This is a genomic window from Rhodococcus sp. RS1C4, assembly GCF_002258225.1.
Classification (GTDB): Bacteria; Actinomycetota; Actinomycetes; order Mycobacteriales; family Mycobacteriaceae; genus Rhodococcoides; species Rhodococcoides fascians_E.
Genome location: NZ_NOXZ01000007.1, coordinates 55,849 through 113,090 on the forward strand (window position 1 = coordinate 55,849; position 57,242 = coordinate 113,090).

Annotated in this window: 56 protein-coding genes and 1 tRNA gene (2 of these 57 only partly in view); 25 read left to right on the forward strand and 32 right to left on the reverse strand. The window is 64.8% G+C overall.

The genetic code is table 11. The annotated features are described in order from the left end of the window. The 5 genes in view from CH289_RS01800 to CH289_RS01820 are tightly spaced (at most 55 nt apart) and all read right to left on the reverse strand, a layout consistent with a single transcriptional unit that may run on beyond the window. Positions 1-1,002, reverse strand: the 5' portion of a protein-coding gene (locus CH289_RS01800; protein WP_019664497.1) for a HAMP domain-containing sensor histidine kinase. The gene continues 480 nt to the left of window position 1, outside the view; 1,002 of the gene's 1,482 nt are visible here — the first part of the coding sequence; it begins with the start codon at positions 1,000-1,002; its stop codon lies off the left edge, out of view. Next, the gene (locus CH289_RS01805; protein WP_170945144.1) at positions 1,002-1,694 is read right to left on the reverse strand and encodes a response regulator transcription factor; all 693 of its coding nucleotides are present in this window, start codon (positions 1,692-1,694) and stop codon (positions 1,002-1,004) included. Before CH289_RS01805 ends, CH289_RS01800 begins: the two co-directional genes overlap by 1 nt. Positions 1,695-1,733: 39 nt before the next feature. Further along, on the reverse strand, positions 1,734-2,351 hold the full coding sequence (locus CH289_RS01810; protein WP_019664495.1) for a trimeric intracellular cation channel family protein: 618 nt from the start codon (positions 2,349-2,351) through the stop codon (positions 1,734-1,736). A 55-nt stretch (positions 2,352-2,406) separates the two neighbouring features. Further along, positions 2,407-2,868, reverse strand: coding sequence for a DUF6194 family protein (locus tag CH289_RS01815; RefSeq protein WP_033190750.1), 462 nt, complete (start codon positions 2,866-2,868; stop codon positions 2,407-2,409). A 7-nt stretch (positions 2,869-2,875) separates the two neighbouring features. Further along, positions 2,876-3,310, reverse strand: a complete 435-nt coding sequence (locus CH289_RS01820) for a VOC family protein (RefSeq protein ID WP_020111428.1) — start codon at positions 3,308-3,310, stop codon at positions 2,876-2,878. Between the two features lie 76 nt (positions 3,311-3,386). Here CH289_RS01820 and CH289_RS01825 point away from each other — a divergent pair, with 76 nt between their 5' ends. Then, the gene (locus CH289_RS01825; RefSeq protein ID WP_027498747.1) at positions 3,387-4,403 is read left to right on the forward strand and encodes a magnesium and cobalt transport protein CorA; all 1,017 of its coding nucleotides are present in this window, start codon (positions 3,387-3,389) and stop codon (positions 4,401-4,403) included. Positions 4,404-4,512: 109 nt separating this feature from the next. Here the strand turns inward: CH289_RS01825 and CH289_RS27915 are convergent, their stop codons facing one another. The 5 genes from CH289_RS27915 to mrf form a co-directional block, all read right to left on the reverse strand. Beyond that, a complete protein-coding gene (locus CH289_RS27915; protein WP_143545026.1) occupies positions 4,513-5,016 on the reverse strand; it encodes an LAGLIDADG family homing endonuclease in 504 nt (167 codons plus the stop codon). 111 nt (positions 5,017-5,127) lie between these two features. Continuing rightward, positions 5,128-6,276, reverse strand: coding sequence for a lipase family protein (locus CH289_RS01830; protein WP_027498748.1), 1,149 nt, complete (start codon positions 6,274-6,276; stop codon positions 5,128-5,130). A gap of 133 nt (positions 6,277-6,409) precedes the next feature. Continuing rightward, the gene (gene rpmF, locus CH289_RS01835; protein WP_037110618.1) at positions 6,410-6,577 is read right to left on the reverse strand and encodes a 50S ribosomal protein L32; all 168 of its coding nucleotides are present in this window, start codon (positions 6,575-6,577) and stop codon (positions 6,410-6,412) included. A 3-nt stretch (positions 6,578-6,580) separates the two neighbouring features. Next, positions 6,581-6,841, reverse strand: a complete 261-nt coding sequence (locus CH289_RS01840) for a type B 50S ribosomal protein L31 (protein WP_094727111.1) — start codon at positions 6,839-6,841, stop codon at positions 6,581-6,583. Beyond that, positions 6,838-8,121 (reverse strand): ribosome hibernation factor-recruiting GTPase MRF, encoded by a 1,284-nt coding sequence (gene mrf, locus CH289_RS01845; protein WP_179276706.1) that lies wholly within the window; start codon positions 8,119-8,121, stop codon positions 6,838-6,840. The genes CH289_RS01840 and mrf overlap by 4 nt, the downstream gene beginning before the upstream one ends. Positions 8,122-8,197: 76 nt before the next feature. On the opposite strand from mrf, the gene rpmB reads away from it, so the two are divergent. The 7 genes from rpmB to CH289_RS01880 all read left to right on the forward strand — a co-directional run bounded on the left by rpmB (position 8,198) and on the right by CH289_RS01880 (position 11,336). Beyond that, positions 8,198-8,434 carry a 50S ribosomal protein L28 gene (rpmB, locus tag CH289_RS01850; protein ID WP_019664486.1) on the forward strand — a complete coding sequence of 79 codons (237 nt, stop codon included), beginning with the start codon at positions 8,198-8,200 and terminating at the stop codon, positions 8,432-8,434. Then, positions 8,431-8,601 carry a 50S ribosomal protein L33 gene (rpmG, locus tag CH289_RS01855; protein WP_170947607.1) on the forward strand — a complete coding sequence of 57 codons (171 nt, stop codon included), beginning with the start codon at positions 8,431-8,433 and terminating at the stop codon, positions 8,599-8,601. Before rpmB ends, rpmG begins: the two co-directional genes overlap by 4 nt. A gap of 17 nt (positions 8,602-8,618) precedes the next feature. Then, the gene (gene rpsN, locus CH289_RS01860; RefSeq protein WP_019664484.1) at positions 8,619-8,924 is read left to right on the forward strand and encodes a 30S ribosomal protein S14; all 306 of its coding nucleotides are present in this window, start codon (positions 8,619-8,621) and stop codon (positions 8,922-8,924) included. A gap of 17 nt (positions 8,925-8,941) precedes the next feature. Then, entirely contained in the window at positions 8,942-9,196 is a 255-nt protein-coding gene (gene rpsR / locus CH289_RS01865; RefSeq protein WP_008719028.1) for a 30S ribosomal protein S18, read from the forward strand. Between the two features lie 108 nt (positions 9,197-9,304). Next, entirely contained in the window at positions 9,305-10,228 is a 924-nt protein-coding gene (locus CH289_RS01870; protein WP_019664483.1) for an AEC family transporter, read from the forward strand. 63 nt (positions 10,229-10,291) lie between these two features. Continuing rightward, complete coding sequence (locus tag CH289_RS01875; protein ID WP_019664482.1) at positions 10,292-10,753, forward strand: hypothetical protein; 462 nt, start codon at positions 10,292-10,294, stop codon at positions 10,751-10,753. Positions 10,754-10,766: 13 nt separating this feature from the next. Next, positions 10,767-11,336, forward strand: coding sequence for a DUF1707 SHOCT-like domain-containing protein (locus CH289_RS01880; RefSeq protein WP_019664481.1), 570 nt, complete (start codon positions 10,767-10,769; stop codon positions 11,334-11,336). Here the strand turns inward: CH289_RS01880 and CH289_RS01885 are convergent. The 12 genes from CH289_RS01885 to CH289_RS01940 form a co-directional block, all read right to left on the reverse strand. Continuing rightward, positions 11,333-13,282, reverse strand: a complete 1,950-nt coding sequence (locus tag CH289_RS01885; RefSeq protein WP_094727115.1) for a vWA domain-containing protein — start codon at positions 13,280-13,282, stop codon at positions 11,333-11,335. The genes CH289_RS01880 and CH289_RS01885 overlap by 4 nt on opposite strands. Then, positions 13,282-14,667 carry a sigma 54-interacting transcriptional regulator gene (locus tag CH289_RS01890; RefSeq protein WP_026347681.1) on the reverse strand — a complete coding sequence of 462 codons (1,386 nt, stop codon included), beginning with the start codon at positions 14,665-14,667 and terminating at the stop codon, positions 13,282-13,284. The genes CH289_RS01885 and CH289_RS01890 overlap by 1 nt, the downstream gene beginning before the upstream one ends. A gap of 97 nt (positions 14,668-14,764) precedes the next feature. Further along, positions 14,765-15,631, reverse strand: coding sequence for a DUF559 domain-containing protein (locus CH289_RS01895; protein ID WP_094727117.1), 867 nt, complete (start codon positions 15,629-15,631; stop codon positions 14,765-14,767). 141 nt (positions 15,632-15,772) lie between these two features. Further along, positions 15,773-17,323 (reverse strand): bifunctional phosphoribosylaminoimidazolecarboxamide formyltransferase/IMP cyclohydrolase, encoded by a 1,551-nt coding sequence (gene purH / locus CH289_RS01900; RefSeq protein WP_019664477.1) that lies wholly within the window; start codon positions 17,321-17,323, stop codon positions 15,773-15,775. Next, positions 17,320-17,976 carry a phosphoribosylglycinamide formyltransferase gene (purN, locus tag CH289_RS01905; RefSeq protein ID WP_052060217.1) on the reverse strand — a complete coding sequence of 219 codons (657 nt, stop codon included), beginning with the start codon at positions 17,974-17,976 and terminating at the stop codon, positions 17,320-17,322. Before purN ends, purH begins: the two co-directional genes overlap by 4 nt. A gap of 127 nt (positions 17,977-18,103) precedes the next feature. Continuing rightward, positions 18,104-19,564, reverse strand: coding sequence for a cell division protein PerM (locus tag CH289_RS01910; protein WP_256976936.1), 1,461 nt, complete (start codon positions 19,562-19,564; stop codon positions 18,104-18,106). 57 nt (positions 19,565-19,621) lie between these two features. Continuing rightward, on the reverse strand, positions 19,622-20,860 hold the full coding sequence (locus tag CH289_RS01915; protein WP_020111438.1) for a DUF5336 domain-containing protein: 1,239 nt from the start codon (positions 20,858-20,860) through the stop codon (positions 19,622-19,624). Between the two features lie 98 nt (positions 20,861-20,958). Beyond that, positions 20,959-22,071: a dimethylsulfone monooxygenase SfnG gene (gene sfnG / locus CH289_RS01920; protein WP_019664473.1), complete on the reverse strand. Its 1,113-nt coding sequence runs from the start codon at positions 22,069-22,071 to the stop codon at positions 20,959-20,961. A gap of 19 nt (positions 22,072-22,090) precedes the next feature. Further along, positions 22,091-23,317 (reverse strand): acyl-CoA dehydrogenase family protein, encoded by a 1,227-nt coding sequence (locus tag CH289_RS01925; protein ID WP_051127747.1) that lies wholly within the window; start codon positions 23,315-23,317, stop codon positions 22,091-22,093. A gap of 133 nt (positions 23,318-23,450) precedes the next feature. Continuing rightward, the gene (gene sucD, locus CH289_RS01930; RefSeq protein ID WP_019664468.1) at positions 23,451-24,362 is read right to left on the reverse strand and encodes a succinate--CoA ligase subunit alpha; all 912 of its coding nucleotides are present in this window, start codon (positions 24,360-24,362) and stop codon (positions 23,451-23,453) included. Positions 24,363-24,370: 8 nt separating this feature from the next. After that, positions 24,371-25,534: an ADP-forming succinate--CoA ligase subunit beta gene (gene sucC / locus CH289_RS01935; protein ID WP_019664467.1), complete on the reverse strand. Its 1,164-nt coding sequence runs from the start codon at positions 25,532-25,534 to the stop codon at positions 24,371-24,373. A 147-nt stretch (positions 25,535-25,681) separates the two neighbouring features. Then, on the reverse strand, positions 25,682-27,490 hold the full coding sequence (locus tag CH289_RS01940) for a hypothetical protein (RefSeq protein ID WP_231383816.1): 1,809 nt from the start codon (positions 27,488-27,490) through the stop codon (positions 25,682-25,684). A 265-nt stretch (positions 27,491-27,755) separates the two neighbouring features. On the opposite strand from CH289_RS01940, the gene CH289_RS01945 reads away from it, so the two are divergent. After that, a complete protein-coding gene (locus CH289_RS01945; RefSeq protein WP_020111441.1) occupies positions 27,756-28,841 on the forward strand; it encodes a M23 family metallopeptidase in 1,086 nt (361 codons plus the stop codon). A gap of 86 nt (positions 28,842-28,927) precedes the next feature. Here the strand turns inward: CH289_RS01945 and pcrA are convergent, their stop codons facing one another. After that, complete coding sequence (gene pcrA, locus CH289_RS01950) at positions 28,928-31,402, reverse strand: DNA helicase PcrA (protein WP_094727121.1); 2,475 nt, start codon at positions 31,400-31,402, stop codon at positions 28,928-28,930. 386 nt (positions 31,403-31,788) lie between these two features. On the opposite strand from pcrA, the gene CH289_RS01955 reads away from it, so the two are divergent. Then, entirely contained in the window at positions 31,789-32,079 is a 291-nt protein-coding gene (locus CH289_RS01955) for a chorismate mutase (protein WP_019664463.1), read from the forward strand. Positions 32,080-32,177: 98 nt separating this feature from the next. Here CH289_RS01955 and CH289_RS01960 read toward each other — a convergent pair whose 3' ends face one another. Continuing rightward, positions 32,178-33,629: an NAD-dependent succinate-semialdehyde dehydrogenase gene (locus CH289_RS01960; protein WP_019664462.1), complete on the reverse strand. Its 1,452-nt coding sequence runs from the start codon at positions 33,627-33,629 to the stop codon at positions 32,178-32,180. Positions 33,630-33,710: 81 nt separating this feature from the next. Here CH289_RS01960 and pgi point away from each other — a divergent pair, with 81 nt between their 5' ends. The 3 genes from pgi (at position 33,711) to CH289_RS01975 (ending at position 37,485) form a co-directional block, all read left to right on the forward strand. Continuing rightward, a complete protein-coding gene (gene pgi, locus CH289_RS01965) occupies positions 33,711-35,360 on the forward strand; it encodes a glucose-6-phosphate isomerase (protein ID WP_020111444.1) in 1,650 nt (549 codons plus the stop codon). A gap of 117 nt (positions 35,361-35,477) precedes the next feature. After that, on the forward strand, positions 35,478-36,434 hold the full coding sequence (locus tag CH289_RS01970) for a hypothetical protein (protein ID WP_094727123.1): 957 nt from the start codon (positions 35,478-35,480) through the stop codon (positions 36,432-36,434). Between the two features lie 103 nt (positions 36,435-36,537). Next, the gene (locus CH289_RS01975) at positions 36,538-37,485 is read left to right on the forward strand and encodes a type IV toxin-antitoxin system AbiEi family antitoxin domain-containing protein (protein ID WP_094727126.1); all 948 of its coding nucleotides are present in this window, start codon (positions 36,538-36,540) and stop codon (positions 37,483-37,485) included. Positions 37,486-37,488: 3 nt separating this feature from the next. Here the strand turns inward: CH289_RS01975 and CH289_RS01980 are convergent, their stop codons facing one another. Together CH289_RS01980 and CH289_RS01985 are read right to left on the reverse strand one after the other, a co-directional pair. Further along, positions 37,489-39,114 carry an acyl-CoA dehydrogenase family protein gene (locus tag CH289_RS01980; protein ID WP_094727128.1) on the reverse strand — a complete coding sequence of 542 codons (1,626 nt, stop codon included), beginning with the start codon at positions 39,112-39,114 and terminating at the stop codon, positions 37,489-37,491. Further along, complete coding sequence (locus CH289_RS01985; protein WP_094727130.1) at positions 39,111-39,806, reverse strand: TetR/AcrR family transcriptional regulator; 696 nt, start codon at positions 39,804-39,806, stop codon at positions 39,111-39,113. The genes CH289_RS01980 and CH289_RS01985 overlap by 4 nt, the downstream gene beginning before the upstream one ends. Positions 39,807-39,866: 60 nt before the next feature. Between CH289_RS01985 and CH289_RS01990 the strand changes: the two genes are divergently transcribed. The 3 genes from CH289_RS01990 (at position 39,867) to CH289_RS02000 (ending at position 42,136) form a co-directional block, all read left to right on the forward strand. Then, entirely contained in the window at positions 39,867-40,622 is a 756-nt protein-coding gene (locus CH289_RS01990; protein ID WP_027498754.1) for a crotonase/enoyl-CoA hydratase family protein, read from the forward strand. Beyond that, positions 40,619-41,827 (forward strand): hypothetical protein, encoded by a 1,209-nt coding sequence (locus CH289_RS01995; protein ID WP_094727132.1) that lies wholly within the window; start codon positions 40,619-40,621, stop codon positions 41,825-41,827. Before CH289_RS01990 ends, CH289_RS01995 begins: the two co-directional genes overlap by 4 nt. A 63-nt stretch (positions 41,828-41,890) precedes the next feature. Next, positions 41,891-42,136, forward strand: coding sequence for a DUF2630 family protein (locus CH289_RS02000; RefSeq protein ID WP_019664454.1), 246 nt, complete (start codon positions 41,891-41,893; stop codon positions 42,134-42,136). Positions 42,137-42,142: 6 nt separating this feature from the next. Here CH289_RS02000 and CH289_RS02005 read toward each other — a convergent pair whose 3' ends face one another. Continuing rightward, the gene (locus CH289_RS02005; protein ID WP_094727134.1) at positions 42,143-42,901 is read right to left on the reverse strand and encodes an SDR family oxidoreductase; all 759 of its coding nucleotides are present in this window, start codon (positions 42,899-42,901) and stop codon (positions 42,143-42,145) included. 29 nt (positions 42,902-42,930) lie between these two features. Here CH289_RS02005 and CH289_RS02010 point away from each other — a divergent pair, with 29 nt between their 5' ends. Beyond that, positions 42,931-44,367, forward strand: a complete 1,437-nt coding sequence (locus CH289_RS02010) for a dihydrolipoyl dehydrogenase family protein (protein WP_033190731.1) — start codon at positions 42,931-42,933, stop codon at positions 44,365-44,367. 3 nt (positions 44,368-44,370) lie between these two features. On the opposite strand, the gene CH289_RS02015 is transcribed toward CH289_RS02010, so the two are convergent. Beyond that, the gene (locus tag CH289_RS02015; protein ID WP_037143847.1) at positions 44,371-44,946 is read right to left on the reverse strand and encodes a molybdenum cofactor biosysynthesis protein; all 576 of its coding nucleotides are present in this window, start codon (positions 44,944-44,946) and stop codon (positions 44,371-44,373) included. A gap of 65 nt (positions 44,947-45,011) precedes the next feature. Between CH289_RS02015 and CH289_RS02020 the strand changes: the two genes are divergently transcribed. After that, positions 45,012-46,556: a carboxylesterase/lipase family protein gene (locus CH289_RS02020; RefSeq protein ID WP_094727136.1), complete on the forward strand. Its 1,545-nt coding sequence runs from the start codon at positions 45,012-45,014 to the stop codon at positions 46,554-46,556. On the opposite strand, the gene CH289_RS02025 is transcribed toward CH289_RS02020, so the two are convergent. Beyond that, positions 46,549-47,415, reverse strand: a complete 867-nt coding sequence (locus CH289_RS02025; protein WP_026347676.1) for an Fpg/Nei family DNA glycosylase — start codon at positions 47,413-47,415, stop codon at positions 46,549-46,551. The genes CH289_RS02020 and CH289_RS02025 overlap by 8 nt on opposite strands. A gap of 91 nt (positions 47,416-47,506) precedes the next feature. On the opposite strand from CH289_RS02025, the gene CH289_RS02030 reads away from it, so the two are divergent. From CH289_RS02030 to CH289_RS02040, 3 genes are all read left to right on the forward strand, one after another. Further along, complete coding sequence (locus CH289_RS02030; protein WP_020111453.1) at positions 47,507-48,313, forward strand: thymidylate synthase; 807 nt, start codon at positions 47,507-47,509, stop codon at positions 48,311-48,313. Next, entirely contained in the window at positions 48,310-48,813 is a 504-nt protein-coding gene (locus CH289_RS02035; protein WP_033190730.1) for a dihydrofolate reductase, read from the forward strand. Before CH289_RS02030 ends, CH289_RS02035 begins: the two co-directional genes overlap by 4 nt. Before the next feature lie 62 nt (positions 48,814-48,875). Beyond that, complete coding sequence (locus tag CH289_RS02040; RefSeq protein WP_019664446.1) at positions 48,876-49,202, forward strand: cupin domain-containing protein; 327 nt, start codon at positions 48,876-48,878, stop codon at positions 49,200-49,202. A 19-nt stretch (positions 49,203-49,221) separates the two neighbouring features. Here CH289_RS02040 and CH289_RS02045 read toward each other — a convergent pair whose 3' ends face one another. After that, a complete protein-coding gene (locus tag CH289_RS02045; protein WP_094727163.1) occupies positions 49,222-50,079 on the reverse strand; it encodes a universal stress protein in 858 nt (285 codons plus the stop codon). Positions 50,080-50,246: 167 nt separating this feature from the next. Then, positions 50,247-51,167 carry an acyl-ACP desaturase gene (locus tag CH289_RS02050; protein ID WP_306427505.1) on the reverse strand — a complete coding sequence of 307 codons (921 nt, stop codon included), beginning with the start codon at positions 51,165-51,167 and terminating at the stop codon, positions 50,247-50,249. 351 nt (positions 51,168-51,518) lie between these two features. Here CH289_RS02050 and CH289_RS02055 point away from each other — a divergent pair, with 351 nt between their 5' ends. Together CH289_RS02055 and CH289_RS02060 are read left to right on the forward strand one after the other, a co-directional pair. Beyond that, a complete protein-coding gene (locus CH289_RS02055; RefSeq protein WP_019664443.1) occupies positions 51,519-52,751 on the forward strand; it encodes a PucR family transcriptional regulator in 1,233 nt (410 codons plus the stop codon). A 257-nt stretch (positions 52,752-53,008) separates the two neighbouring features. Then, a tRNA-Arg gene (locus CH289_RS02060) sits at positions 53,009-53,081 on the forward strand. Positions 53,082-53,087: 6 nt separating this feature from the next. Here CH289_RS02060 and CH289_RS02065 read toward each other — a convergent pair. After that, entirely contained in the window at positions 53,088-53,693 is a 606-nt protein-coding gene (locus CH289_RS02065; protein ID WP_020111457.1) for a pentapeptide repeat-containing protein, read from the reverse strand. Positions 53,694-54,211: 518 nt separating this feature from the next. Between CH289_RS02065 and CH289_RS02070 the strand changes: the two genes are divergently transcribed. Both CH289_RS02070 and CH289_RS02075 read left to right on the forward strand, forming a co-directional pair. Continuing rightward, the gene (locus CH289_RS02070; RefSeq protein WP_020111458.1) at positions 54,212-55,549 is read left to right on the forward strand and encodes an HNH endonuclease; all 1,338 of its coding nucleotides are present in this window, start codon (positions 54,212-54,214) and stop codon (positions 55,547-55,549) included. Positions 55,550-55,801: 252 nt separating this feature from the next. Next, a protein-coding gene (locus CH289_RS02075) for a DEAD/DEAH box helicase (protein ID WP_051127748.1) crosses the window boundary here: on the forward strand, positions 55,802-57,242 show its 5' portion. The gene runs 35 nt beyond the window's last position; only the first 1,441 of its 1,476 coding nucleotides appear in the window; it begins with the start codon at positions 55,802-55,804; its stop codon lies beyond the right edge, outside the window.

Consider the following 57,242-nt stretch of genomic DNA (forward strand, 5'->3'; position numbering starts at 1 on the left):
GTCGGCAAGATCCACCCGCTCGAACACCGTCTCCGGTGCGTCCTCCCGAGCCAGATCCACCAGATCACCGACGAGCGTGGACAACTCCTGAATCTGCGCGACGACGTCCGTACGCAGCTCTGCCATGTCCTCGTCGGGAATCGCCGGCGCCCCGGGACGGCCGGCAGCGATCAACAATTCCATGTTGGTCCGCAGCGACGTCAGCGGCGTACGCAACTCGTGACCGGCGTCGGCGACCAATCGGCTCTGCCGCCCACGCGATTCCGCCAACGCACGAAGCATCGTGTTGAAACTCGTCGTCAGCCGGGCCAATTCGTCGTCGCCGGTCACGGGAATCGGCGTCAGATCATCCGTCCGCGCAACCCGTTCCGCGGCAGCGGTCAGGCGCGCAATGGGTCTCAACCCGGTTCTGCCGACAGCCATGCCCGCACCCGCCGCGAGCACGACGCCGAAGGCGCCGACGACCAGAAGCACCCACGCCAGCCGGTCCAGCACAGCACCCGTCGGCGACAGTCTTTGCGCGATGACGATCGCACTGCCGTCCTGTGCACGCTGACTCAGAACACGCTGATCGTCGACCGTGCGCAAGGACAGATCCGTCCGGCCCTCCGCGACAGCGATTTCCGGCTCACCGATCGGCACCTTCGAACCCGGCGGCACGTACTTGCTCAGGTCCGGAAAGACAAGCGCGACGGACACGTCGGTGCTGTAGAGCGTCGCGCCGGCAACGTAACGAGGGTCGAACGTGACGATGTTGCTGTTGATCAGAGCGTCCGCACGGGTGCGAAGCTGACTGTCCACGTCGCCGTACAGGGCCCGCGAGACCACCGCGTACGCCGCGATCGCCATCACGGCCACCGCCACAGCCACCACCGACGCCGCCAACAACGTCACCCGCCAGCGCAAGGAGACCGTGCGGGTCAGCGGCATCGGAGGACGCATCGCGGCCGGATCCGACGAACGCTGCCCTACCGTCGAACGCTGACCGAAAGGAGCGACCATCACGGAGGCGTCTCGCGGAGAACGTAACCGACGCCGCGGACAGTGTGGATCAACCGAGGCTCACCCTCGGCCTCGGTCTTACGGCGCAAGTATCCGACGTACACCTCGAGAGCGTTGCCCGACGTCGGGAAGTCGTACCCCCACACCTCCTCCAAGATGCGGCTGCGAGTCAGAACCCGACGCGGGTTCATCATCAACATCTCCATCAGCGAGAACTCGGTACGCGTCAGACTGATCGACCGCTCCCCGCGGGTGACCTCACGGGTCACGGGATCGAGCGACAGATCAGCGAAGGTCATCGCCTCCGATTCACCCTCGGCGTCCATCGCCGTCCGACGAAGCAGCGCGCGCAAGCGAGCAAGTAGTTCTTCGAGCGCGAAAGGCTTGGGCAGATAGTCGTCGGCGCCGGCGTCGAGGCCCGCGACGCGCTCGGACACGGAGTCACGCGCAGTCAGCACCAGGATGGGCAGATCATCGCCCGTACTACGCAGCCGACGGCAGACTTCCAACCCGTCCAACCGCGGCATCATGACGTCGAGAACCAAAGCATCCGGGCGAGCCGCAGCGACTTTCTCGAGCGCATCGAGCCCGTCGACCGCCAATTCCACCGTGTACCCGTTGAAGGTGAGCGACCTCCTGAGCGAGTCCCGGACTGCTCGATCGTCGTCGACAACCAAAATGCGCATTGTCATAGTTTGTCCTGACGGACTGAGATATGTCTGAGAAGGGGTCTAGTCCACACTCGGCAAGCGCCGCGCAATGGGCAGATTCCACCGACGCCACAGAGCCAGCACCCGCAGACCCGTCGCAATGATCGTGCCCGCGACCAGGCCCACGTTGTCCGGAAGGCCCGACCCCTCGACGATCGCCACCACCGTCGACCCCAGCAGAGCCGGCACCGCATACAAGTCCCGGCGCAGCAGCAGCGGAACCTCGTTGACGAGAACATCCCGGATGACGCCGCCGGCCACAGCCGTCGTCGCGCCGATCAAGCATGCCGACAACGAGCTGCCACCAGCAGCCAACGCCACCGTCGCACCCGTCGCAGCGAACAGCCCCATCCCGAAGGCATCGAACAACAGAACCCCACGCCAAATCCGATTCATCACCGGATGCGCCACGAACACCACCAACGACGTCGCCAGAGCAACCGTCACATTCGGCCACTGATCCAACGACGTCGGCGGATGAATGCCCAGCAGCACGTCGCGAATGATGCCCCCGCCGATACCCGTCGTGATCCCGACAACGCACACCCCGAACAAATCCAACCGCTTACGAACACCGATCAGCGCCCCGGACGCCGCAAACGCCACAATCCCCACATACCCCAGCACCTCGACCAGCACGGGACAAGCGTCGCACGAGTGGTCGACGCCTCCAACTCGCTGGTGGACGAGTCCCCTACTCCGATCCGTCGGACGCGGAGTCCGATCGACGCGCTCGGCGCTCGACGCGTTGCCGATCGGCCAGGTACGCGATCCGAAGAAGCTCCAGAGCAGTATCTAGGCTTCGAGTCTCCGGATTCACCACGCACACCCAACCCGGGTACACCGGATGAGGATGAAACACATCCACGGCGCCGACGTCACTCACCGACGCATCTTCGGTGAACCGGTCCGCTCCCGAATGAATGTTCAGGCGCCAACGATCGGTGTCGTCCAGACGCGAACCCGTGTCCCCAGGATAGTTTTTCGTCACGATCGTCGCGAACGGTTGACGGGTGCGCGGAATCTGTCCGTCGGGCGCGTAATAGAAGAAGTGATCGCCCCACGATATCTCTGGGTGTGCACTCCCAGGTCCTGGAGCAAGGTCGAGTACACCCTCGTAGGTTTCGACCTCCGACAGAATCCGTTGAATCGACATGGTGTGGTCAGACTTCCCTCAGCTTCACGGTCCCGTCCTCGTCCACACTCCAGCCAGGGTTGTGGCATACCTCCCAGATGACGCCGTTGGGGTCGGCGAAGTGACCGTTGTACCCACCGAATGCAGCTTTCTGCGGCTGCTTGATCAATGTCCCACCTGCCTCGACGGCTGCCTTCACCACTGCGTCGGCTTCGGCGGGCGAGCTGACGTTGTGGGAGAGCGTCAACCCGCCCACCGTTGCGGGCCCGTCGTTCCGCCCGAGGTCCTCGGTGAATTTCTGTGCGTCGAACAAGCCCAGAACCAAGCCCGACGCGATCTGGAAGAAGATGATCTCTCCCGGTACATCCAGAAGAGGTGTCCACCCGAGGCCGTCGCGGTAGAACGCTCGGGACGCATCGACGTCGGGAGTAGCGAGTGTCAGGAAATGTACGCGCTGATCCATGCACCCAGTCTGACGCCTCCGCCCCGGTCTGGCAGGCTTTCCACGGTCACTACCGAAGAGAGTGCAGGTGAGAAAGTTGCCGATCGTCGACAACGCGGTCTATGTCGACGGCAAGCGTGCCGTCACCCCGGACAACCTCGACAGCACCTACGAGGCCATGCGAGAACGACACGGCATGGCGTGGATCGGTCTCTACCGACCCGAGGAAGAGGAGATCAATTCGGTTGCAGCCGAATTCGGACTCCACCGCCTTGCCGTCGAAGACGCCATCGCCGCGCACCAGCGTCCCAAGCTCGAGCAGTACGGCGACCAACTCTTCGTCGTCTTCAGGCCCGCCCGCTACATCGATGAAACCGAGAAGGTCGAGTTCGGTGAGCTGCACGTCTTCCTCGGACCGGACTTCGTCGTCACTATCCGCCACGCCGAATCGCCCGAATTGTCCGCCGTCAGATCGCGATTGGAAGCCGACCCCGAGCTGTTGACGCTCGGCACCGAAGCCGTCATGTACGCCATCCTCGACCAGGTCGTCGACGAATACGAGCCCGTCGTCGAAGGGCTGCAGAACGACATCGACGAAATCGAGGACCAGCTCTTCTCCGGCGACCCATCCGTGTCCCGACGCATTTACACGCTCTCGCGTGAAGTAGCCGAATTCCAGCGCGCAACCGAACCATTGGTGTCGATGATCGACGCCCTGAAACGCGGCAACAACGAGTACGAACTCGACGTCGAACTCAAACGATCCCTCCGCGACGTCCTCGACCACTGCGTCCGCATAACCGAACGCGTGGAGGGCTTCAAAGCGACGCTGCAGAACGCGCTGCAGACCCACGCCACACTCGTCGCGCAGCAGCAGAACGAGGAAATGCGCGCCATGACGCAGGTCAGCCTGGATCAGACCGAGCAGACCAAGAAAATATCGTCCTGGGGCGCAATCCTGTTCGCTCCCTCGCTGATCGCCGCCATCTACGGGATGAACTTCGAGGACATGCCGGAACTCAAATGGCACCTGGGATATCCCATGGCCATCCTCGGCATGGTCGTCCTGTCCTCCGTCCTCTACCTGGTCTTCAAACGCCAGAAGTGGCTGTGAAAAAATGTAACGGAAGAGGGGAAGGATCGGCGACCGATTAGCCGCGACGCGGCCTCGCACGAGACTTCCGTACTGTTACACAGCCACTCACTGGAATAATCTATTTTAGTCAGACCAAGGAACTCAGCGCGCGGATCCTGAAATGTAGTGATGTCAGAGTTTCGCGCAGCACTGAATCCGCGAGCACATCCTTCGTTTTCATCACCGACAGCAGCGCGGCGACGTCTTCATCCAACTGCTGCTGGTCAGCATCCCAGCTCTGCCATCGTCCACCTACATCGCGAACGCGGACCGGTCTCGACTTCTGCCATGCAATTGCTAGATCAACTTGCTCCGTTTTCAGTACAACCCGAGAGCAAACGTCATCCAAAAACTCGAGGGCCCCACTACCGCCGGTTTGCCAAATAAGAGCCTTGCGCCGCTTTTGCTTGTTAAGACTGCTTATTGAACCACGCCACAGCGTTTGGCAGTATTTTAGAATCTCCCGAGTGCGAACGCTGTCCGCTTGAGTTATTTGCACCCGCAAAGTGCGTCCTAACTGGCCACCTTTATAAATTCCAACAGAGCCTTCTCCATCGAAAAAGCCAGCGACATACATAAGATCCAGTTCCACACTTCCCCCTTAGCACTTGACCTAGGGGGACATGGTCCCATACAGCTCTGACAGATTCTCGCACCCGAAATCTGCCCGAACGAACCGCAAGCGTCGGCCGCTGAGAAAGCGTTATTCGAAAAGTCGTTTCACGAACGGAACGGAATCCTCCTGTGATTGCAGTAGTGCACCGCTGTGATCCGTCGGGTACGTGTAAAGCGTGACGTCCTGACCGTTCGCCTTCATCTGAGCAACCAGTGAAAGTGCAGCGGGTGCAGGCACATCCACGTCCGTCAGACCTTGTCCGATGAATACCGGTCGGTCGTAGCCGGAGACGGGCACGCCCATGTAGTCGTTCAACAGACCGTAGAAATTCGGAATCTGGTTCAACGGTTTGGCGAACAGATCACCGGAGACAGTGCCGGCGAACTCGTCCTCAGCATCGAACACGCAGACCCTTTCCGCGCGGTCGACCAGCTGTCTTCCCTGTTCGGTGAGGTACGAGTCGAGGTCGATCTCCGGATGCGCATATCGCAGACCCGCCAGGATGTACAGCAGATACGTCGTCAGACCCTTGCCAGCGGCGACCGGAAGAACTCCCGGTCCCAGCGGCAGAAGTGCCAGCTCGATGTTCGCCGGCACCCCGGTCCCGACGGCTCCGCGGTAATCCAGCTCGGGGCCACCGTATTCCGTCGCGTATCGGGCAGTGGTGATCGCTGCGCCACCGCCCTGGGACTGGCCGATCACTACCCACTTGTTCGACAACGACGGCTCGACGGATCTGGCCGCCTTCACCGAATCCACGACACTGTGTGCAGACACCTTGCCGTCGAGATACGGCATCAATCCAGGCGTGCCCAGGCCGACGTAATCGGTCGCGGCAATCGCGTATCCCTGGTCGATCCACGTCGACAAGTAGCCGAAATCTCGCTCGCGGTCGGCGGGGCCGACACGGGACGGCGCACACTCGTCGGCGAGACCGGAAGTGCCATGAGCCCAACCGACGACCGGCCAACCCCCCTCGGGCGCCGGTCCCTCCGGAACGAAAAACGTTCCACTACTGAGCGCCGGAGCACCGTCGGATCCGACAGTCCAGTACGTGATGCGCTGCGCCTCACCGGTTCCGGGAATCCACAGATCAGTGGGCAGCGGGGACGTCTCCACAATCGTGCCGGGCGTCCTGTCCACCGGCTCTGCGGATGCAACAGCACCTGCCATGGTGCATGCAAGAACAGCGCACGTCAGGGCAGCAGCGGACCGAAAAGCGAAGGAAGTGGACACTTCGACAGACTAACGGCTTCTCCACACCGGACGCCAGGGTTTTGTTTGCCCCCCCTTGAAGCGGAGCGAACGTGCCGTTCGGTCACTTGAAGTGACCGAACGGCACGTTCGCTCTCGAGAAGGTTGCTCGGGTTCAGCTCGGGTCGTAGACACCGGTCTGTACGGCCTTGACGAGTCGGCGAGGGACTTTGAATTCCTGCCCGCCGACGCGGACGCTCACGAGGTCGGGAGCGACGGCTTTCCACTGTGCTCGGCGGCTGCGGGTGTTGGACCGCGACATTTTCCGCTTCGGTACAGCCATGTCTCAGGCCTCCTTACGGCTGCGCCGGCCGTAGCGCTTCTCGAACTTCTCCACGCGACCCTGGGTGTCCATGATGCGTGCGGCACCGGTCCAGAAGGGGTGGGATTCGCTGGTGACGTCGACGATGACGAGTGGGTAGGTGTTGCCGTCTTCCCATTCGACCTCGCGGGTCGAGGTGATGGTGGACCGGGTGAGGAACTTGGTTCCTGTTCCTGCGTCCTGGAATACCACGGGGTGGTATTCGGGATGGATTCCTGCCTTCATTCCTGTGCCTCTTTCTTCTGCTCCGAGTACGGGGATTCTGCTGTTTCGCACGGGTCTTCGTGCCACTGACCGAACGGGTCGTTCCATTCGGCCCATGCCTGCCGGTCGGTCATCTCGTCGTCGGACACCAGCGCCCACTGCAGCGTCCGGTCGATTTCCGACGGATCGGCGGCGTGGACCAGGACGACCAGCGAGGTGTCGCGGTCACCGAAGTCCTCGTTCCACCGAAGGGCAGCCATGGCCCGACGCGAGGTGTCGACGCCGTCCTGTTCCTCCGGTGTCATTGCGGCCAGCCATTTTCCGGCACTGGCGACGCGCAGTCCGCCGCCGGCGGACTCGATCCACAGGGCCTCGTCGGGTTGGGTTGCCACCCAGGCGCGTCCGCGTGCGGTGACGACACCGTCGAGCAGAACGTCGATTGCCTCGTGGAATCGTTCGGGATGGAAGGGTCGCGTCGCCGAGAATTCGACGAGAGTCACTCCGCAATCCGCCGTGAGTGGAGGTTCACCGCGCAGCAGCGGCGAGTGGGCGTCGGTGATGGCGCCGCGTCGCGCACCCTGCGGAACAGCAGCGACCAGAGCGTCGGCGTCGAGCTTGTCCCCCGGCCCCACCCACGCGATGGGCGCACCGGGTGCCAGACGCTCCAACACGGCGGCGAGCTTGGCGCGTTCCCACGCGTCGACCTCGGGGCCTGCGGTGACGACGAGAGCATCGGCATAGTCGACCTGCCCGACGACGACCTGCGCGACGGTCCGGTCGTCGTCGCCGCTGGCCACGATTCCTCGGTCGGCCAGGGCGTCGTCGCCGGTGGCGTCCGCGAGCCAGGTGGCGGCGTCGAGGCAGTCGATCACGGCTTCGATACGGACGTCTCGCGAAGCCGATCCGTCGACCTGACCGACGATGCCCGCGACGACGACGTTCTCGATCGCCCAGCACAACGCTTCCGGCTCGAGGGCAGGATCCATCGCCAGGACGATCCGTTGCACCGAACTACGGGTGGACAGCGTCCTCAGTAGCGGGAGGAGGTCCTCACGCAGCGTGCAGGAGACACAGCCGTGCGCGAGTTCGAGAATGGTTTCGCGCGGTGCGTCGCCGTCCGCGTAGAGCGTCCGGCGGACGACGCCCTCGTAGACGCGGCTGAGGTCGTGGCGTACGGCGACGGTGCCCGGCCCGAGCAGTGAGGTCACCACGTCGTCCATGGCACCCGTCCAACCGGATACGAGTACGAGTGGTGTGCGGCCGTCCACAAGCAGATCCCTTCTATCGACAACGATTGTCATTTCTTGCGTTGTCACGCTACATTCGAAACAACGCTTTGTCGAAAACGATTGTCATGTCAGCTAGAGAGGACCGCGTATGTCCGCGCACTGCCAGGTGACGGGACGGAAGCCGGGATTCGGTAAGTCCGTTTCGCACTCGCACGTCAGGACCAGCCGTCGCTGGGACCCGAACATCCAGAAGAAGACCTACTTCGTCCCGAGCCTCGGCCGCCGCGTCACCCTGACGCTCTCGGCGAAGGGGATCAAGACCATCGACCGTGACGGAATCGATGCCGTCGTCGCCAAGCTCGTAGCACGAGGGGAGAAGCTCTGATGGGAAAGAGCACGGACGTCCGTCCGATCATCAAACTCAAGTCGACCGCAGGCACCGGATACACCTACGTGACCCGCAAGAACCGTCGAAACGACCCCGATCGCATCGTGCTCAAGAAGTACGACCCCGTCGTCCGCAAGCACGTCGACTTCCGTGAAGAACGCTAGCCGCGAGGAGCGCTGACATGGCCAAGAAATCGAAGATCGCCAAGAACGAGCAGCGGAAGGTCGTCGTCGCCCGGTGGGCAGCCCGCCGGAGCGAACTGAAGGAGATCATCCGGAAGCCGTCGACACCCGATTCCGAGCGAGCAGAGGCCCAAGCGGCACTGCAGCGTCTACCGCGCGACGCGAGTCCGGTACGATTGCGCAATCGTGACGCTGCGGATGGACGTCCGCGCGGTCACCTGCGGAAATTTGGACTGTCACGCGTGAAGGTACGCGAGATGGCTCACCGTGGGGAGCTGCCAGGCGTCCACAAGTCGAGCTGGTAAGGAACAGGGAAGAACAGATGGCAGTCAAGAGAGCACCGTCGAAGAAGGTCCGCGCAGAGGCAGGACGTCGACCCAAGAAGAACCCGTTGAACGCCGCCAAGGTGACCACGGTGGACTACAAGGACATCAACCTTCTTCGTCAGTTCATCTCGGACCGCGGCAAGATCCGTAGCCGCCGCGTCACCGGCCTCACGCCGCAGCAGCAGCGTCAGGTCGCCGTCGCAGTGAAGAACGCTCGTGAGATGGCTTTGCTGCCGTTCACCAGCCGGTAAGAATTTCTCGTAGGAAAGGCCACGCACTCTCGGGTGCGTGGCCTTTCTGCGTGAGCACTAGAGTTAGTCCTGGCCAGCCTCCCCGAGAGAAACGAGACCTACCGCTCCATGTCCGGTGTTCTCGAAGGCTTCACGGTCATCTTCATCGTCATCGCGCTCGGCTACGTACTCGCCAAGTTCCGAGTTCTCGGCGAGCACGGCCAGTTCGTCCTGAGCCGGCTCGTGTTCTTCGTCGCGACACCTTCGCTGCTGTTCGTGACACTCGCGCAGGCCGACCTGGCCGTCATCCTGTCGCCGATCCTCGTGATCGCCGGCGTGACCGCCCTCGCCGTCGGCGCCCTGTACTTCCTCCTGGCCCGGCTCGTGCTGAAACGCCGCGTGCCCGAGGCAACGATCGGCGGCCTGGCGTCGTCCTACGTCAACGCCGCCAACCTCGGCATTCCCATCGCGGTGTTCGTGCTGGGCGACGCCAACTTCGTCGCACCGCTGCTGCTCTTCCAGATCATGGTGTACTCGCCGTTGGCGCTGACCATCCTGGACCTGTCGACCATGGGCAAGAAAGCATCCATCCGCAATATCGTCGTCACGCCCTTCAAGAACCCCATCGTCCTCGCCGGCGCCGCAGGACTCCTGCTGTCCATCTTTGGCATCGAACTGCCCGAAGCCATCATGCAGCCGTTCGACCTGGTCGGCGGCGCCGCCGTGCCCGGCGCTCTTCTCGCGTTCGGTCTCTCGCTCTACGGCGCCCGTGTTCTCCAGAAAGGCACGAGCCCTAGGCGAGACGTACTCCTCGCGACGGCGATGAAAATGGTGCTCCAGCCGGTCCTCGGCTACCTCATGGGACTCGCCATGGGATTGGAAGGGCACGAACTCTTCGCCATCACCGTCATCTCCGCGCTGCCCACCGCCCAGAACGTCTTCGTCTTCGCGAACCGCTACAACCGCGCCGTCGTCATGGCGCGGGACACGGCCTTCGTCACCACCATCGCAGCGATACCCGTCATCGCACTGGTGACAGCCCTGCTGGCCTGACCGATCGCCCGATTCTTGGACTACCCAAAGGTTCTCCTCAGCTCCCGCGGTTACTTTGGAATCATGAGGTTTCTGGCTGCAGGAGTTCTGCTGTGCGTCCTGCTCGTCGGGTGCGGCAACGACCCTGCCGACGGCGGTGACGACGTCGAAGCCACCACCCCTACGTCTGCGCAGCTGATGCACAGTCCCAGTGCACCGCCGGTGCCCGTGGAGGTTCCGGTAGGCGACGTCGGGACGATGTTCGAATCCACCCCAGGACTGGTGCGCGCGGTGTCGACGCCGTTCGAGTCGTGGAGCCAGATCTCCCCCAACACCATCGCCATCCATTTCGTCACCGGAACCCCGGAGTGCTACGGGGCCGAGGTGGAGGTCACCGAGTCCGACACCGAAGTCGTCATCGCACTGCGCACCGGAACGCTTCCCGAGGCCGCGGACAAGGCCTGCATCATGGTCGCCGTGTACGGCACGATGCAGATGACCTTGAGTTCGCCCGTCGGAGACCGCGCCATCGTCAACGCGGCCTAGTAACCTGACCCAGGTGAGCGATCACCTGCCCGAACAGAACCGTGAATCCGTCCGTGCCGCCGACGCGGACCGCAACCTCGTCGCGAAGCTCCTCAGTGACGCTCTGGCCGGTGGCCAGCTCACGGTGTCCGAGTACGACGAACGCACGGCCGCCGCGTATCGCGCGAAAACCTACGGTGAACTCGACGTTCTCACCAGCGACCTTGCGCTGACGCCGCCCACCGAAGCTCTCTACTCGGCTCCCAGCCGTTCCACCGATCGCGCCGTCGCCATCATGAGTGGATTCGAGCGCAAGGGAGAATGGACCGTCGCACCGCGCGTCGAGGCCGTCGCGTTCTGGGGCGGCGGTGAGATCGACCTACGCCGAGCACACTTCTCGGCTCCCGAGGTGACGCTCAACTGCGTCGCGATCATGGGCGGCATCGACATCACGGTCCCCCGCAACGTCGCCGTCGAAGTACGCGGCGCAGGTATCATGGGCGGCTTCGACCACCTGAGCCAGCAAGGTGCTCCCGGAGCCCCACGAATCGTGGTGACAGGCTTCGCCTTCTGGGGCGGCGTCAGCATCAAAGCCAAGGACTAGCGGGACTTCCTGCGTTTCAGATAGTCCGACACCACCGCAGCTCCCAGCCCGTCCAGCTCGGGGGCGATGACTCGCCCGCCGACCCGCTCGGCCATCTTGTCCACGACGCGGGCCAACCCCGGATCGTCTCCCAACCGGAAGATGGTGACCTGCGCACCCAGCTTCGCCACCGTGTCGAGTTCACGGACCGTCAGCCCCAAAGTTCTGTTCGACGGCGGATAGTCGAAATACGCGTGCCCGTCGGGCTCGAGGTGCGCGGTGGGCTCGCCGTCGGTCACGATCAGCACGACAGGTTGCGCGTTGGGATGCCGACGCAGGTGCCGCGCCGCCAGCATCAACGCGTGATGCAGATTGGTGCCCTGGTCGTACGCCCCGTCGAGACCGGCCAGTTCCGACGCCGTCAACGTCTGCGCGTGACGACCGAAGCCGATCAGCTGCAGATCGTCACCGCGAAACCTGGTGCTGACAAGGTGATTCAACGCAAGCGCGGTGCGTTTCATCGGCACCCAGCGACCGTCCATCACCATCGAGAACGACGTGTCGACGAGCAACGCAACGGCCGCCTGCGTCCGCGTTTCGGTCTCGCTGATCTCGACGTCGGTCACCTGCAGTTGCACCGGGAACGTCGAACCTTCGGCTGCGGTGCGCAGGACGGCATTGTTGACGGTGCGGGTGACGTCCCACGGCTCCGTGTCACCGAATTCCCATGCCCGAGAAGCACCCGTCGGCTCTCCCATCGCACCGGCCTTGCGCGTGTCGCGCTCGCCGCCGCGTCGGGAAATTCGTCCCGCGACGTCCTTGAGGGCAGACTGTCCCAGCTGACGCATCGCCTTCGGCGACAGCCGCCACTGGCCGTCGGCACCCTTGTCCATGAAACCTTGCTGTTCGAGCGCCTTTTCGAGCTCGGCCAACATGCGAGCATCCGCCGCAGCTTCGGGCCCCAACTGTTTCAGCAACGCGTCGGCGTCGATGTCGTCGAGCGCGGCGCCGTTGTACTGCTGGGAAAGCTGATTTCCGAGGTTCTCCAGATCAGCGATGTCCTGCAGCGCACCGGTCCCGTCGCCCAGGCCCATCCCGTTCTCGCCGCGGAAGTTCTGCGAGCCGTCCCAATCCTCCCCCGGCCTGGCCTGCTGGAGGTTCTGGTCCAGCTGGTCGAGCTGTTGCAGAAGAGTGGAATCTCCGAATGCCTGCTGCGCCAGCGCATCCAATTCCGCTCGCTGCTCCGGGCTCAGCGAGTTCCGCAGACGCTGAGCTGCCGCGGCGCGCTGAGCGAGCGAATCGAGGAGCTCCTCGACGTTCGACGGATTCTCGGGGAAATGCTGGCCGTGCTCGGCCATGAACTCCGAGAAGTCCCGCTCGGTGTCCTCGCCTCGATTGTGCTTGTCCAGAAGCTCGTTCAGATCCTTCAGCATCTCGCTGATGGCTTGTCGATCCTCGTCCGTCGCATTCTCGAGCGCATTCTTCATACCGGCGAAGCGTTGGTCCAACATCTCCCGCCCGAGGAGATCCTTGATCTTCTCGTAGTTCTCACGACCCTCCGAGGAACGCCAGTCGTAATCGGCCAACTCCTGCACGGCCTGCGCCGTCGACGGGGACAGATCCCCGATCTGCATCTCCTGGAAACGCGCATCGTCGTCGAGCGCACGCGCCAGCGCCTTGCGCTCCTCGAGCACAGCTTTGTCCAGGAGTTCGCGGACCTCCTGAAGTGTTCCGTCGAGGTTGTTCTTGCGCAGAAGATCGCGTCGCCGACGGTTGGCCTCGGCCGCCAGATCGTCGAGGCCCCTCATGTTCCGGGTACCCCGCCGGAGCATCTCCTGCATCGCCCGGCGAGGCGATGCGCCCTCGAGCACGTCCTCGCCGATCGACTCCAGTGCTTCGCGGAGGTCTACCGGCGGTGCCAGTGGATCGGGGCCGTCGTGATACCGCCCGTATCTACTGGCAGGCATCAGCTGTACACCGTCTGTCCGTCGTCATCGGGATCCTTGGAAATACGCCGCGCAAGGTACAACCCTTCCAGCGCGAGTTCCGTTGCGGCAGCGCGTTCGCCGTCGGAGGTCGCGTTCAGACGCTCGTCGATGTCCTGCAGCACCTCGAGGTCCGGCAGCTCACCGATCAGTGTCTTGGCGGCGATTCGGTCGCCCGTCACCACCGGCTCACCCTGTTCGATGGCCGTGACGAGCGGTGCCAGGTTGATTCCGCCCAACCGGTCCCGCACCGTGTCGGCCGTCGCGCGCCGAAGCAGATGCTCGAGCACCTCGGTCTCGCGGCCCTCTTCACCGGACTCGAATTCCACCTTGCCCCTGAGCACTTCGATGATGGTTCCGAGGTCCACCGGCCGCGCCACCGCGTCGCTCTCGCCGAGAACCGCAGCCCGATGCACCGCTGCGGCCGCGATGGTCTCCGCCGCCGCGATGGCGAACCGCGCCGACACACCCGAACGCTGGTCGACGGACGGCGACTCACGCAGCAGCCGTGTGAACCGAGCCAGCACCTCGAGCAGATACGACGGCACGTTCGCCGGGAGGTTGGCCTCCTGCTCGATCACCGAGATCTCGTCGGCCAACGCATGCGGGTAGTGAGTGCGAATCTCGGCGCCGAAGCGGTCCTTCAGTGGAGTGATGATCCGCCCACGGTTGGTGTAGTCCTCGGGGTTCGCGCTCGCGACGAGGACGACATCCAGCGGCAGCCGCAACGTGTAGCCGCGGACCTGGATATCCCGCTCCTCCATGACGTTGAGCAATGAAACCTGAATACGTTCCGCGAGATCGGGGAGTTCGTTGATCGCCACGATCCCCCGGTGACTCCGCGGCACGAGCCCGAAGTGGATGGTCTCCGGATCTCCCAGACTCCGACCCTCGGCGACCTTCACCGGATCGACATCGCCGACGAGGTCCGCAACCGACGTGTCCGGAGTCGCCAGCTTCTCCGAGTATCGCTCGCTACGGTGACGCCACTCGACGGGCAACCCGTCGCCGAGCTCACGTGCGCGTCGGATACTCGCCGGAGTGATGGGCTCGTACGGATGCTCACCGAGCTCGGAACCTGCAATGACAGGCGCCCACTCGTCGAGCAGAAGATTCAACGTACGCAGAAGGCGTGTCTTTCCCTGCCCTCGTTCACCCAGCAGGACAACGTCATGACCAGCAAGAATTGCTCGCTCGAACTGCGGAAGCACAGTCTTGTCGAAGCCCAGAATTCCCGGCCACGCATCCCTGCCCTCACGCAACGCGTCGAGCAGATTTTCCCGGAGTTCTTCTTTCACAGAGCGCTGCACGTGTCCGGACGCACGCAACTCGCCGACAGTGGTGATGCCAGGTCGATTAGAGGTCACTTCACCAAAGTACGCCCGTCTCAGAAGAAGCACCGTTCGTCGAGTTCGAGGTTGTGCAGTGAAACGGGGGTCTTTCGTCTGCACAAGTGCGAACTCGTCACACAGGCGCGCCCGCTTGCCGCAGTTTGCGTCGAACACGCTCGACCACCTCGCGCGGACGGAGGCGCAGTTGCTCCGAATTCACTCGGACCACCAGCCAGCCGGCGCGCTCGAGCCTCTCGAACCGCTCGATGTCCCAGGACCGCTGCTTCTCCGACGTCCAGTGCTGCACCCCGTCGTACTCGACGGCCACCTTCCACTCCGGCCAGCCCAGATCGCAGCGAGCGAACAACATGCCGTGTTCGTCGGCAACGCGAATCTGTGTCTCGGGTGGAGGCAGTCCTGCATCGACGAGCAACAGCCGAGTAGCGGTTTCCTGCGGAGACTCTGCACCACCGTCGACGAGTGCCAGAACCGATCGCGCCGCGGATACTCCCCGTAAGCCCGCATACCGTGCGCACAACGGAAGAACGTCTGCAGCCGAGATTCCGGACACTCCTGACAGGTCGTCCAGCACCTGCACGGCCCGCACTCTGGGGAGCCGCCTCGCCAGATCGAACATGGTTCTGGGGATCGTGGTCACCGGCAGACCTGCGACGGTGGTGATCTCGACATCGCGGACGGTATCGAATCGGATGCGGATACCGTCGAGTTGGCGTCGGCGTCCGAGCCAGATCACCTCCGCAAGCGAGTCGGGGTCGATCCATCGTGCGCCGTGCAATGCAGCTGCCGACATCCCGCAACACACCGCCGCCCTACCAGCGAACTCATGGGCTGCCCGCGCCCGGACAACGGCGTCGATCCGAACGTCCTTGCGCACATAGACGTCGCGGTGAATGCGCTTGAAGCCGTGGGTCAGCTGATGTCGAGTCAGACTACCGTCGCGGACTGCGAGGGAACCTCTGAACGGCTGGTCGGCGGGCACCCGCCCACGATTGCACGGCTACCCACCCGAAAAGCTGTCTGAAGCCGGAGCCTGTGGATAGATTCCGGTCTATCCACAGGGCGCGAGTTCGCACTTGTGCAGACCAATCAGGCGCTTCGGCCTGCACAAGTGCGAACTGGATCAGTGCGCGAAGTGACGCGAACCGGTGAGGTACAGCGTGACGCCGGCGTCCTGGGCGGCGGCGATGACTTCGTTGTCGCGGACGGATCCGCCGGGCTGCACGACGGCTTTGACGCCGGCGGCCAAGAGAACCTGCAGGCCGTCGGGGAACGGGAAGAAGGCGTCCGAGGAGGCAACCGAACCGACGACGCGATCGCCCGCGCGCTGGACGGCGAGGTGAGCTGCGTCGACGCGGTTGACCTGGCCCATACCGACGCCGACGGACGCGCCGTCCTTTGCCAGCAGGATTGCGTTGGACTTGACGGCACGGCCTGCACGCCAGGCGAATTCGAGATCCTTCAGGGTCTGCTCGTCCGCTGCGTCACCGGCTGCCAGAGTCCAGTTGGCCGGGTTGTCGCCGTCGGCGTCGATGGCGTCGCGTTCCTGCAGCAGAGTCCCACCGGAGATCGGCTTGAGCTCGACACCCTTGCCCGACGGCGCGGCCGCGAGCAGAACCCGAATGTTCTTCTTGCGCTGCAGAACTCCGAGTGCACCGTCAGCGTAGGACGGAGCGACGATCACCTCGGTGAAGATTTCCGCGACCTGCTCGGCCATCGCGACCGTCACTTCGCGGTTGGCTGCGATCACGCCGCCGTAAGCACTGACGGGGTCGCAGGCGTGAGCCTTGCGGTGCGCTTCGGCGATATCCGCGCCGACGGCGATGCCACACGGATTGGCGTGCTTGATGATCGCGACGGTCGGGCCCTCGTGATCGAAAGCGGCACGCCACGCTGCGTCGGCGTCGGTGAAGTTGTTGTAAGACATTTCTTTGCCGTGCAGCTGCTCGGCCTGAGCTATGCCGGTGCCGGCCGGGTCCTTGTACAGGGCTGCGGCCTGATGCGGGTTCTCGCCGTAGCGCAGCACTGCCGCGCGGTCCCAGGTGCCGCCGATCCATTCGGGGAACTGCGAGTCCGATTCCACGAGAACGCTGCTCATCCACGAGGCGACCGCGACGTCGTACGCAGCGGTGTGCTGGAACGCCTGTGCCGCAAGCGAAGTGCGCTCGGCGAGCGTGAACCCGCCGCCGGACACTGCGGTGAGTACATCGGAGTACCGAGCCGGATCCACCACGACCGCCACCGACGGGTGATTCTTCGCGGCAGCGCGGACCATCGACGGGCCACCGATGTCGATCTGCTCGACGCATTCGTCCGGTGTCGCGCCACTGGCAACGGTGTCGGTGAACGGATAGAGGTTCACCACGACCAACTCGAACGCCTCGATGCCCAGCTCCTCGAGCTGCGAAACATGCTCCGGCCGACGGGTATCGGCCAGAACACCCGCATGGACACGCGGATGCAGCGTCTTCACACGACCGTCGAGGGTCTCGGGAAACCCGGTGAGATCCTCGACCTTGGTGACCGGGATCCCGGCGTCGGCGATCTTGGATGCTGTCGATCCGGTGGAGACCAGAGCGACGCCTGCCTTGTGCAAGCCGGTTGCGAGTTCGATCAAACCGGTCTTGTCGTAGACGCTGACCAGTGCGCGGCGCACTGCTTTACGTTCACTCATGGTTGAATCTGAGCCTTTCGTCCATCGGAGACAACACCTCGGGTGGCAACAGCTGCGATCACATCGACCAGAAGCCTGCGTTCCACGGTCTTGATTCGCTCGTGCAGAGTCGCGACATCGTCGTCGCCCAGCACGGGCACAGCTTCCTGAGCCAGAATCGGCCCGGTATCGACACCGGCGTCGACGAGATGCACCGTCGACCCGGTCAGTTTGACGCCGTAGGCGAGCGCATCCTCCACTGCATGCGCACCGGGGAACGACGGCAACAGCGCAGGATGAGTGTTGACGATGCGTCCGGCGAACGCACCGAGAAAATCGGAACCGAGAATCTTCATGAAGCCGGCGGTCACCACCAGATCGGGCTCGTGCGCCAGCACACGTTCGGTGAGAGCCGCATCCCAGCCATCACGGTCCGCGAACTCCCTCAGCCCGACGCGGAAATGCGCAATCCCGGCAGTGTGTGCATGCCGGGCAGCGTCGCAATCACGATCGACACCGACCGCAACGATCCGCGCCGGATAGGACTCGGCCTTCGTCGCATCGATCAGGGACTGCAGAAGCGAACCGGTGCCCGAAGCGAGGACAACGACGCGTGCTGGGTGCTCACGGGTGGCAGTCAGCGCACTTCTCCTGATGTGTCGTTCTCCGAAAATCGCCCGACGATCACCGACGGGTTCGCTCGAAAGAATAGTCGCCCACGTGTAGGCCACCGTCAGGCAGGTCCTCGGGCGCGAGTGCCGGTGACCCGGCTGTCACGACCAACCAAGTCCGCCAGCGGGTTCAGGACCGGTCGTCGGTGTTGCCATCATCAGGCGGCGTAGCTTCCGAGGGCACTTCCTCGACGATTTCGGCGTCGACGATGTCCTCGGTCTCCGTTGTGTCCTCGGCAACCACGGCAGCGTCGACGTCGGGTGAATCGACGGTCTCGGGCAGGGCGTCGGGCTCTTCGACGATTTCCGCGTCCACTGCATGTTCTGGATGCGCGACGGGCGCGGCGATGGCGGCGATGGGTTCCTGCTCGCGCCGGGGTTCCGTGTCGAGGTCGTCGGCGATCGGGGTCTGCTTGGACCCTCCGCGCCATGCGGTCACGGCGGCTGCGAGGGATCCGACGACGGCAAGCCAGGCGAAGACGAGCAGGCCGAGAGACCATACCGTCACCTGAACGGTTCCGAACGTGCCCAGGTTTCCGCCTGCCGCGAAGCCGAGCACCAGCGTGGACACGCCGATCACGGCGCTCGCCACCCACACCGCGGACAGTGCGTAGTGCACGTCCACCGTGCGCCTCGCGCAGTCACGTCCGAGCAGCAGGCCGGCGCCGATCGGAATCACGAGCATCAGCATCCACAGCGTCTGCGACGGCCCCTCGGGCAGGACGGCCAGGACCGGCAGCGGGGGAAGCGGACCTCCCGTGGCCTGGAACATGCTGACCGATACGTCGCCCACGTGCGCCGACGATCCGACCGACACCGCGATCGCGCCGAGCAGCACGTTGGGCAGGTACAGGATCGACAGCACCGTCAAGCCGAGTACACCGACGAAGCCGTTTCCGGATTCCAGCAACATCTCCATCGTCGACCACGACGCCAGCATCGCGGCCAGCACGATCGCACCGCCGCCCGCGACGAGGACGGCCGCCGCCCGGATGGTCGGAGCCACGATTCCGCGCAGCCATTCCGGCAGACGATCCGACTCGGTGTCCCACACCCCACACACCAGTCCGATGCCCGCGGACACCGCGTGGACGGCCGCCACCCACGCGAAAGCCAGCAGAGCATTGGGTGTGTCGAGCCCGATCACCGACGACGCATCCGCGGCCACCGCCAACGCGATCGCGGTCACGAGAACCGGACCGAACACCGCCGCGCCCACGATCAGACCGTGTTCCCGACGAGTCTCCGCCCGGCCGACTGCCCGCGCGACGCCCCGCGCCACGACGAGGACGAGAACAAGCGTCGGGACGAGCGGGAAGACGCCCAGGGAGGTGCCCTCGATGCTGAACGGGACCTGATGGATCGCGAACCACAGCCCGGCGATTGCTCCGAACGTCCCGGTGAGCTCACTGTTGACCGACACCAGCGTCACGAGAACGACCGTCGCGATGATCGCGACGAGCACACCCGGAATCCGGAACCCGACGGTCAGCATGGTGGTGGATTCGGAAGGAGACAACAGAGGTCGACGCTCCGGCGGACGAGACGTCCCTCGGGCGCGTTTCCTCTCCTGATTCAATACGGCGCTCATCGGTGTCGAGCGTTCCACCTAGCTGCCGACGGGTGGTTCAGGCGCGCCGACACAGCCTTATTTGTTGTCGTCCTCCGGCGCGGCCGACTGGCCGAAGGCCTGCGTGGGCGCGCTGTACGGCGGGGTGTCCGACGTGTCCTCGGGCTCGTCGCCCTGACGCGATGCTCCCGCAGGCTGTTGTCCGGCCGACTGTGCTCCAGCCGATGTCGCTCCTGCAGGCTCCGCTCTCGGCGCTGCGTGCTGCGGCGCGCCGTAGCCACCCGAACCGACCGGAGGCTGGCTGTACGGCTGCTGATCGAACGGCGAATTCTGACCGGCCGGACCGGTCAATCCGCTGGCTCCCGCATCCGGCTTGGACGTTCCGACCGGGTAACCGAGGCTGCCGGTGGTGTGCTGGTTCGGCTGATTCTGCTGGTTCTGCGAGGGCCCGGTGTAGGCAGGCGGGGCGTACCCCTGCTGAGGACCATTTCCCTGATCGCTCCACTGCCCACGTTCCTGCGGGGCGCCGTAAGCCTGCGCACCTGAGTTCTGGGCTGTCTGGCCGTAGGCGCCGTAGTTCTGGTTCTGCGCCGACTGGCCGTATCCGGGTGCCTGCTGGCCGTATCCCTGGAACGGGTTCTGCTGACCGTAACCCGCGGGCTTGGGCTGCGGAGCTTTGAGGATGCCCGCACCGAAAAGCGTGGCAGCGACGGCCACGACGGTCTGGACGAAACCGAGAACGAGTACGACGAAGGTGCCGATCCCCAACTGAACCGGCGCGCCCACCGCGGAGTCGTCGCCGACGTTGAAGCTCTGGAACACCAGTACGAGCCACCCGGACAACGCAAGAGCGGCAGCGATACCGACCGTGTTGGGTTGCTTCGGCAGCAGTCCGACCGCCGCGACGAGGCCCGCGGCGAGCAGAAGCGCGATGGACGTCGGGTCGCCGGCCTGTACGAAGAAGAAGTTGACGCCTTCGCTGAAGAACTCGTACTGACCGGCGAGACCGACCAGGAAGTTCACGACGCCGAGTGCTACGGCAACGAGCGTCAGAATTCGCGGCAGCGAGGACGATCGGTCCGACGCCAGCGGCGGGTTGTACTGACCCGTCGGTGCAGACTGCTGCGACGGCGGCTGACCGTACGACGGTGGCTGCGTTCCGTAGGACGGCTGAGTGCCGTACGACTGGCTGGGCGTCGGGTAACCGCCGTAATTACCCGGAGTCGACTCGGCCGACCGAGCACCCTCCGGTGATTGACTGCCATAACCGCCGGGACCGGGCCCCTGCGGACGCTGGCCTTCTGCTGGATACGTCATGGCACTCTCCTCGATAGAAAAAAATGAGTACGGGTCCGTAGACCAAGCTAGTCTACGGACCCGACTCGACTGCCCCGCTCGCCGCGAGGCTCCCTTTCTCACCCTGCGTCGACGAGCGCCTGGGACGACTCCAGTTCACGCACGAGCGGTAGGACCTTCGCCCCGAAGTACTCGATCTCTTCCTGGAAGTGCAGGAAGCCGCCGAGGATCAGGTCGACCCCTCGCTTGCGGTATTCGACGATGCGATGTGCCACCTGTTCGGGAGTTCCGATCAGCTGGCTCTTGAAACCGTCGTTGTACTGCACGAGATCCTCGAACGTCGAGTCCGCCCACATGCCCTTGCCGTCCTTCGTCGACGAACCGGCCTGCTGCACAGCACCCTTGAAACCTTCGACAGCGGGCTTGTTGGCCTTCTCGATGATCTCGCGGAGAGTGTCCTTGGCTTCCTTCTCCGTGTCGCGCGCGATGATGAACCCGTTGAGACCGAACTTGACCTCACGATCGTTCGCCTGAGCGACGCGACGAATGTTGTCGAGTTGCTCGGTGACTCCGTCGTAATCCTTGCCGTTGCTGAAGTACCAATCCGAGTATCGACCGGCGTTCTCCTGCGCAGCCGACGAGTTACCGCCCTGGAACAGTTCCGGGTTGGGTCGTTCCGGAGTGTTCAACGGCTTCGGTTTCAACGTGAAATCGTGGATTCGGTAGAAATCACCACGGAAGTCGACGTCGTCCTCGGTCCAGATCTTGCGGAGAACCTGAAGGAATTCGGCACTGCGCCGGTATCTTTCGTCGTGTTCGAGCCACGGCTCACCCAGGTGCGTGAACTCGTCCTTGAACCAGCCGCTGACGACGTTGACCGCAAAACGGCCGTTCGACAGATGGTCCGCCGTAGCGCCGAGCTTCGCCAGAACCGCCGGCTGCCACAAGCCGGGGTGAACGGCCGCAATGACTTTCAGTCGTTCGGTGGCAAGCAGCAGCGCGAGGGAGAAGCTCGTCGACTCGTGTTGGAACTCGGCGCCGTAACTGGCCTCGTAGCGAACCTGACTGAGCGCGTATTCGAAGCCGTTGTTCTCCGCGGTCTGCGCCAGCTTCTTGTTGTACTCGTAGTCCCAGCTGGTGCGCTGTTCGATGTCGCTGGTCACCAATCCGCCACTGACATTGGGCACCCAGTAGGCGAATTTGATGGCGTCGGAAATTCTTTCGGTACTCATCGTTCTCCTTCGGTGATGCTCACGAGTACCAGGTCGGCTGCGGCAACTCGCCGGTCAGAACCCATCGACCGACCTCGCGGCGCTTGTATGCGACCGGATCGTGCAGCGTGTGGGTGCGAACGTTGCGCCAGAAGCGATCGAAACCGTATTTGCTCGCCGTCGCTCGGGCACCGAGAGCCTCGAACACCGTCGACGTGATCTCGAGCGACACCTCGGTGGCACGCGCCTTCACCGCAGCGACGCGAACCTCGTGATCACCGCGCTCTTCCGCCGTCACGTCCCACGCGTTGTCGTGGATCTTCTGCGCTTCCAACGCAACTGCGTCGGCCAGCGCTTCCACGGCCCACAGCTTGGACGTCAGGTCACCGTAGATGTCGATGATGTACGGCTCGTCGATCGCCTTGTCGACGGTGCTGTGCAGCCACGCACGCGTCTTGTCCTTGGTGTACGACGCCGCTTCCTCCAAGGCGCCGCGAGCGATGCCGAGGTAGAAGTTGACGAACACCAGCTGAATCGTCGGCACGTTCAACGTGTTGTAGACCCGTGGCTGGAACTGCTTGTCCACGAATCCCGCCGCACTCGCCCAGTCGACCCGCACCTTGTCGATGGTGACGCTGCCACTCTCGGTCTGGCGTTGGCCGATGTTGTCCCAGTCGTCGTGAAACGTCAAACCCTCGATGTTCGACGGCACAATAGCGAAAACGTGTGCATCGCTGCCGGTCAAAGCGCCTTCGAGCACGGTCACGTCGGAGACGCGACTGCCCGTCGAGAAGGACTTCGCGCCCTCGAAGACGATGGTGTCGCCCTCGTCGGTGACGGCGACGTCGTTGTCACGCGGGTTGACGGCGCCACCGAAGAACCACTTGTTCTTCGTCGCATCGGCCTCGACTGCCTCGATCTGCTCCTTCGTGCCGACCAGCCGCGCAGCCCAGAACCACAGCAGGTGGTAGCCGAGAAGCTGGCCGATCGACCCGTCGGCCGCCGCGACACGACGAATCACCTGATACGCCGTCGGCCAATCCTGACCGCCGCCCCCGTGCTCGACCGGCCCCAGCAACGTGACGAGCCCAGCATCCTTCAGAAGCTGCACCTCGTCGCGCGGAGCCTGATGGCCCTTGTCACGAGCAACGGCATCGACGGCAAGCAGCTGCGCCACCTCCCCCGCCCGAGCAATCCAGCCCTCGGCGGACGTCGGCGCATCAGGCCAGTCCTTGGTCAGTGCACTGCGATTTTCCGTGGTTGTCATGTGGGCAAGTGAAACTGTTACGCGGAGTAATGAACACATTTCGCATCACGATGATTCTGAGAACTTCACATCCGAAACAGAACGAAAAAGCCCGCCGGCACTGGCTCCCGGCGGGCTTCGTTCGAGCTGGAACTTACTTCACGGAGAGCGATTCCAGGATCTCGCGTGCGAGAGCAGCGGTTTCGGACGGCGTCTTGCCGACCTTGACGCCTGCGGCCTCGAGTGCGTCCTTCTTCGCCTGTGCCGTGCCCGAGGAGCCGGAGACGATGGCGCCTGCGTGGCCCATGGTCTTGCCTTCGGGAGCGGTGAAGCCGGCGACGTAGCCGACGACCGGCTTGGTGACGTTGGCCTTGATGTAATCGGCTGCGCGCTCTTCGGCGTCGCCACCGATTTCACCGATCATGACGATGAGCTTGGTCTCGGGGTCCGCTTCGAATGCCTCGATGGCGTCGATGTGCGTGGTGCCGATGACCGGGTCTCCGCCGATGCCGATGGCCGTCGAGAAGCCGAAGTCGCGGAGCTCGAACATCATCTGGTAGGTCAGCGTGCCGGACTTCGAGACCAGGCCGATCGGGCCGGTGCCGGAGATGTTGGCAGGCGTGATGCCGACGAGAGCTTCACCGGGGGTGATGATTCCGGGGCAGTTCGGGCCGATGATGCGGGTCTTCTTGCCCTTCTCCACGTTGTAGGCCCATGCGTATGCGGAGTCCTGCACGGGGATGCCTTCGGTGATGACGACGAGCAGCGGGATCTCCGCGTCGATCGCTTCGACGATGGCGTCCTTGGAGAATGCGGGCGGAACGAACGCGATGGACACGTCGGCGCCGGTCTTCTCGATTGCCTCGGCAACCGAACCGAAGACGGGGAGCTCGATGTCGTTGCCCTGGGCGTCGACGTGCTTGACCGTGGTGCCGGCCTTGCGTGCGTTGACACCGCCGACGACGTTGGTGCCTGCCTTGAGCATCAGGGCGGTGTGCTTGGTGCCTTCGCCGCCGGTGATGCCCTGGACGATGACCTTGTTGTCCTTGTTCAGAAAGATAGACATGGTTTCCTCTACTTCGCTGCCAGCTCGGCGGCCTTGTCGGCGCCTTCATCCATGGTTCCGGCGAGCGTCACCAGCGGGTGCGCGGCGTCGGCGAGAATCTTGCGTCCCTCTTCGACCTTGTTGCCGTCGAGACGAACCACGAGCGGCTTGTTGGCGTCGTCGCCCAGCTTCTTCAGTGCGCCGACGATGCCGTTGGCCACTGCGTCGCAGGCGGTGATTCCGCCGAAGACGTTGACGAACACGCTCTTGACCTGCTCGTCGCCGAGGATGACGTCGAGGCCTGCGGCCATGACCTCTGCCGAGGCGCCGCCACCGATGTCGAGGAAGTTGGCGGGCTTGACGCCGCCGTGTGCCTCGCCTGCGTATGCGACGACGTCGAGGGTCGACATGACGAGTCCGGCACCGTTACCGATGATGCCGACCTGTCCGTCGAGCTTGACGTAGTTGAGGTCGTTCTCCTTGGCCTTGGCCTCGAGAGGATCGGCAGCGTCCTTGTCCTCGAAGTCGGCGTGGCCGGCCTGACGGAAGTCTGCGTTGGCGTCGAGCGTCACCTTGCCGTCGAGGGCGAGGATCTGGTCGTCCGGGGTGCGAACCAGCGGGTTGACCTCGACCAGGAGAGCGTCTTCCTTGATGAAGACCTCCCACAGCTTCTGGATGGTCACCGCAGCGGCGTCGAGCACCTCGGCGGGCAGCTTGCCCTTCTCGGCGATGTCACGAGCAAAAGCAAGGTCGACGCCCTTGACGGCATCGACCGGGATACGTGCGAGTGCGTCGGGGTTCTCCTCCGCCGTCACCTCGATTTCGACTCCACCTTCGACCGAACACATCGCGAGGTAGGTGCGGTTGGTGCGGTCGAGCAGGAAGGAGATGTAGTACTCCTCGGCGATGTCGGAGGCTTCTGCAACGAGAAGCTTCTTGACGACGTGGCCCTTGATGTCGAGGCCGAGAATCGACTCTGCGTTCTCGGTAGCTGCTGCAACGTCCTTGGAGTACTTGACGCCGCCGGCCTTGCCTCGGCCGCCGACCTTGACCTGCGCCTTGACCATTACTGGCTTGCCGATTTCTTCGGCAATTTCTGTTGCTCCTGCGACCGTGTCCGTGACACGACCGGCGGAGGTGGGTACGCCATGCTTGGCGAACAATTCCTTCGCCTGGTATTCGAAGAGATCCATCAGCTCACCGTCTCGTCTACGTTGACTGCCCGCTCCAGGGGTGTGAGCGGGTCCGATCACCGACTTTATCCACGTGCTCCGACGCCGTTACGCCCGGCCAGATGGTATGTGGTCTATCTCACCGACGAGGTAGGTGTGTCCTACGCCTCACTTGCGAGCGCTGTTGGCCGAAAGTAGTGCTGCCACAGCAAGTATGACCCCGCCGAGGACTCCTACCAGCAGACCGGCCCCCACCGAGGCGTCCACCGATCGCCCGATCGTCAGCGGCCAACCGAGCAGATGCACGATTGTCGCGATCACGCAGCCCACGAGCAGTGCGGCCCCGCGGGCCGGGCGCGACCTGGACGCCACGAGGGCGGCAAGAAGAATCGTCGACGCCGACGCGGCCTGCCCCCACGCGTCCCATCCCCACCCTTCGGCACCCCAGGGAACGCCGAGGAGCGACGGCGCGGAGACATCGGTTCCGGTGTAGAGCGGGAGTGCGAAGGAGAGGGCTGTGACGACGCCGCCGACGAGGGCCACCGCGCCGACGGTTCTGTTGGAGCGCACGTCGGAGGTGTCGACGTCGTCGCGCTCGGCGCTGCCCGCCAACAGCACGGCACCGGCGCACGCCATGGCGAGAACGGCTCCGACGGCCGCGGCGGCGCCGCCCACACCGAGTCCGACGCCGTCGATGTCCGTGGCGAGAACCACCGCCTGCAGCACTCCTGCCGACGCGGAGACTGCGGCAACGGCCAGCACGCCGACAGCTGGCCTGACGACCGCCGCGAACAGCGAGAAGAACAGTGGGATGGACACGACGACCAGGACGAACCCAGCGACGAGGGCAACGCGAGTGGCAAGTACGTCGGGTTCCGACAACCCGGCGGGTACGTCCAGGACCGGCAGGAACGCGCTTGCGCCGACGAGAACCCCCGCCAAGACACCCGTTGTCCCTGCCAGGGCGTGCCACCGCATGAAGTGCGCCGAGCCGTCCAGCTCGCCCCTCGTGACGGGACCGCCTGCCGAGGCCCGATCCCGTATCGCCGACGCCGGCAGCGCCACGAGTGCGACCACGATCAGCGCGACACCGGCCACGGCGCCGATCCAGCTCCCTGCGGAGACCCCGATGTTCGGGCCCGAGCTCTCGCCGGCGATCACGCGAGCACCGAACACTCCGGCGATGCCGAGGCCTGCACCGAGCAGGCTGCCTGCAGCAACCGTCGGCGAGATCGACGCGAGTGCCGCCGACACGACGATCACCGCCGCGCACGCGAGAACACCCGACCCGACAGCGGTCGTCCACGGAGATTCGACGACCGCGCGGATCAGCACGATGGAGTCGGTCGAGACGTAGGGAACCGCGAACATGGCGGCCGCGGCAGCGATCGCGGCGAGCACAGCCACCACGGACAGTGCGCCCCCGATGCGGACCGCCGACGCACGACCCGTGAAATCGGTCCGCGACGAGATGCCGTAGCCGTCGTCATACGACGCCCTGCTGATCGCGACGAGGCCGAACACTCCCGCGAGAGCGGCGAGGGCGTGCGCAGCGAGAACGACATACGCGCCGAGACCAGGCGTGAGGGCCTCCGCAGTGGTCGGTCGCAGCAGCTCGAGTCTGTTCGCGTCGATCGGCGACGCCAGCAGTCCCGCGTCGAGAACCGCGAGGCCTGCCGAGATCGCCCCGAACCCGGCCGTGAGCGCGCCCGCCGACGCGGGCCGTGCGAGCACTGTGAGGATCGCGAGGACGGCCACGACGAACACCGGGGCAACGGCCAGCACTTCCGCCGCGAACACGCCGGCGCCAGGCCCGTCCGAGGTCGACGAGGCGGCCTCCATCGCCATCGAGGCCAGCCCGAGCAGGGCCGCGATCGAGACGAGCCCGGTTGCAGCGAGAGCCGCACCGCGGGCCGACGGTCCGGCCTGCGAGCGTGCGGAGATCACTTGCGGTGACGCGTGCGGAGAAGTAGCCACGCCTGACGACGCTATCGGTCGGTGGACGATGGACGGCAGAGCACGCGCCGTAGGATTTCGGTGGATGCGTTTCGGTAACGGCGTCGTGGGTATTGCAGCGCTGTCCGGGATCACAGGCGATCTCGGCAAAACCCCTGCTCGGCTTGTGAGCCATCTCACATATGCCCGCCGAGAAGCCGATTAACTTGCGCGCCCTGCAATCGTTTCGTTACCGTCTGCCGAGTCTTAAGTCACGAGCAGATCACGGAACGGAGGTCGCAGGGTCTTGTCGCAACACCGCGCGTCCTTCACCACCAGTCGGTTCGTCAAACCGGCCGCGGCTGTTGAAACCGCACCCACGGTGTACTCGACCCAGACCAGCTGGGAAGCCGACAGTTACCAATCGTCGGATCTCCAGGCCGCGTCGGATCTCCAGGCCAACGGATACGACTACTTTGCCAGCAATTACGGCTCTGCCGAGAGCTACCACGACAACGAGTTGCACAGCACTCCCGACGTCGAGGTCCCGGCGGAGCCTTCCGTCGGTTCCGGGCCCTCCTCGGATGTCATCGCAGCGAACGAGATCGCCGTGTCTCGTCGGCGCGGAGCTCACCGCATCCCGACGCCTCCCACCGCGCTGAAGGGACGTGCAGCGGTTCTCGCTGTCGCCGCCGGCGCCGTGGTCGCAGCAGGGCAAGCAGTCATCGATCACGGTCCTGCAACACCGACCACTTCCGAGGAAGTGGCACTTGCTGCCGGCGCCGCACCCGCGGCCCCCGGCATCGCCGCGACTGCCGTCCCCCAGGCCGCCGGTTTCGCCGCTGACACCACGACGGATGTCGCCCCCTCCTCGGCCCCGCAGATCCTCAACGTGGCCAACCCGGTGGATCTGAGCCAGTTCAACGATCTGCTTGCCAAGGGTCAGCGCTTCAGCGAAGAGCGCGCCGCACGCGAGGCCGCTGCGCGCCGGCCCCTGTTCGTGCTCCCGGCAGTCGGCACGTACACCTCGAACTTCGGGCAGCGCTGGGGCGTCCTGCACGCAGGCGTCGACATCGCGAACGCCATCGGTACCCCGATTCTCGCTGTCGCCGACGGCAAGGTCATCGACGCAGGACCCGCGTCCGGCTTCGGCATGTGGGTTCGCCTGCAGCACGCAGACGGCACCATCACCGTCTACGGACACATCGACAGCGCCACCGTCAGCGTCGGCCAGGAAGTCATGGCAGGCGACCAGATCGCCCGCATGGGCAACCGCGGCTTCTCCACCGGCCCTCACCTGCACTTCGAGGTTCACCTCCCCGGCGAGAACAAGATCGATCCTCTCCCCTGGCTCGCGTCCCGAGGCATCGGCCTCGGACCCGAGATGGACTGAGAACTCCCACTCTCTCTTCCCGGCCTACCGGCCCGGCGAAACATACAGCCGCACACCGATTCCTCGGTGCGCGGCTGTTCTGCTTCTCAGAGCTTGGTCATCGGAACGCCGCCGATGAGCATCATCTTCACTCGCCCCGACGTACCGAAATCCACCAGAACCATGGCCGAGGTGCCCGAGCCCGTGGATTCGAGAACCGTTCCGAGACCGTACTTGTCGTGATTGACCCGGTCTCCCACCGCGAGCACGAGAGTGTTGTTGCGTGCGCGTGCGGCACCGAAACTCGGCGACGACTGCTGCCCGCGTCGGTCTCCGAATCCCCCGCCGCCGCCGAAGCCACCACCACCGAAACCGCCGCCCCCGAAGCCACCCGGCCGGGCGCGGCCGCCGCCGATCGACCGTCCGCCGACGCCGGGGTCTTCCCGCTTCCAGTCGATGAGGGACTGCGGAATCTCCTGGAGGAATCGTGATTCCGGGTTGTTGATCGGCTGCCCCCAGGCGGACCGCATGATGGCGCGAGTGACGTACAGACGGTGACGCGCACGCGTGATGCCCACGTAGGCGAGTCGTCGTTCCTCGGACAACTCCGCTGGGTCGCCGAGGGCACGCATGTGCGGGAACTGGCCGTCCTCCCAGCCGGTCACGAAGACCACCGGGAATTCGAGGCCCTTGGCCGTGTGCAGCGTCATCAAGGTGACGACGCCGGTGCCGGAATCGGGGATCTGATCGGTGTCCGCGACGAGCGAGACCCGCTCGAGAAACGCCGCGAGGGAACCAGGCTCGGGGGTGCCTTCCTCGACTTCGACCTCGTCGTCGGAGACTGCTTCGGTTTCTGCTTCGGCTTCTGCTTCGAGAGCGGCGAGGTTACGTGCCTCGGACGTGAATTCCCTTGCCACGCTGACGAGCTCGTTGAGGTTGTCCAGGCGGGCACCGTCCTGAGGATCACTGCTGGCCTCCAACTCGGCGCGGTATCCCGTGCGGTCCAGGACGGCCTCGACGACGTCACCGATATCGGCGATGTCGTTGCCGTCGTCGTCGGTGGTGTTGAGAACCTCCCGGAGTTCGTCCAGCAGATCCAGGAACTGGCCGATGAGCTTCTGCGAGCGAGAGTTGAGCAACGCAACCTTGCCGTCGGCGGCGTCGTGCAGAGCTTTGGAGAAACTGATGTCTCGCTGCTCGGCGTGAACGGCTACGCAGGCCTCGGCGCGGTCCCCGATCCCCCGGCGCGGGGTGTTGAGGATGCGTCGCATGCTGACCGTGTCATCCTCGTTGGACAGCACGCGCAGGTACGCGACCATGTCGCGGACTTCCTTGCGCTCGTAGAAGCGGACACCGCCCACCACCTTGTAGGGCAGGCCGAGCCTGATGAAGATCTCCTCCAACGCACGTGACGAGTTGTTGGTGCGATAGAAAACCGCCACCTCGTCGTAACGGACATCGTGGTTGTCGACCAGACGGTCGATCTCCGACGCCACGAACGACGCCTCGTCGTGCTCGTTGTCCGCGACGTACCCGACGATGAGCTCACCTTCGCCGGAGTCGGTCCACAGCTTCTTGTCCCGCCTGCCGGTATTACGCGAAATGACGGAGTTGGCGGCCGACAGAATGTTCTGCGTCGACCGGTAGTTCTGTTCGAGCAGGATGGTGGTGGCGTCGGGGTAGTCGCGCTCGAACTCCTCGATGTTGCGGATGGTCGCGCCACGGAACGCGTAGATCGACTGATCCGCGTCACCGACCACACAGAGCTCACCGGGAGCGACCGTGCCCTCCAGGGCGCCGTCGGAGTCCTCCCGGCCGACCAGTTCCCGTACGAGCATGTACTGCGCGTGGTTGGTGTCCTGGTACTCGTCGACCAGGACGTGCCGGAACCGTCGACGGTAGTACTCCGCGACCTGAGGGAAAGCCTGCAGCAAACCGACGGTTTCACCGATGAGGTCGTCGAAGTCCATGGCGTTGGCCGCGCGAAGTCGCTGTTGATAGATGCCGTAGACCTGCGCGACGAGCTTCGGGAGCTCCACCATCTGCTTGTCCGCGTCCGCGGCGGCGTCCTCGGGCCCGATGAGTTCGTTCTTGAGATTGGAGATCGCCGTCGAGAGCAATCTCGCCGAGAACTTCTTGGTGTCGATCTGCAGATCCTTCGAGATCATCGTCAGCAGGCGACGAGAGTCGTCGGCGTCGTAGATCGAGAAGTTCGAGTTGAGACCGGGCAGCAACGACGCCTGGTTGCGCAGGATCCGCACACAGCTCGAGTGAAACGTCGAAACCCACATGCTGTTGGCGCGTGGACCGACGAGGCCAGCGACACGCTCACGCATCTCGGCGGCGGCCTTGTTGGTGAAGGTGATGGCCAGAATCTGGCCGGGACCCACGCCTCGCTCGGCAAGCAGATACGCGATACGACGAGTGAGCACCGCGGTCTTCCCCGACCCGGCGCCTGCGACGACCAACAGCGGAGACCCCGAATGCACGACGGCCTGACGCTGCTGCGGATTGAGACCCTCCAACAGCGTTTCGGACCTGGATTTTCCGGGGGCTGGTACCGCAGTGAGGTTCGTGTTCATCGCCTGCCCAGGTTACCGGCGGGCTCCGACAGTCCTTTACCCGAACCTGCCAGGCGCCGCCAGCCCAGTTCTGCCGACCGCCCGCAATGCGGACATTCGGCCCGTCGACCGACTTTTCAGGACCGCACAGAGGTGGCACACTGGATCGGTGATCGAAATAGCCGTTCGTCGCCACCCCCTCTGTGCAGCCTGTTCTTCGGCTCTCGGTAGCGGAGGCTGTCCATAAGAAGGTGCGTCCGGAAGTCCAGACATGAGGCTTCCCCGGGCCATTCGATGTGACTCATACCACATCAGCCCGTCTCTGGAGCGGAGCGTCCACGAATCACCTCAGGACGTAACGGTGACGAGCAGGGCAACGATCCACACTTGTGACACGAGGAGAAAAAATGGCATCCACGACCAAGATCGAGACCGAGAGCGCAGTGCCGACGTCCGAGGCTGAGATCGATTCCTTGCGTCAGGAGATCGACCGCCTCGATTCCGAAATTCTTGCGGCAATCCAGCGTCGCAGCGAAGTTTCCCAGCTCATCGGCCGCACCCGTATGGCGTCGGGTGGACCGCGCATGGTGCACAGCCGCGAAATGAAGGTGCTCGACCGCTTCAGCAGCCTCGGCCAGGAAGGCCACACCCTCGCCATGCTGCTGCTCCGTCTCGGCCGCGGGCGTCTCGGCCGCTGACCTTTCGCCAGCTGACTTTTCGGGAGCGAATGTACCGTTCGGTCACTTGGAGTGACCGAACGGTACATTCGGTTCCACCGGGGCTCCGGCCCGCTTGTCTAGGTCAGGGCGATGTACTTGGTTTCCAGGTACTCCTCGATGCCTTCGCTTCCGCCTTCGCGGCCGAAGCCTGAATCCTTCACTCCACCGAACGGTGCGGCCGCGTCCGAGATGACTCCGCGGTTGACGCCCACCATTCCGCTGTCGATGGCGTCGGCGACTCGTAGTGCGCGGTCGAGGCCGCGGGTGTAGATGTACGACGCCAATCCGAATTCGGTGTCGTTGGCCGCGTCGATTCCTTCTTCCTCGGTGTCGAATCCGACGATGGGGGCGACCGGACCGAAGACTTCTTCCTTCAGGATCCTGGCGTTCGCCGGGACGTCGGTCAGCACCGTTGCCGGGTAAAAGTAGCCGTCGCCTCCTGGTGCTTTGCCGCCGAGGGCAACTGTCGCACCTGCTTCGACTGCGTCGTCGACGAGTTCCTGCACCTTGCTCAGCTGGTCTGCGTTGATCAGGGGTCCGAGCTTGGTGTCCGGGTCGAGGCCCGCACCGAGCGTCATTTCCTTCATCTTGGCGACGAATTTGGTGGTGAATTCCTCGCGCACGCTGTTGGCCACGTGGAGCCGGTTGGCGGCGGTGCATGCCTCGCCGCCGTTGCGCATCTTGGCCAGCATGGCGCCGTCGACGGCCGCGTCGATGTCGGCGTCGTCGAAGACGACGAACGGTGCGTTACCACCCAGCTCCATCGACGTGCGCAGCAGTCCGCCTGCGGACTGTTCGACGAGCTTTCGGCCCACTTCGGTCGATCCGGTGAAGGTGAGTTTGCGCAGTCTCGGGTCTTCGAGGATGGGAGCGCTGACCGCACTGGATTTCGACGAGGTGATGACCGAGAGAACCCCGTCGGGCAGTCCCACCTCGGCGAGGAGCTGAGCGAGGAACAGCATCGTCAACGGCGTCTCGCCTGCGGGCTTGACGATGATGGTGCACCCGGCTGCGAGCGCCGGCCCGATCTTGCGCGTGCCCATGGCCAACGGAAAATTCCACGGCGTGATGGCCAGGACCGGCCCGACGGGCACCTTGGTGACCAGGATGCGGCCGTTGCCTGCCGGTGCGGGTGTGAATCGGCCCTCGATGCGCACCGCTTCCTCGGCGAACCACCGGAAGAACTCGGCACCGTACTTGACCTCGGCCTTGGACTCGGCGAGCGCCTTGCCCATTTCCTTGGTCATGATCGCCGCGACGTCGTCCGCTCGTTCGGTGATCTTCTCGAAGGCTGCGCGTAGGAGCTCGGCGCGTTCACGCGCGGGGGTCTTCGCCCAGGACTTCTGCGCCGATGCAGCGGCGTCGATTGCCTTCTTCGCGTCGGCCGGACTTGCGTCGGCGACCTTCGCGAAGGGTGTGCCGGTGGCGGGATCGACGACGTCGAACGTTGCGCCGTTCTCCGCGTCGACCGGCCTGCCGCCGATCCACAGTTTCGGTGAAATGGATTCGATGAGTGCGTTGATCTCCATGCTCCGAGTGTGCCCGAGCCGGGGCCGCGACAAACGAGGAAGGCGCGCACAGCGAGGCGCTCGGCACTAAAGTAGGACGATATGAGCGTCGACATCACGGGCACGGAAGCCTGGAAGAACCTGAAGGCACACCACGACGCACTCGGAGCCACTACGCTCCGCGAGCTGTTCGCTGCGGACGACGATCGAGGACGAACGTTCACTCTCGCCGCGGGTGATCTTCACATCGATTACAGCAAGCACATCGTGAATTCCGAGACCGTCTCGCTTCTGGTCGAACTCGCGCGAGCGGCCGACGTCGAAGGCCGTCGCGACGCGATGTTCTCGGGTGCCCACATCAACACCTCCGAGGACCGCGCGGTACTGCACACCGCCCTTCGCCTGCCCGCGGACGCGACCCTCGAGGTCGACGGCCAGAACGTCGTCGCCGATGTGCACGAAGTCCTCACGCGTATGGGTGATTTCACCGATCGAGTCCGGTCGGGCGAGTGGGTCGGCGCAACCGGATCCAAGATCTCCACCGTCGTCAACATCGGCATCGGCGGCAGCGATCTCGGCCCCGTCATGGTGTACGACGCGCTGCGCCACTACGCCGACGCCGGCATCTCCGCCAAGTTCGTCTCCAACGTCGACCCTGCCGATCTGGTTGCTGCTCTCGACGGGCTCGATCCGGCCACGACCCTGTTCATCGTGGCGTCCAAGACGTTCTCCACTCTGGAGACGCTGACCAATGCCACGGCGGCCAGGCGGTGGCTCGTCGACGCACTGGGCGACGACGCCGTGTCCAAGCACTTCGTCGCGGTCTCGACCAACGCGGAGCGGGTGTCGGAGTTCGGCATCGACACGGCCAACATGTTCGGGTTCTGGGACTGGGTCGGCGGCCGGTACTCGGTGGACTCCGCGATCGGCCTGTCGGTCATGGCCGTCATCGGCAAGGAGGCGTTCGGCGAATTCCTCGACGGCTTCCACCAGATCGACGAGCACTTCCGCACGACGCCTCTCGAGCGCAACGCGCCTGCACTGCTCGGCCTGATCGGGCTCTGGTACAGCAACTTCTTCGGCTCGGAGACCCGAGCTGTGTTGCCGTACTCCAACGACCTGTCTCGTTTCCCGGCCTACCTCCAGCAGCTGACGATGGAATCCAACGGCAAGTCCGTCAAGGCCGACGGCACCCCCGTCACCACGTCGACCGGTGAGATCTTCTGGGGTGAGCCGGGCACCAACGGGCAGCACGCGTTCTACCAGCTGCTGCACCAGGGCACACGGTTGATTCCCGCTGACTTCATCGGATTCGCCGAGCCCACCGACGACCTCCCCACGCGTGACGGCACCGGGTCCATGCACGACCTGCTGATGAGCAACTTCTTCGCGCAGACCAAGGTTCTGGCATTCGGCAAGACCGCCGACGAAATCGCCGCCGAAGGTACGGCCGCCGACGTCGTTCCGCACAAGGTCATGCCCGGCAACCGTCCGTCCACCTCGATCCTCGCCCCGAAGCTGACGCCGTCGGTGGTCGGGCAGCTGATCGCACTGTACGAGCATCAGGTGTTCGTCGAAGGCGTCGTGTGGGGTGTCGACTCGTTCGATCAGTGGGGTGTGGAGCTGGGCAAGACCCAGGCGCTGGAACTGACGCCCGTCCTGACCGACGCCGATGCCCCTGCACCGCAGAGCGATTCGTCGACCGACGCACTCGTGCGCTGGTACCGCGATCAGCGGGGTCGCACCAAGTAGCACTGTTTCCGAATCCACCCACCTGTTGTGCGTTGCGAGGGCCCCGGAGCTCACAACAGGTGGGTGAATTTGCCGACCTGACTGAACCGAGCCTGCCTCCGTCGCGTCCAAGTAGGTATGGACTTCGAGGGCCTGCTCTTTCGCTCCGACGCGCTGGCATCGGGCGTCACCGACGGTCAACTGCGGCACGCGCGGTTGCGCGGTGAACTGATCGCGGTCCGGCCGGGCGCGTTCGTGTCGGCAGCGTTCTTCGTCACCTTGAATTCCGAGCAGCAGCATCTACTGCTCGCGCGCGCGATTGCTCACGAAGCCCCGGTGGTTCTGAGCCACCAGTCGGCGGCAATTGCGTGGGGAATGGATGTCTGGGCGCTGCCCCTCGCGCACGTCCACTCGACGACCGGACGCACCATCACTGCGAGGAAGGGCCGGCGCCGAATCGTGCACGGTTCGACGCTGTCGGACTCGGAAAGCACAGTCTTTCAAGGACTTTCGCTCACCACCCCAGCCCGGACGGTGGTGGACATTGCGCGATCCACGACGTTCGAACAGTCGGTGTGCGTGGGCGACTCGGCGTTGCGTCGGGGCCTCGTCACCAGGACCGAACTGGACGAGGCTCTCTGCAGCGCACGGCACCGCACCGGTATCCAGAACGCCGTCCGGGCCGTAGCCGCGATGACCGATCGCAGCGACAGCGTCGGCGAGTCCCGCACCCGATTGATTCTCTTCGACGCCGGGTTCACTCCCCTTCTCAATCAGTCGGTGTACGACGCCGGCGGCACGTTCCTGGGCCGAACGGACTTCTTGTTCACCGGCCCGTGGGGATGCTTCGAGTTCGACGGGGCCGACAAGTACGGCGTGAACGCGGCCGACACGCGGGCAAGCGTGCTCGCCGAGAAGGACCGTGAGAACCGCATCCGCGACGCTGGATGGCCGTTCGCGCGGGCGAGCTGGCGTGATCTTGCGCAACCGGACGCGCTGACCGAACGGGTCCGACGGATGCTTGCTCGTGGAGCGCGAATGCCGGAACCCGAGGGGACATTTCGAGCCGAACCGCTTCCCCCGTACCGACCCTGAAATCCACCCACCTGTTGTGCGTTGAGTGGGTCTGAAAACTCACAACAGGTGGGTGGATTTGCCCGGAGTGAACCGAACGGACCTCCGGTGCGTCCAATTCAGTATGGACTTCGATCAGCAGGGGATGTTCTCGCGCACCGAGGCGCTTGCACGGGGGTACACCGACGACGATCTGCGACGCGGCCGTGCCAGCGGGGAGATCGTCACCATCCGGCGCGGTTATTTCGTGCGCGCGGACGTCTATCGACGGCTCGACGCGCATCGCCGCCATGCTGTGCTCGCCGAGGCGATCTATGCGGAGTCGAGCACCGACGCGGTGTTCAGTCATGTGTCGGCGGCGGTTCTGCATCGCATGGAAACGTGGGACATTCCGCTGGACAAGGTCACGTTCACCATTGCGCGGTCCTACGCGGGCAAGAAGGGGCGCCAGCGAGTGCTGCACGGGTCGCCGCTTCCGCCCACGGATCTGACCGAGCGAGACGGGTTTCCGGTCACCGCGCCGACTCGAACGATCGTGGACCTGGCTCGGTCGCTTCCACTGCATCCGGCTGTCTGTATCGGCGACTACGCGATGCGCGCCGGGCTCACCACCCATCAGGAACTTCAGGGTGCGCTCACCGACGCCCGGAACCGAACCGGGATCGCCAAGGCACGCCAGGCGGTGCAGTCGATGTCGAGCCGCAGTCAGAGCACCGGTGAAACGCGCAGCAGGATGTTGTTGGACACGCTGCCGCTACCACCTCCGTTGCTGAGGCAGTCCGTGTACGACGAGGTGGGCGGGTACGTCGGAAGTGCTCCGTTCCTGTACCCGGATCAAGGAGTCGTCGGACGCTACGAGGGTGAAGGGGTGTACGGCGCAGATCCGGTGCTGACGGACATCGATGGTCGACGCGAGCGACATCGAATGGAACAGCTCGGATGGACGGTGGTGCAGTGGGACTGGGAGGACCTGTCCACGCCGCGAGAATTCACCGACCGGATCGCCCGAGCATTCGTGCAGGCCGCATCGAATCGAATACCGTTGGGCCACTACAGCTCCACCTCGAAGTAACCCTCAGATTCGGGCCACTATCGCCGCGGTGTCCAGTCCCGTAGGCAGGGTCCCGAATGCTCCTCCCCAGTCTTCTCCCAGCCGGCTCGCGCAGAATGCATCGGCCACCGCGGGATCACCGTGCCGCACCAGCAGCGAACCCTGGAACACCAGTGCCATGAGTTCGACCACTCGGCGTGCCCTGTACTCCATGTCGGTGCTGTCCGCGAGCTCCTTGCCCACGCGCGCGATGGCGTCGTCCAGACGAGAATCCGCCCCCGCTGCCGACGTGACCTCGGTGAAGTACGCCTCCACCACGTCGGGTTGCTTGGCCAGTGCGCGAAGGGAATCCAGTGCTGCGACGTTGCCCGACCCTTCCCAGATCGACATCAGCGGGGATTCACGGAACAGTCTCGGCATACCGGATTCCTCGACGTACCCGTTGCCGCCCAGACATTCCAACGCCTCGGCCGCGTGGGACGGTGCACGCTTGCACACCCAGTACTTGGTGATGGCCAACGCGATTCGGCGCAATTCGGTCTCCTGCGTGTCTCCACGCGCGGACCGGTCGGTCGCTCCGGCCAGGCGGATCATTGCCGCTGTCGCGGCCTCCGATTCCACGATCAGGTCCGACAACACATTCCGCATCAACGGTTGCTCGATCAGGGCGGCACCGAAGGCGGAGCGGTGGCGAGCATGATGCACCGCTCGAACGGCGGCATTGCGCATTCCTGCTGCGGAACCGATGACGCAGTCGAGGCGGGTCATGTTGACCATCTCGATGATCGTCTTCACACCCCGGCCTTCGTCGCCGACGAGCCACCCTGTGGCACCGAGGTATTCGAGCTCACCGGACGCATTGGACTTGTTGCCCAGCTTGTCCTTGAGCCGTTGCACCTGGATGCGATTGAGGGAGCCGTCGGGCAGCACGCGCGGCAGTAGGAAACAGGACAGCCCGCCTGGTGCCTGCGCCAAGGTCAGGAACATGTCCGACATCGGCGCGGACGTGAACCATTTGTGTCCGACGATCGTGTACGTGCCGTCCGCGGACGGTGTCGCGGTGGTCGTTCCCGACCGGACGTCCGAGCCGCCTTGTTTCTCGGTCATCGACATCCCCGCGGTCAGACCGCGCTTGTCGGTGGGAATGCGGAGCCCGAAGTCGTAGTGGGTCGACGCCAACAGCGGTTCGTACGTCTTAGCCAGGTCCGGGTTGTGCCGCAACGCGGGTACGGCCGCGTAGGTCATCGAGATGGGGCACATATGGCCGGCGTCGGCCTGGCCCCACGCGTAGAACTTCGCCGCCCGGGCGACGTGCGCCCCGGGCCGGGCGTCCTGCCACGGCGTCGCGTGCAGTCCGTTCTCGATCGCGACGTTCATCAGATCGTGCCAGTGCGGATGGAACTCGACCTCGTCGACTCGATTGCCGTACCTGTCGTGCGTGCGCAGGACAGGCGGGTTCTCGTTCGCGAGGCGTCCCCACTCCTGGGCCTCGACGCTTCCCGCACGAGCTCCGAGCTGCCGAACCTCGTCCTCGGCCCACCCGCCCCCCTCGCGGCGCAGACCCTCGAGCAGCGACGCGTCGTCGGACGTGTCGTACGGAAGCAGATCGGGGACCTGGTTGAAGACTGTGTGGGTAGCTGGGAAGGTCATGACACTCCTAACGATCGCAGGGCGAAAGCAACTAGATCCGGAATCACGTCGGCGGTGTCGGTGCGGTCCGGACTCAACGGGCCGACGAGCACTTCCCCCACCGCTCCGACGAGGGCCGCGGCAGCGATCTCGACGTTCTGCTCGGGGATGTCCCCCGCCGCGATGCCGTCGGCCACGGCATCGCCGATCGCCGCGGCGAAGCTGCGGCGGAACACCAGACGCTCGGCGTCGACGGCTGGGTCGACGGGCTCGGCCAGCAGCGCGTAGGCCATGGTGCGGTTCTTCATCGCGCGCCCGGCGAAGATCTCGACGATCGCCGTGACCCGTTCCACGACGCTCCCTGACCCCGTTCGGCTAATTCCGCGGGCTCCACTCGCGCCTGAATTGCTCATTCCGCGGGCTCCACTCGCGCCTGAATTGCTCATTCCGCGGGCTCCACTCGCGCCGGCTGCGTCGACGACGGCCTGAACTTCCCGTCCACAGACGGTGCGGAAGATTGCGACGACGAGGTCGGACTTGCTGTCGAAGTGCGTGTAGACGCTTCCCGCCGACACTCCCGCAGCTGCGGCCACGGACGCGATGGACAGCCCTCGGTAGCCCTGTGAGGACAGCACCTCGACGGCGGCGTCGAACAGTTTCTCGCGTCCGGCGTCGATTCGTGCTTGTACGGCGGAGGTCCGTCGGTAGGGCATGCCAAGAAGTGAAGCACTGATTCATTGCTTCAGGCAAGCCCTCTCGAGTACGGTCGAGTCATGCCAGTGAGGATCGAACGCTCGGGGCCCGTCACCACCGTCGTCCTGTCGAGGCCGGAGGCGAGAAACGCCGTCGACGGTCCCACGGCGGAGCAGTTGGTCAGCGCCTTCGAGGAGTTCGACGCCGACGACTCGGCCGCAGTTGCGGTCCTGTGGGGCGAGGGCGGAACTTTTTGTTCCGGTGCAGACCTCAAAGCGCTCGGCACCGAACGCTCCAACCACGCCACCGAACACGGCGACGGACCGATGGGCCCGACGCGTATGCGCCTGTCCAAGCCCGTCATCGCCGCTGTCTCCGGGTACGCGGTTGCCGGCGGTCTCGAACTCGCTCTGTGGTGCGACCTCCGAATCATCGAGGACGACAGCACTTTCGGAGTCTTCTGCCGGCGGTGGGGTGTTCCGCTGATCGACGGCGGTACCGTGCGTCTTCCTCGGTTGATCGGCACGTCGCGCGCCATGGATCTGATCCTCACCGGTCGCGCCGTCGACGCCGAGGAAGCCCTCGCCATCGGTCTCGCCAACCGTGTCGTTCCTGTCGGGCGTGCCCGCTCCGAGGCCGAAGCACTCGCAGCGGAACTGGCCTTGCTGCCACAGACCTGCATGCGGGAGGATCGGTTGTCCCTGCTCGAGCAGGACGGACTCGACGAGGAGGCGGCCATCGTGAACGAATTCCGGCACGGCGCCATCTCGATGGCCGCAGATGCACTCAGCGGTGCACAGCACTTCGCGTCGGGCGCGGGAAGACACGGGCGTTGACTCCGGGCCGACTGTCCGTCGTCGACGAGATCTTCCTCAGAACACACAGGGGTTACGGCTTACCCATTGCACTGCAGGGTATTTGGCGTAGCGACGACGCGGTCGACCGAGTCGACTTCGCTGCCGTCCACGCCAACCTGAGTCTCGGACGTCTGGGCCGACGAATAGTCAGCCCCAGAGTTCCCGGCGCACGTCGACGCTGGGTCGAGGAGGCGCACTCCTATCCGCTGGCCTTCGAACCCTCGCCGATCAAGACCTCCGAGATCCTCGACTGGGCCGACCGACAGGCCGACGTGGACCTCGACCCGGAGTTCGGACCCGGTTGGCGGATGGCGGTGGCGACCACCGACGCCGGCGGCACCGTCATGTCGTTGGCGTGTTCACACACCCTGGCCGACGCTGCCGGACTGGTGGCAGCAGCCGGAGTGGCGTTCGAAGGCACTGCACCCGAGCCTGCCCCGCGCCGAACGTCGGATGTGATGGACGCGGTGTCTCTGGTGAGACGGGTGGCGCCGGCATCCGTGCGTGCCGCGGCACGATTGGCGTTCGAGAAGGCGTCCCGACGCGAGCTGACCCACTACCGTCGAGTGTCGCGAGCCGTGACGACACACGAGATCGTCTGCAGCAGCGCAACCTTCGACGTCGAGGCGGTCCTGACAAACTCGGAGTTCATTTCCGTCGTCACGGAGATCGCCGCCGAACTGGGTGAGCCGCAACCGATCCGCATCAACGTTCCCTTTCGGACCACCGGAGGCGGCACGAACCGCATCGGAATGGCAACCCTGAACCTGTCGGTGACCGATACCGTCGACGGGATCAAGCAGGCCACCAAGAGCGCGTTCTCCCGTCCCGCCGGTGCTCCCGGTGGGTTTCCTGCCGAGGTGGTGCAACTGCTGTCCGATCGTCGTGCCGCTGCACTGACGGCGGCGCCCGGAACTGCTCGGGTGCTGTGCTCGAACATCGGCGACATCCCGGCGGCAGTGGCATCGATCGGCGGGCACCGCGCATCGAGCGTCGCGACGCGCGCTGTTCACCCACGAGCCGGACGTGCACGCACCACGACTGCGGTCTCGGCCTACGTGTCCTTCCTCGACAACCGTTCGACGCTGTCACTCGTCGGTACCGAGCCTCGATACGCGACTGTTCTCGGTGAGGTCGCGGCCCGGGTGTTGGCCCGGCGAGGTCTGAACGCCACGCCGTGGTGAACCACCGAGAATTTGGTGGTAGCAGGGGGTCGTCACGGCTCGTACCGGTCTACCGTGGTCGCTATGAGCGAGCACGACATCTACACGACGATCCAGCAGCTGGTGGCCACCGAGCACAAACTTCGGTCCGACACCCAGGCAGGCGACATCGATCCGGCAGACGAAAAGGCCGAGCTGACGAAGATCGAGCACGCACTCGACCAGTGCTGGGATCTGCTTCGGCAGCGCCGAGCGCGTCTGGACGCGGGGCTCGACCCGGACGACGCACAGGCAGGCAGCGTCGAGCAGGTGGAGCACTACCTCCAGTAGACCGCGTCAGACGAGCCTGTCGGTGATCCGATTGGGCAGGAACCGCAGCGCGACATCGATGCCCCGCCACTTCAGGCCAGGCAGCGCTGCGCGCCTCGGTTCCTTCTCGATTGCGCTGATCATCGCCGTCACGCCCTGGTCGAGGCTCGCCGTCAGCACGCTCTTGTCGCCGGCCTTCGCGGACATGTCCGTCTCGATGAAGCCCGGCAACAGCGTCGTGACGACGATGTCGGTGCCGGAGAGTTCGGTGGCCAAGGCGTCACCCAGCGCCGCAACGCCCGCCTTGCTCGCGGAGTAGACCGCCTTGGGGCCGGGAAGTCCGCGGTCGGCAATGACCGAGGACACGAGCACCAGGTGCCCGAACTTCTGCTTGCGGAAAATCTCCAGCGCTGCCTCGATCTGTGACAGCGCGCCGACGAAATTGGTTCGGGCGGTGGCGAGATTGGCGTCGGCGCGGCCGGTACCGATCTTTGCGCCCTTGCCGAGCCCCGCGTTGACGACAACCCGATCCAGTCCACCGAGTTCGTCGTGCAACTCGCCGAACACCCGGCCCACGGCATCGTGGTCGGTCACGTCCAGCGCTCTGACGGCGACGGTGACGCCGGGGTTGGCCACGATCAGCTCGTCGCGAAGCGCCTCCAGCCGGTCCAGGCGTCGGGCACACAGGGCCAGATCCTTACCCTGCGCGGCGAATCGCTTGGCCATCTCCTCACCGAGCCCCGAGCTTGCACCGGTGATCAGAATCTTGTTCCGCATCGTCCCCATGCCCGAAGACCCTATGCCACTCTTGAAAGATGACCGTGAACACTACTGACGAATTCGACGTCATCGTCGTCGGCGGGGGCCCCGTCGGCGAGAACGCCGCGAGCTACGCCATCGCAGGCAGCGACCGCACCGCGGTGATCGTCGAGCACGAACTCGTCGGCGGCGAGTGTTCCTACTGGGCGTGCATGCCCAGCAAGGCGTTGCTGCGGCCCAGCGAAGTGCTCACCACCGCACGCAACATGCCGGGGGTGAAGGAACTCGTCGGCGACCGCGGCCTCGATGTCGACGCCGTGCTGGCGCGTCGGGAATCCTTCACCCATTCCCTCGACGATTCCTCGCAGGTGTCGTGGGCCGAGTCCGCCGGGATCTCCGTGGTCCGCGGCCACGGCCGCATCACCGGAGACCGAACGGTCGACGTCGGCGGGCGCACCTTGACGGCCCGGCACGCCGTCGTCCTCGCGACCGGGACCACCGCGTCGGTTCCGGGCACCCCTGGCCTGCGTGACGCACTCCCCTGGACTTCCCGCGACGCCACCAACATTCACGAGATCCCCCACCGAGTCGCCGTCATCGGAGGCGGTGTGGTGGCGTCGGAAGCGGCGACGTGGCTGTTGTCGTTCGGCGCCGAGGTGACGATGATCGTGCGCGGCTCGGCCCTGCTGGCGAGCGCCGAACCCTTCGCGAGCGACCTCGTCGCCGACGCGCTTCGATCCCGCGGCGCGACGATACTGTTCGACGCCGACCTCACAGCCGTGTCGCGGCCGGACGCGTCGGACACGGGAATCGGCAGAATCCATGGTGGCGCAGCAGAATTGACGGTGAACGGCGAGACGATCGTCGTCGACGAGATCCTGGTCGCCGCAGGCCGCACGCCGGCGAGCGCCGACCTCGGTCTGTCGTCCATCGGGGTCGACGATCGAGGTTACGTCGACACCGACGACCACCTCCAGGTACCCGGTGTCCCCTGGCTCTATGCGGCAGGCGACATCAACGGTCGCGCGCCGCTGACCCACATGGGCAAATACCAAGCGCGCGTGGTCGGCGACGTCATCGCCGCCCGCGCCGACGGAAAGCCGTTGGACGGCAAGCGCTTCACCGCCTCGGCCGATCACGGACAGGTGCCGCAGGTGGTGTTCACCCCGCTGCAGGTCGCGTCCGTCGGTCTCACCGAGAAGCAGGCGCGTTCGGCGGACATCGACGTCGAAATCCTCGGGGTCGACATCGAGGTCGCGGGATCGTCGCTTCAGCAGGACGACTACTCCGGGCACGCTCAGTTGGTCGTCGACAGAGCGAAGGACATCGTGGTCGGCGCCACCTTCGTCGGACCCGGCGTCGACGAACTGGTCCACGCCGCCACCGTCGCCGTCGTCGGCAAGGTGACGCTCGACGACTTGTGGCACGCCGTACCGTCGTACCCCACGGTCAGCGAAGTCTGGCTGCGCCTCCTCGAATCACGGCGCGGTTAGGGTTCATCGCCCGTCGCGGAGTGGCTGAGCCCGTTTGACCTGCCGTGCCGCGTCGACGGCACGCAGTTCGACGGGCGATCCGACGACCACGGTTCCCACGCGGAGAATCCCGTCGGTGAGCGGCTCGGCGCGGAGCCCTCCGCGGCCGATCAGAGCCTTGCGCGCACCCTCGGCCGCCATGGTGTCCATCCACACGCAGGGATGCGCCGGCCTGCCGCCTCGAAATCTCACCGGACCGTCACCGGAATCGAGCTCGAATTCCTCACCGCGCAACGGATCGAGTTCCAGACCGCGTACGACGATGTTTCGCCTGGCCACCGCGGTGTCGGGCATCGAGATTCCGAGTGCGTCGCCGACGGCGTCCCACGCCTCGGCGGCCAGGAACGTCACCGCGGCTTCGGTGTGCGCTTTGACGCCGAAGAAGCGGTCACCGCGAATTCCCTTGTGCGCAACGATGTCCACCTGTTCGGGGAACTGCGTCGGCACCTCCTTCGCAGGTCCGTCCTTGGCGCGGCCGAAATACGCGTGGGCGGGCGAGACGAGCAGCTGCACCACATCGGCGCGGTACTGGAACTCCATGACCCCGATTGTCCATACTCCCCGATACTTACCCGTCGGTAAGATCTCCGCGTAGACTGCGTGTCATGCTCGCGAACACCAGAGTCACCACCGTGGACGGCGTCCTGCAGGGAAAGGCCGTGGGTGACCTCGTCACGTGGCGGGGAATCCCCTATGCAGCTCCTCCGGTGGGCCCGCTCCGCCTGCGCGCACCACAGCCGGTAGCGCCGTGGACCGGAGTGCGGGACGCCACCGAATGGGGCAACGCCTCGGTCCAGCACAAGCGCGGAACCATGCTGTCGGTGAACAAGTACCAACCGTCGAGCGAGGACTGCCTCACCCTCAACGTTCTGGCTCCCGGACGCCGGAGCGTGGGGTCTCTGCCGGTCATGGTCTTCATCCACGGCGGCGCCTACACGCTGGGAACGTCGGCCACCCCGCTCTACGGCGGGGGCTCGTTGGTACGTCGGGCGCTGAAGGACGGGGACGGAATCGTCTACGTGTCCATCAACTACCGCCTGGGCACGCTCGGTTACCTCGATTTCTCCCAGTTCTCGACACCGACCAGGCAATTCGACTCCAATCTCGGCTTGCGAGATCAGGTGGCCGCGCTCGAATGGGTGCAGCGCAACATCAGCGCGTTCGGTGGCGATCCGGACAACGTCACCGTCTTCGGCGAATCCGCCGGCGGCAACGCGGTGACGACTTTGTTGGCGACACCGTCGGCGAAGGGTTTGTTCGCGCAGGCCATCGCAGAAAGTTCGGCTCCCGGACTCGTCGCCACCCAGGACCGAGCGACGGACTGGGCACGCCAGTTCGTCGAACTGCTCGGCGACGGAGGCAACGTAGCGAGCACCCTGGACAGCGCCGACGTGAAGACTCTCGGCAGCACGGGCTCGAAGCTGGCTCTGTCGGTCGTCAAGAGCACTCCCGGCCTCCATCCGTTCGGCCCGGTCGTCGACGGTGACTTTCTGCCGAAGAACCCGGTCGACGCCTGCGCCGACGGCACTGCCCACGCGGTTCCGCTGATCATCGGCACCAACGGACGCGAGGGCACGCTGTTCCCCAAGGTGCTCGACGCCCTCCCGACCAATCCGTCACGCATCGACACACTCTTCGCACTGACCGACCCTGCCGCGAAAGACGTTGTCCTCGAGGCGTACCCCGACTATCCGCAGGAATCGGCAGCGATCGACGTCGGAGGCGATTTCACGTTCTGGAAACCGTCCATCGAGGTCGCGGAAACACACTCGCGCAGGGCTCCGACCTACAGCTATCGATTCGATTTCGCGCCGCGGGTGATGAAGTGGCTCGGACTCGACGCCACACATGGATTCGAACTGTTCGCAGTGTTCGGAATCAACGAGACGTCGTTCGGCAAGTTGATGACCGTTCCCGGTGGACGACGCGCCTTCCAGGAGGTCACCGAACACGTCCAGTCGCAGTGGTTGGAGTTCGCGCGCACGGGGTCGCCGCTCCCGAGTTGGCCGAAGTACGACGAAAGTACGCGCGAGACACTCATTTTCGACACCAGAACCCGGGTCCAACGTGACCCGCGCAGCGATCGGCGACGGGCCTGGGAGGGCTACCGCGGTTACGCGAGCCAGAAGACCGAAGCGTCCGCTACTTGAGCAGGCGGGACATCCGGCGATCCGCCAGGATCTTGCCGGATGTCTGGCACGTCGCGCAGTACTGGAAGGAACGTTCGGCGTAGGAGACCTCGCGGACGGTGTCCCCGCAGACCGGACACGGCAGACCCGCCCGGGCATGCACCCGCATTCCCGACCTCTTCTCGCCCTTGAGCCGGGCCGCATCCTGACCGGTCGACCTGGCGACGGCGTCCAGCAGCACCTCGCGCATCGCGGCGTACAGCACTCCGACCGACTCGGCATCGAGCTTGCCCGACGACGCGAACGGTGAAAGCTTGGCCACGTGGAGGATCTCGTCGGAGTAGGCGTTGCCGATCCCGGCCAGCATCGACTGGTCGACGAGAACCGTCTTCAGCCGAGCCGTCGTCCCCTTCAGGATGTCCGCGAATTCCGTTTCCGTGACGGCCAAGGCGTCGGGACCGAGGCGAGCGATGCCCGGCACTTCCTGCGGATCACGCACCACCCAGACTGCCAGCCGTTTCTTCGTGCCCGCTTCGGTGAGGTCGATGGCGGGGGTCAGCCCCTCCGGCGTGAAGAAGTGGACACGGAGCGCCAGCGGACCCTTCCCCGGTTTCGGTGGAGCCGCCGACGGGTTGTCCGTCCACCGAAGCCATCCGCCGCGGGACAGATGCGTGATCAGCCAGAGATCCCCTGCCTGGACAGCCAGGTGCTTGCCGAACCGCGCTGCGTCGGTCACGTCTCGTCCCTGCAACTCCGTGATGGGCGGATCGAACGTCTTGAGCACGCTCAGTGCGGCGATGTCGACACGACCGATCACAGCGCCGACGGCGTGCTCACGGAGGAAACCGGCGAGGGCTTCGACTTCGGGCAACTCGGGCATGGCGCAATTATGCGCTCGGCGCCGACACTTGCGCACCATCGACACAGCGCCGGTCGGGTGCTCGGCGCGGATCGACAGCACGGAGCGCATAATGTTCCACATGGTTTCCACCCCGTACGAAGATCTGCTGCGGCACGTACTCGCGACCGGCACCGCCAAGTCCGACCGCACCGGGACGGGCACGACCAGCGTCTTCGGCCACCAGATGCGGTTCGACCTCGCCGAGGGATTCCCGCTGATCACCACCAAACGGGTGCATCTGAAGTCGATCGTCTACGAATTGCTGTGGTTTCTCCGCGGCGACTCCAACGTGTCCTGGCTGCAGGAGCACGGCGTCACCATCTGGGACGAATGGGCAGCACCCGACGGTGAACTCGGTCCCGTCTACGGGGTCCAGTGGAGGTCGTGGCCGACACCGTCGGGCGAGCACATCGACCAGATCTCGGCTGCTCTCGACCTTCTGCGCTCGGATCCCGATTCGCGACGCAACATCGTTTCGTCGTGGAACGTCGGCGAGATTCCGCAGATGGCACTGCCGCCCTGCCATGCCTTCTTCCAGTTCTACGTCGCCGACGGCAAACTGTCCTGCCAGCTCTATCAGCGCAGCGCCGATCTGTTCCTCGGAGTTCCGTTCAACATCGCCAGCTACGCACTGCTGACGCACATGGTCGCTGCGCAGGTGGGCCTCGAAGTCGGCGACTTCGTGTGGACCGGCGGCGACTGCCACATCTACGACAACCACCGCGAGCAAGTTGCCGAGCAACTGAGCCGGGAACCGTTCCCGTACCCGAAACTGAAGCTTGCACAGCGTGATTCGATCTTCGACTACCAGTTCGAGGACATCGAGGTCGTCGGGTACCAGCACCACCCGTCCATCAAGGCGCCGGTCGCTGTATGAGCCCGACGACGGTGGGCGCCATCTGGGCACAGGCCCACGACGGAGTCATCGGCGACGGCACGACCATCCCGTGGCACATCCCCGAGGACATGGCTCACTTCCGCGAGATCACCCGCGGCCATCCCGTCGTCATGGGTCGTAGGACCTGGGATTCGCTGCCGGAACGATTTCGACCGCTGCCCGGTCGGCGCAATATCGTCGTCACCCGAGACCGCAGTTGGCACGCCGACGGAGCAGACACCGCCGGCAGCGTCGAGGACGCGCTCGCCCTCGTCGACGGTGAGGTCTGGATCATCGGCGGCGGCGAAATCTACCGCGCTGCACTGCCGTTCACGACACGGTTGGAAGTCACCGAGATCGACCTCTCGGTCGAGGGAGAAACTCGTGCACCGCACATTCCCGACGGCTGGGCGGCAACGCTCGGCGAGTGGCGTGTCAGCGAGAAGAGCGGCCACCGCTTCCGCTGGAACCAGTACGGCAAGGCTTACCGAACTACCTGATTCACAGTGGATTTCGCTCCGATGCCCCTCACCGCGGCTGCGGTTGGGCCATACTGGGGCGCATGGACAAGAAGTCACTCACCGCCCTTGCCCGCCAGCAATTGAAGCTCGCCGTGGGCACGTCGAGTGGCCGCAGTTCGCAGACCGTCTACGGCGGGCACCAGCGTCACCTGCGCCAGACGGTCGTCGCGTTGGCCGCCGGGAACAAACTGGCCGAGCACGACCTGTCCGGTGAGTCCACCGTCCTCGTCATCAGCGGTCAGCTCACCCTGGTGAGCGGCGAGAAATCCTGGAAGGGCTCGGCAGGCGACCTCCTCGTAGTGCCGGATGCCCGCCACAGCGTCGAAGCAATCGAGGACGTCGCGTTCCTACTGACCGTCGCCGTCTAGTTCGGCATACTCTGCCGCGTCAGGACTCGCCTCGGGCAACCAGTACGGGGCAGTCCGCCGTGTGGATGAGGGCGTAGCTGGTCGAGCCCAGCAACATCCCGCGGAAACCACCGCGGCCGCGATTCCCGACGACGATCAGCGACGCTTGCTCGGACAACTGTGCGAGCACCCGCACCGGCCTGTCCTGCGCGACGACTCGCCTGACCTCGACATCGGGATACTTCTCCTGCCATCCGGCAAGGCTTTCCGCCAGAACCGCTTCCTCCGACGACGCGATGTCGTCCCACTGCAGTGGCACGGCCGACATCGGAGCGAGGGCCACGTCTGCCCATACATGCACCGCAACCAGGGGCGCACCGCGGTGCGACGCCTCGTCGAAGGCCGCTGCCACCGCTGCCTGGCCGACGGCGGACCCGTCGACTCCGACGACGACGGGCCCCGTTGTGGGCGGGCGTCCGTCGATACTGCGGCCCCGAACCACGACGACAGGGGACGACGCGTGGGCGGTGAGTGCAATGGCAGCAGATCCGAGCAGTCCGGAATCCGATTCGCCCAGACCGCGTGCACCCAGGACGACGAGGGCACTGTTCTCGGACTCGGACAGCAGAACGTCGACGACCGTTCCGTCCCGAGCCTCGGTCACGACGGACAACGCGGAGCCCTCGATGCTTTCACGCCCAAGGGTTTCCGCGGCGACGAGCCGAGAGCCGAACACGGCTCGAACGTCGTTGTCCTCGGGTAGATAGGAAGGAACGTCGACAGCGGCGACGATCCGCAGGGTGCAATCCCGATTGGACGCTGTCTGCGCGGCCCACACGACCGCCAGATCCGACGCTTCCGACCCGTCGATTCCGACGACGATGGTGCTGCTGCTCACGTGGCTGCCTCCGCTCGCTGTGCCGCCACACACGATAGTCCACACCACGGGCGCATGCGGGTTCTCGAACGGCAAGTACCCTCTCTCCGGTTCGCCGAGAGCAATCATCGGAGAACCGGAGAGAGGGCGCCTTCCCACAGACCCCCCGGGGGTCTCGTGCGAGCGTTCTAGGACGCGCGCAGTCTTGCTGCGTCCCGCGCACGAGCGCGAATCCGCAGTTGCTCGAAGGTGGTCGCCTGGACCTCCATGTCATCGAGAAAGTCGGACAGGATCCTGCGATTGCGGTCGGACGAATCCACGGCCGACCGATCGAAGATGCGCCACATCCGTACAGCGGGAAGGAGCACGTCGTCGAGATGCAGACGGAGATCGTAGATTCCGTCGCGGGCGAGCAGCATTGCGCTGCGCTCGAAACCGACGAGCCCACTCCCGGGCAGCTGAAAATTCATCAGAACCTCGGTGATCGCCTTGAGCGTCTGCGCCGGCGCAGACTCCAAAGCACCCGCGACGACGTCGGAGAAGAACGCCACGTGCCGCTCCTGATCGGCCACGATGCGCTCGAGCAGCTCCTCCGCCACCGGATCCGCGCACTCGACGGCCGTGTTGCGGTGGCTCACCATCGTCGCCATGACATCGATCGTGGAGTGGACGATCGAGCGAAGGAAGTTGTCGCCCTCCATCGACGACTCGATCCCGATGGTGGTGCACTGCACCCTCGCTCGGTCCAGCGCGACGGCGTCGACGCTCCTGGTGGCGACCAGGTATCGCTGGATCGCATCCGCATGTGAACGCTTCTCGTCGGACCAGACCGCGCTCCACTCGGCCCACGCAGGTGAACTCGTGAAGAGTTCCCGGGCCGGGTCGACGAGCGCAGTGTTGTTGTGTGTGAGCAGCGTGGTGACGAGCGCGGCCTTCGCCGTCTCGGTCAGCGACGAGCGGCGCTGCCCCCAATACAGTTCCGGCCGAACGTAGGCGCTCGGGTCCCACCTCTGCGCGGTACGTAGATGACGCTCGAGTCTCTGCTCGATCACTGGCTCGAGATCTCGAAGCAAGGTCGTTCGACCTGGCGCTCCGTTCACTGTCCCCACCCCCTCGTGATCGGATCCGATTCTCTGTGCCGACCACAGACTCCGATCGGCACACGACGACGCTAAGCCCACGATCGGCACCGTGAGTAGGTTCCCCGGATTGTTTAGGCAATGTCGCAACCCGAATCCGAGACGAGTTGAGAGCCTTCACAAATTTCTCCGTTGAAAGACTGGATAACGCGTTGATAACATCCTATGATCAAGTTTGTTAGACGCCTGAAAACAAACTTCGGGTTCAGAATCGCCGGGGTTTCGGTCAAGTTTCCAACCATTTTTGCGTGGATGCGCAACAATACGCATCAGTAACTTTTTTTCGGACAGAGCTGAAGTTCCTACACGAAAGGCTGATCTGTGACCGCTCACAACACGACAAGCCTCGGAATCATGGTTGCCGGCCAGCCGGCGTCGGCGCCGCTCCGCGACTTCCGCGCTGTCGCGCGATTGCTGGTCGGCCACTTCGCGGCCAATACACCCTGCGGCTCGCTGCCCGGCGAACAACTGCACGGCGACGTCACCGAGTTCACCGTCAAATGCATCAGCATCGCTGTGCAGATGCTCGACGAACGACGCCCGCCCAACGAAAGCGACCTGGCAGAGCTCCGCGCCAAGGCCAGCCAGTGGGCACGCGAGGGCGTGCCGCTGGAATCGGTACTGACCGTGTACCACGAAGGAATTCAGATCGGCTGGAACCTGGTGTCCAAACGCGCAGGCGAAGGCGACACGAGCGATCTGATCGAAGCAGCACGGATGTTCGTCCTGCTGTCGGAGAAAGTCTCGATCGCCGCGTCGAAGAGCTACGTCGAGGAACTGCAGTCCGTCGCGAGCGAGCACCACACCGCCGCGCACACCCTCGTGTCCTCCTTGCTCAGCGGACACAACGCCGTCTCGATCGCTCGGCAGTCCGGCATCGAGCTCGCGGACAGCTACCTCGTCCTCGCTCTGTCCGTGCCGCCTCATCCCGACGAGAACGATCCGGCAATCCAACGCACCGTCGCTGCTCGCCGCAAACTCCGGCGGGTCCAAGCCGAACTGGCCACCGTCTGCGGACGTAGCCCCCTGTCGATGCTCAGCACCGAAGGCGGCACCGTCCTCATTCCCGGCGTGCAGGACGAGGAATGGGTGGAAGCACTCGTGCACCGCCTCAGCACGGCCGCCGAAGTACAACTCACCGTCACCGCCGAACAAGCAGCCACCGCGGACATCCCGACGGCCGCGGACCAGGTGCACGAACTGCTTGCGCTCGCGCACCAACTCCACCGCCCGGCAGGGTTGTACCGGATGGACGATCTGGTTCTCGAATACCAGCTGACGCGCCCAGGCCCAGGACGACGCCACCTCCGGCAGATCCTCGAACCGCTCGACGCGTCACCGGAACTGTTGGAAACGCTGGAGATCCACATCTCGCACGACCTCAACCGTCAGCGGTCCGCGCGGCAACTGCACTTGCACACCAATACGGTCGACTACCGCCTCAAGAGAATCGCGCAGCTCACCGGATTCGACCCGACACGGCCGTCGGGTATCCGCCATCTGCAGGCAGCTCTGGTCGCTCGCAGACTGGAAGCAGCACAGGGCGCTGCCTAGAACGTCCGTCGGCGACGCGGGGAATCATTTTCCACCGGCATGAGTTGAACCGATCGACAGTGTTCGATCCATGCCCCGGGTACCAACACATTGCCGCTTCGAGCGGCCTCTTGCCGAGAGGCGCACTGGCGGACACTGTCAGCGGAGCCGCCCACATTCGTGTGGGCGGCTTCTCGCGTTCACCAGCCCTCGATGGGCGTAGCGGGCACGAGTTCATCTCGCCCAAGGGAGCCGGTACACTCGCACGTGCACAACTCGCCTTCGTAGCTCAGGGGATAGAGCAACCCTCTCCTAAAGGGTAGGTCGCAGGTTCGAATCCTGCCGAGGGCACTTCGGTCACTCCGCGTTCCAATGCCGTGGGCGTTCGATCCCGGCTGGAAGGCGTGTTCGTTCGTCACCCTGCGCGTAGTTCACCTGCGACTGGGTCAGAAACAGAGCACCCGAGAGATCTGTTCCCTCGACGCGTACGTCTCGCAGGTCTGCTCCGAGCAGGTCGACGCCCGTGACATCGCAGTGTCGAAGGTCCGCCGCGATGAGGCACGCGCCACGAAGATCGGCTCCGCACAGGGGCAGTCCGCGCAGGTCGATTTCAGCCAGGTCCGCGCCCGGTGTCAGCCGTCGATCCCGGCGATCCCCTTCGGCGAAGTAGCGAGACCGTATTTCAGCGCTGACGTCCATCAGAAGCACTCTCACGGTGAGATGAAGGTTCTCGACGTCGGCCGAGAGCACCTCCTCGGGACCTGATGCCGTCAGCGTGGTGATCGTGTTCGTGACGCTGCGTGCTTCGTCCGCATGATCCGGGTCGTACGTGCGCTCCCCCACTTCGGCCAGGTACCAGAGCATTTCGTGCAGTAGCTTGACGGTCGTGAACGCCGCGAACATCGACTGACGCGTGTCCGGTCGATCACGCCAGCCGACACCGCCGAAAAGACGTTGCGACACAGCCTGCCCTGCGCCGAAACAGTCGAATACCGTGCACCCACGAAAACCGCGGCTGCGAAGACTGTCGTGAACAGTGCAGGAGTGATCCGACCCGAGGTGTCGGCACGGCGCACCGACTGCCTTGTCCTCGGCGAAATCCGCCGATCGAGAAAATCCTAAAGCTGTGCAGCACAGGGCAAAACAGTTGCTGCAGTCTGCCCGCAGTTCAGCGCGGGCGCCGATGGCGGACGTGAAGGGAAGAGGTGTCGACGACATGGTGAAAGAACTCCGATGAATGGCGTTTCGGTACGGGACGGGAGCTGGGAACCCTCGATCGGGTTCCTCCCGTGGCGCACGGAATCACCACCGCGCGTGGGCGGCGTACACAGCCGTCGTGAGAGGCCTGGTTCACAGAGAATATGTGTCGATGCGCGAACGATACCAAGCCGTTCACCACTGAGGGAAGCGCGCGGTTGCGGCGTGGGCCCGTGGCGGTTACTGTAGAACATACGTTCGAATGCATTCCTTGGGGGGGACTTGTGAACGCTTCAGAAGTACTCGGTTTCGTGGCCCGTCTGCGCACCAGCGAGTTCGACGACGACGCGGCGGCGGGAATCGACCTCATCTCCGCGCTCGAGGACTTGAAGAGTGCGGGCTCCGCGCACCAAGCCACCGTCACGGACGCCGTGGCGAACAGCATTGCCGCAGAACGTAAGGCGAAGGGTCGACCGAAGGCAGAGTGGCGCAAGGGAGTCGCGTCGCAGATCGGCCTCGCCCGTCGTGAATCACCGAACAAGGGAGGCCGGCTGTTGGGCCTCGCCCGGGCCCTCGTCCACGAGATGCCCCATACCCACGCACGCCTGCGTTCGGGTGAGCTGAACGAGTGGCGAGCAACTCTGATCGCCAGAGAAACTGCGTGCTTGACCGCAGAGGACAGGCGGTCGATCGACGAGCAACTGTGCTCCGACTCGGCAACCTTGAAGAATTTGGGAGACAACGCGATCGAGCGTCGAGCCCGGGCATTGACAGCTGAACTGGACCCCGCCTCGGTGGCCAGGAGGAAAGCAAGAGCGTTCGAACAACGCCGCGCGAGCACTCGGCCGCATCCCGACTTCATGTGCGAGTTCAAGGTGATGACATCGATGGACAGAGGTGTCTCGATGTGGGCAACTCTACGAAGAGACGCCGACTCCTTGGTCGGTGTGGGGGACGAACGTCGCACCCGCGATCAGATCATGGCCGACCTCGCGTTCGAGCGCATCACCGGTACAGCGCACGCAGCCTCGGGGGCCGCGGTGTCGGTCAATCTCGTCATCTCCGACGAGACGCTGTTCGGACACGACTCGAAGCCGGCTCATCTGAGCGGCTACGGCGAGATCCCCGCGTCGATCGCACGCAAGCTCGTCGCCGACGCCGCCGCATCACCCGTGCGCACCGAGCTGCGCAAGCTGTACGCGGAACCGCTCTCCGGCGCTCTGACCGCGATGGAATCCAAGGCGCGGAGCTTTCCCACAGCGTTGGCCACGCTGATCGACGTGCGTGACCGAACGTGCCGCACACCGTGGTGCGACGCCCCGATACGTCACCGCGACCACATTCGCTCCCACGCACACGGCGGTGCAACCAGTGCGCACAACGGAGCGGGATTGTGCGCCGCGTGCAACTACGCCAAAGAAGCCGACGGGTGGACGTCCACACCGAAGCGACAGGAGCCGCGGGCGATCCACGTCTACGACTTCGAGACTCCTACCGGGCACAGGTACAGCTCTCAGGCGCCCCCGATGCCGGTCGCACGACGGTACTGCTCGTTCGTCGAACACGAGTTCGCCGAGGAATACGCGGCAAAACTGCTGGCGACGTCCCACAGAGCTGCCTGATACGTCACTCCGGGAAGGCGATGGAGCGTTCAGCGGTTACACTGGGTAACGGTGTGTGTAGCTGCACGCCAGACGTCGTGGAATGCTTCAACTTCCGCCCGGCTTCGGCCGTGTTGTCCATGTGCACCCTGCACAGGCTTTTCTTACGGCGATCGAAATTGCCCACCGGCAGTCTCGCCAACCTTGCACTCACAGGTCACAGCAGTGAACCTTGCGGTGCAGCACCATGCCCGAAAGGCGCAACCCATCACTATGACTACCTTTGCTTCACTCGGCGTGCCGAATGCACTCGCCGAGGCACTTGCAGCACAAGGCAAGACCGAGCCCTTCCCCATCCAGGCCGACACCCTTCCCGACACACTCGCCGGACGCGACGTGCTCGGACGTGGAAAGACCGGAAGCGGCAAGACCCTCGCGTTCTCCATTCCCATGGTCGCTCGCCTCGCCGGCCAGCTCGCGGGCAACCGCAAGCCCGGTCGTCCGCGTGGGCTGATCCTCGCCCCCACTCGTGAACTGGCGACCCAGATCGCCGTCGCCATCGAACCGCTGGCGGCCGCCTACAAGCTGAAGGTCACCACGATCTTCGGCGGTGTGTCCCAGGGCCGCCAGGTGTCCGCCTTGAACGCAGGCGTCGACATCGTCGTCGCCTGCCCGGGACGCCTCGAAGACCTGATGAAGCAGCGCCACGTCAGCCTCGACGGCGTGCAGATCACCGTCCTCGACGAGGCCGACCACATGGCCGATCTCGGCTTTCTTCCCGTCGTGACCCGGATCCTCGCTGCCACACCGCAGAAGGGACAGCGGTTGCTGTTCTCTGCGACGCTGGACAACGGAGTCGACAAGCTCGTCAAGCGATTCCTCACCGACCAGGTCACACACTCCGTCGACGAAGCAACGTCGCACGTCGAAGCCATGACCCACAGCGTGTTCGAGGTCGACGGTGTCGAGGCGAAGAAGAAGCTCGTTCAGCAGTTGGCGTCGGGCACCGGCCGCCGAATCCTGTTCATGCGCACCAAGCACCAGGCGCGCAAGCTTGCCAAGCAGCTCACCGAGGCGGGTATCCCGTCGGTGGACCTCCACGGCAACCTGTCTCAGGCTGCCCGTGACCGGAACCTGCTCGCGTTCTCGTCCGGCACCGCTCGAGTTCTCGTCGCTACCGACGTCGCGGCTCGCGGAGTCCACGTCGACGACGTACAGCTCGTCGTGCACGTCGACCCGCCTGCCGAGCACAAGGCCTACCTGCACCGTTCAGGCCGTACCGCCCGAGCTGGAAGCGCAGGAGACGTCGTCACCGTCGTCCTTCCCGAGCAGCGCAAGGACACTGCCGTGCTGCTTCGCAAGGCCGCGATCACGGTGACTCCCGTCCGCGTCACGGCAGATTCACCGCAGGTTGCAGAACTCGTGGGCGAGCAGGCTCGCTACGTCGAGCCCGCACCGAAGGCAGCACCGCAGCCGCAGCGTCAGGGAACCCCTCGGCCCCGCAACGGCGCACCCCGCGGCGGCAGTGCCCGTGGTGGCAGTGCTCGTGGTGGTAGTGCTCGTGGCGCCGGCCAGGGTGACCGCGCGCAGTCCGGGCAGCAGACCCGTTCGGGCCAGGCGCGTTCCGGGCAGGGCCAGCCGAGCCAGGGACGCTCCAGCCAGGGACAGCCGGATCAGCGGCAGCACGCCGCAGGCGGTGGCCGTCGTCGCCGTC

Bases quoted from the DNA above. Each gene is read 5' to 3' on its own strand.
- CH289_RS01805 (WP_170945144.1), bottom strand. From the start codon at position 1,694: ATGACAATGCGCATTTTGGTTGTCGACGACGATCGAGCAGTCCGGGAC.
- CH289_RS01815 (WP_033190750.1), bottom strand. From the start codon at position 2,868: ATGTCGATTCAACGGATTCTGTCGGAGGTCGAAACCTACGAGGGTGTA.
- CH289_RS01820 (WP_020111428.1), bottom strand. From the start codon at position 3,310: ATGGATCAGCGCGTACATTTCCTGACACTCGCTACTCCCGACGTCGAT.
- rpmF (WP_037110618.1), bottom strand. From the start codon at position 6,577: ATGGCTGTACCGAAGCGGAAAATGTCGCGGTCCAACACCCGCAGCCGC.
- CH289_RS01840 (WP_094727111.1), bottom strand. From the start codon at position 6,841: ATGAAGGCAGGAATCCATCCCGAATACCACCCCGTGGTATTCCAGGAC.
- mrf (WP_179276706.1), bottom strand. From the start codon at position 8,121: ATGACAATCGTTGTCGATAGAAGGGATCTGCTTGTGGACGGCCGCACA.
- rpmB (WP_019664486.1), top strand. From the start codon at position 8,198: ATGTCCGCGCACTGCCAGGTGACGGGACGGAAGCCGGGATTCGGTAAG.
- rpsN (WP_019664484.1), top strand. From the start codon at position 8,619: ATGGCCAAGAAATCGAAGATCGCCAAGAACGAGCAGCGGAAGGTCGTC.
- rpsR (WP_008719028.1), top strand. From the start codon at position 8,942: ATGGCAGTCAAGAGAGCACCGTCGAAGAAGGTCCGCGCAGAGGCAGGA.
- CH289_RS01870 (WP_019664483.1), top strand. From the start codon at position 9,305: ATGTCCGGTGTTCTCGAAGGCTTCACGGTCATCTTCATCGTCATCGCG.
- CH289_RS01875 (WP_019664482.1), top strand. From the start codon at position 10,292: ATGAGGTTTCTGGCTGCAGGAGTTCTGCTGTGCGTCCTGCTCGTCGGG.
- CH289_RS01885 (WP_094727115.1), bottom strand. From the start codon at position 13,282: ATGCCTGCCAGTAGATACGGGCGGTATCACGACGGCCCCGATCCACTG.
- purH (WP_019664477.1), bottom strand. From the start codon at position 17,323: ATGAGTGAACGTAAAGCAGTGCGCCGCGCACTGGTCAGCGTCTACGAC.
- CH289_RS01910 (WP_256976936.1), bottom strand. From the start codon at position 19,564: ATGAGCGCCGTATTGAATCAGGAGAGGAAACGCGCCCGAGGGACGTCT.
- CH289_RS01915 (WP_020111438.1), bottom strand. From the start codon at position 20,860: ATGACGTATCCAGCAGAAGGCCAGCGTCCGCAGGGGCCCGGTCCCGGC.
- sfnG (WP_019664473.1), bottom strand. From the start codon at position 22,071: ATGAGTACCGAAAGAATTTCCGACGCCATCAAATTCGCCTACTGGGTG.
- CH289_RS01925 (WP_051127747.1), bottom strand. From the start codon at position 23,317: ATGACAACCACGGAAAATCGCAGTGCACTGACCAAGGACTGGCCTGAT.
- sucD (WP_019664468.1), bottom strand. From the start codon at position 24,362: ATGTCTATCTTTCTGAACAAGGACAACAAGGTCATCGTCCAGGGCATC.
- sucC (WP_019664467.1), bottom strand. From the start codon at position 25,534: ATGGATCTCTTCGAATACCAGGCGAAGGAATTGTTCGCCAAGCATGGC.
- pcrA (WP_094727121.1), bottom strand. From the start codon at position 31,402: ATGAACACGAACCTCACTGCGGTACCAGCCCCCGGAAAATCCAGGTCC.
- CH289_RS01955 (WP_019664463.1), top strand. From the start codon at position 31,789: ATGGCATCCACGACCAAGATCGAGACCGAGAGCGCAGTGCCGACGTCC.
- CH289_RS01960 (WP_019664462.1), bottom strand. From the start codon at position 33,629: ATGGAGATCAACGCACTCATCGAATCCATTTCACCGAAACTGTGGATC.
- pgi (WP_020111444.1), top strand. From the start codon at position 33,711: ATGAGCGTCGACATCACGGGCACGGAAGCCTGGAAGAACCTGAAGGCA.
- CH289_RS01970 (WP_094727123.1), top strand. From the start codon at position 35,478: ATGGACTTCGAGGGCCTGCTCTTTCGCTCCGACGCGCTGGCATCGGGC.
- CH289_RS01975 (WP_094727126.1), top strand. From the start codon at position 36,538: ATGGACTTCGATCAGCAGGGGATGTTCTCGCGCACCGAGGCGCTTGCA.
- CH289_RS01980 (WP_094727128.1), bottom strand. From the start codon at position 39,114: ATGACCTTCCCAGCTACCCACACAGTCTTCAACCAGGTCCCCGATCTG.
- CH289_RS01985 (WP_094727130.1), bottom strand. From the start codon at position 39,806: ATGCCCTACCGACGGACCTCCGCCGTACAAGCACGAATCGACGCCGGA.
- CH289_RS01990 (WP_027498754.1), top strand. From the start codon at position 39,867: ATGCCAGTGAGGATCGAACGCTCGGGGCCCGTCACCACCGTCGTCCTG.
- CH289_RS02000 (WP_019664454.1), top strand. From the start codon at position 41,891: ATGAGCGAGCACGACATCTACACGACGATCCAGCAGCTGGTGGCCACC.
- CH289_RS02005 (WP_094727134.1), bottom strand. From the start codon at position 42,901: ATGGGGACGATGCGGAACAAGATTCTGATCACCGGTGCAAGCTCGGGG.
- CH289_RS02010 (WP_033190731.1), top strand. From the start codon at position 42,931: ATGACCGTGAACACTACTGACGAATTCGACGTCATCGTCGTCGGCGGG.
- CH289_RS02015 (WP_037143847.1), bottom strand. From the start codon at position 44,946: ATGGAGTTCCAGTACCGCGCCGATGTGGTGCAGCTGCTCGTCTCGCCC.
- CH289_RS02020 (WP_094727136.1), top strand. From the start codon at position 45,012: ATGCTCGCGAACACCAGAGTCACCACCGTGGACGGCGTCCTGCAGGGA.
- CH289_RS02025 (WP_026347676.1), bottom strand. From the start codon at position 47,415: ATGCCCGAGTTGCCCGAAGTCGAAGCCCTCGCCGGTTTCCTCCGTGAG.
- CH289_RS02030 (WP_020111453.1), top strand. From the start codon at position 47,507: ATGTTCCACATGGTTTCCACCCCGTACGAAGATCTGCTGCGGCACGTA.
- CH289_RS02035 (WP_033190730.1), top strand. From the start codon at position 48,310: ATGAGCCCGACGACGGTGGGCGCCATCTGGGCACAGGCCCACGACGGA.
- CH289_RS02040 (WP_019664446.1), top strand. From the start codon at position 48,876: ATGGACAAGAAGTCACTCACCGCCCTTGCCCGCCAGCAATTGAAGCTC.